The sequence below is a fragment of the Cognaticolwellia aestuarii genome (assembly GCF_002000025.1).
Classification (GTDB): Bacteria; Pseudomonadota; Gammaproteobacteria; order Enterobacterales; family Alteromonadaceae; genus Cognaticolwellia; species Cognaticolwellia aestuarii.
The window spans coordinates 115,344-173,014 of record NZ_MUZV01000004.1; the positions used below are offsets into that span (position 1 = coordinate 115,344).

General features: G+C 38.0%; 50 protein-coding genes, 4 tRNA genes and 1 other RNA gene (2 of these 55 cut by a window edge). 15 read left to right on the forward strand and 40 right to left on the reverse strand.

Annotated elements, in window-relative coordinates; translation table 11 throughout:
• The 9 genes from B0169_RS19615 to B0169_RS07500 all read right to left on the reverse strand — a co-directional run.
• A protein-coding gene (locus tag B0169_RS19615; protein WP_268875712.1) for a hypothetical protein crosses the window boundary here: on the reverse strand, nucleotides 1-114 show its 5' portion. It extends 9 nt beyond the left edge of the window; only the first 114 of its 123 coding nucleotides appear in the window; its start codon is at nucleotides 112-114; the stop codon falls past the left edge of the window.
• 316 nt (nucleotides 115-430) lie between these two features.
• Complete coding sequence (locus B0169_RS07465) at nucleotides 431-1,690, reverse strand: tetratricopeptide repeat protein (protein ID WP_077285341.1); 1,260 nt, start codon at nucleotides 1,688-1,690, stop codon at nucleotides 431-433.
• Between the two features lie 2 nt (nucleotides 1,691-1,692).
• Nucleotides 1,693-2,310, reverse strand: coding sequence for an energy transducer TonB (locus B0169_RS07470; RefSeq protein WP_077285342.1), 618 nt, complete (start codon nucleotides 2,308-2,310; stop codon nucleotides 1,693-1,695).
• 3 nt (nucleotides 2,311-2,313) lie between these two features.
• Nucleotides 2,314-2,715, reverse strand: coding sequence for an ExbD/TolR family protein (locus tag B0169_RS07475; protein WP_077285343.1), 402 nt, complete (start codon nucleotides 2,713-2,715; stop codon nucleotides 2,314-2,316).
• Nucleotides 2,716-2,727: 12 nt separating this feature from the next.
• Nucleotides 2,728-3,252 (reverse strand): MotA/TolQ/ExbB proton channel family protein, encoded by a 525-nt coding sequence (locus B0169_RS07480; RefSeq protein ID WP_077285344.1) that lies wholly within the window; start codon nucleotides 3,250-3,252, stop codon nucleotides 2,728-2,730.
• Nucleotides 3,252-4,595: a MotA/TolQ/ExbB proton channel family protein gene (locus B0169_RS07485; RefSeq protein ID WP_077285345.1), complete on the reverse strand. Its 1,344-nt coding sequence runs from the start codon at nucleotides 4,593-4,595 to the stop codon at nucleotides 3,252-3,254. Before B0169_RS07485 ends, B0169_RS07480 begins: the two co-directional genes overlap by 1 nt.
• Nucleotides 4,595-5,374 carry a DUF3450 domain-containing protein gene (locus B0169_RS07490; protein WP_077285346.1) on the reverse strand — a complete coding sequence of 260 codons (780 nt, stop codon included), beginning with the start codon at nucleotides 5,372-5,374 and terminating at the stop codon, nucleotides 4,595-4,597. Before B0169_RS07490 ends, B0169_RS07485 begins: the two co-directional genes overlap by 1 nt.
• A 1,362-nt stretch (nucleotides 5,375-6,736) precedes the next feature.
• The gene (locus B0169_RS07495; RefSeq protein WP_077285347.1) at nucleotides 6,737-7,684 is read right to left on the reverse strand and encodes a class I SAM-dependent methyltransferase; all 948 of its coding nucleotides are present in this window, start codon (nucleotides 7,682-7,684) and stop codon (nucleotides 6,737-6,739) included.
• A gap of 67 nt (nucleotides 7,685-7,751) precedes the next feature.
• Nucleotides 7,752-10,409, reverse strand: coding sequence for a TonB-dependent receptor (locus tag B0169_RS07500; protein ID WP_077285348.1), 2,658 nt, complete (start codon nucleotides 10,407-10,409; stop codon nucleotides 7,752-7,754).
• 1,201 nt (nucleotides 10,410-11,610) lie between these two features.
• Here B0169_RS07500 and B0169_RS07505 point away from each other — a divergent pair.
• The 4 genes from B0169_RS07505 (at nucleotide 11,611) to B0169_RS07520 (ending at nucleotide 15,393) form a co-directional block, all read left to right on the forward strand.
• The gene (locus tag B0169_RS07505; protein WP_077285349.1) at nucleotides 11,611-12,393 is read left to right on the forward strand and encodes a TSUP family transporter; all 783 of its coding nucleotides are present in this window, start codon (nucleotides 11,611-11,613) and stop codon (nucleotides 12,391-12,393) included.
• 12 nt (nucleotides 12,394-12,405) lie between these two features.
• Nucleotides 12,406-13,008, forward strand: a complete 603-nt coding sequence (gene priC, locus B0169_RS07510) for a primosomal replication protein PriC (RefSeq protein WP_077285350.1) — start codon at nucleotides 12,406-12,408, stop codon at nucleotides 13,006-13,008.
• A gap of 119 nt (nucleotides 13,009-13,127) precedes the next feature.
• Nucleotides 13,128-13,388, forward strand: a complete 261-nt coding sequence (locus tag B0169_RS07515) for a late competence development ComFB family protein (protein ID WP_077285351.1) — start codon at nucleotides 13,128-13,130, stop codon at nucleotides 13,386-13,388.
• A 175-nt stretch (nucleotides 13,389-13,563) separates the two neighbouring features.
• Nucleotides 13,564-15,393 carry an SLC13 family permease gene (locus tag B0169_RS07520; RefSeq protein WP_077285352.1) on the forward strand — a complete coding sequence of 610 codons (1,830 nt, stop codon included), beginning with the start codon at nucleotides 13,564-13,566 and terminating at the stop codon, nucleotides 15,391-15,393.
• A gap of 612 nt (nucleotides 15,394-16,005) precedes the next feature.
• Here B0169_RS07520 and ffs read toward each other — a convergent pair.
• From ffs to pspA, 12 genes are all read right to left on the reverse strand, one after another.
• Nucleotides 16,006-16,102, reverse strand: an RNA gene (gene ffs / locus B0169_RS07525) — signal recognition particle sRNA small type.
• A gap of 89 nt (nucleotides 16,103-16,191) precedes the next feature.
• Nucleotides 16,192-16,788 (reverse strand): 1-acyl-sn-glycerol-3-phosphate acyltransferase, encoded by a 597-nt coding sequence (locus tag B0169_RS07530; protein ID WP_077285353.1) that lies wholly within the window; start codon nucleotides 16,786-16,788, stop codon nucleotides 16,192-16,194.
• A 2-nt stretch (nucleotides 16,789-16,790) separates the two neighbouring features.
• A complete protein-coding gene (locus B0169_RS07535; RefSeq protein WP_077285354.1) occupies nucleotides 16,791-17,654 on the reverse strand; it encodes a DUF3014 domain-containing protein in 864 nt (287 codons plus the stop codon).
• 79 nt (nucleotides 17,655-17,733) lie between these two features.
• Nucleotides 17,734-18,375 (reverse strand): maleylacetoacetate isomerase, encoded by a 642-nt coding sequence (gene maiA / locus B0169_RS07540; protein WP_077285355.1) that lies wholly within the window; start codon nucleotides 18,373-18,375, stop codon nucleotides 17,734-17,736.
• A 59-nt stretch (nucleotides 18,376-18,434) separates the two neighbouring features.
• A complete protein-coding gene (gene tyrR / locus B0169_RS07545; protein WP_077285356.1) occupies nucleotides 18,435-19,985 on the reverse strand; it encodes a transcriptional regulator TyrR in 1,551 nt (516 codons plus the stop codon).
• Nucleotides 19,986-20,097: 112 nt separating this feature from the next.
• On the reverse strand, nucleotides 20,098-20,436 hold the full coding sequence (locus B0169_RS07550) for a 4a-hydroxytetrahydrobiopterin dehydratase (protein WP_077285357.1): 339 nt from the start codon (nucleotides 20,434-20,436) through the stop codon (nucleotides 20,098-20,100).
• Nucleotides 20,437-20,447: 11 nt separating this feature from the next.
• Nucleotides 20,448-21,260 carry a phenylalanine 4-monooxygenase gene (gene phhA, locus B0169_RS07555; RefSeq protein WP_077285358.1) on the reverse strand — a complete coding sequence of 271 codons (813 nt, stop codon included), beginning with the start codon at nucleotides 21,258-21,260 and terminating at the stop codon, nucleotides 20,448-20,450.
• Between the two features lie 208 nt (nucleotides 21,261-21,468).
• The gene (locus B0169_RS07560; protein ID WP_077285359.1) at nucleotides 21,469-22,482 is read right to left on the reverse strand and encodes a YcjF family protein; all 1,014 of its coding nucleotides are present in this window, start codon (nucleotides 22,480-22,482) and stop codon (nucleotides 21,469-21,471) included.
• Nucleotides 22,479-23,909: a YcjX family GTP-binding protein gene (locus B0169_RS07565; protein WP_077285360.1), complete on the reverse strand. Its 1,431-nt coding sequence runs from the start codon at nucleotides 23,907-23,909 to the stop codon at nucleotides 22,479-22,481. The genes B0169_RS07560 and B0169_RS07565 overlap by 4 nt, the downstream gene beginning before the upstream one ends.
• 194 nt (nucleotides 23,910-24,103) lie before the next feature.
• On the reverse strand, nucleotides 24,104-24,583 hold the full coding sequence (pspC, locus tag B0169_RS07570) for an envelope stress response membrane protein PspC (RefSeq protein ID WP_077285361.1): 480 nt from the start codon (nucleotides 24,581-24,583) through the stop codon (nucleotides 24,104-24,106).
• Nucleotides 24,580-24,807, reverse strand: coding sequence for an envelope stress response membrane protein PspB (gene pspB / locus B0169_RS07575; RefSeq protein WP_077285362.1), 228 nt, complete (start codon nucleotides 24,805-24,807; stop codon nucleotides 24,580-24,582). Before pspB ends, pspC begins: the two co-directional genes overlap by 4 nt.
• 52 nt (nucleotides 24,808-24,859) lie before the next feature.
• A complete protein-coding gene (gene pspA / locus B0169_RS07580) occupies nucleotides 24,860-25,531 on the reverse strand; it encodes a phage shock protein PspA (protein ID WP_077285363.1) in 672 nt (223 codons plus the stop codon).
• Between the two features lie 190 nt (nucleotides 25,532-25,721).
• Between pspA and pspF the strand changes: the two genes are divergently transcribed.
• From pspF to B0169_RS07610, 6 genes are read left to right on the forward strand one after another with little or no spacing between them, the layout of a single operon-like run.
• Complete coding sequence (pspF, locus tag B0169_RS07585; RefSeq protein WP_077285364.1) at nucleotides 25,722-26,816, forward strand: phage shock protein operon transcriptional activator; 1,095 nt, start codon at nucleotides 25,722-25,724, stop codon at nucleotides 26,814-26,816.
• Nucleotides 26,817-28,442: an ABC transporter substrate-binding protein gene (locus B0169_RS07590; protein ID WP_235838514.1), complete on the forward strand. Its 1,626-nt coding sequence runs from the start codon at nucleotides 26,817-26,819 to the stop codon at nucleotides 28,440-28,442. It begins immediately after the preceding gene.
• A gap of 1 nt (nucleotide 28,443) precedes the next feature.
• Nucleotides 28,444-29,472 carry an ABC transporter permease gene (locus B0169_RS07595; RefSeq protein ID WP_077285572.1) on the forward strand — a complete coding sequence of 343 codons (1,029 nt, stop codon included), beginning with the start codon at nucleotides 28,444-28,446 and terminating at the stop codon, nucleotides 29,470-29,472.
• A complete protein-coding gene (locus tag B0169_RS07600; protein ID WP_077285365.1) occupies nucleotides 29,462-30,355 on the forward strand; it encodes an ABC transporter permease subunit in 894 nt (297 codons plus the stop codon). The genes B0169_RS07595 and B0169_RS07600 overlap by 11 nt, the downstream gene beginning before the upstream one ends.
• Nucleotides 30,355-31,347 carry a peptide ABC transporter ATP-binding protein gene (locus B0169_RS07605; RefSeq protein WP_077285366.1) on the forward strand — a complete coding sequence of 331 codons (993 nt, stop codon included), beginning with the start codon at nucleotides 30,355-30,357 and terminating at the stop codon, nucleotides 31,345-31,347. Before B0169_RS07600 ends, B0169_RS07605 begins: the two co-directional genes overlap by 1 nt.
• Nucleotides 31,344-32,129 (forward strand): peptide ABC transporter ATP-binding protein, encoded by a 786-nt coding sequence (locus B0169_RS07610; RefSeq protein ID WP_077285367.1) that lies wholly within the window; start codon nucleotides 31,344-31,346, stop codon nucleotides 32,127-32,129. Before B0169_RS07605 ends, B0169_RS07610 begins: the two co-directional genes overlap by 4 nt.
• A gap of 70 nt (nucleotides 32,130-32,199) precedes the next feature.
• On the opposite strand, the gene B0169_RS07615 is transcribed toward B0169_RS07610, so the two are convergent.
• From B0169_RS07615 to B0169_RS07680, 14 genes are all read right to left on the reverse strand, one after another.
• Entirely contained in the window at nucleotides 32,200-34,107 is a 1,908-nt protein-coding gene (locus tag B0169_RS07615) for a SurA N-terminal domain-containing protein (RefSeq protein ID WP_077285368.1), read from the reverse strand.
• A 672-nt stretch (nucleotides 34,108-34,779) separates the two neighbouring features.
• Nucleotides 34,780-35,292: a cytochrome c-type biogenesis protein gene (locus B0169_RS07620; protein WP_077285369.1), complete on the reverse strand. Its 513-nt coding sequence runs from the start codon at nucleotides 35,290-35,292 to the stop codon at nucleotides 34,780-34,782.
• The gene (locus B0169_RS07625; RefSeq protein WP_077285370.1) at nucleotides 35,292-35,843 is read right to left on the reverse strand and encodes a DsbE family thiol:disulfide interchange protein; all 552 of its coding nucleotides are present in this window, start codon (nucleotides 35,841-35,843) and stop codon (nucleotides 35,292-35,294) included. Before B0169_RS07625 ends, B0169_RS07620 begins: the two co-directional genes overlap by 1 nt.
• Nucleotides 35,844-35,847: 4 nt before the next feature.
• Complete coding sequence (locus B0169_RS07630) at nucleotides 35,848-37,833, reverse strand: heme lyase CcmF/NrfE family subunit (protein ID WP_077285371.1); 1,986 nt, start codon at nucleotides 37,831-37,833, stop codon at nucleotides 35,848-35,850.
• 160 nt (nucleotides 37,834-37,993) lie between these two features.
• Entirely contained in the window at nucleotides 37,994-39,256 is a 1,263-nt protein-coding gene (ccmI, locus tag B0169_RS07635) for a c-type cytochrome biogenesis protein CcmI (protein ID WP_077285372.1), read from the reverse strand.
• A gap of 679 nt (nucleotides 39,257-39,935) precedes the next feature.
• A complete protein-coding gene (hupB, locus tag B0169_RS07640) occupies nucleotides 39,936-40,211 on the reverse strand; it encodes a nucleoid-associated protein HU-beta (RefSeq protein ID WP_077285373.1) in 276 nt (91 codons plus the stop codon).
• Between the two features lie 291 nt (nucleotides 40,212-40,502).
• The gene (gene lon, locus B0169_RS07645) at nucleotides 40,503-42,851 is read right to left on the reverse strand and encodes an endopeptidase La (RefSeq protein WP_077285374.1); all 2,349 of its coding nucleotides are present in this window, start codon (nucleotides 42,849-42,851) and stop codon (nucleotides 40,503-40,505) included.
• A 185-nt stretch (nucleotides 42,852-43,036) separates the two neighbouring features.
• On the reverse strand, nucleotides 43,037-44,314 hold the full coding sequence (gene clpX, locus B0169_RS07650) for an ATP-dependent protease ATP-binding subunit ClpX (protein WP_077285375.1): 1,278 nt from the start codon (nucleotides 44,312-44,314) through the stop codon (nucleotides 43,037-43,039).
• A gap of 92 nt (nucleotides 44,315-44,406) precedes the next feature.
• Nucleotides 44,407-45,045 carry an ATP-dependent Clp endopeptidase proteolytic subunit ClpP gene (gene clpP / locus B0169_RS07655; RefSeq protein WP_077285376.1) on the reverse strand — a complete coding sequence of 213 codons (639 nt, stop codon included), beginning with the start codon at nucleotides 45,043-45,045 and terminating at the stop codon, nucleotides 44,407-44,409.
• A gap of 88 nt (nucleotides 45,046-45,133) precedes the next feature.
• Entirely contained in the window at nucleotides 45,134-46,441 is a 1,308-nt protein-coding gene (tig, locus tag B0169_RS07660) for a trigger factor (protein ID WP_077285377.1), read from the reverse strand.
• A 293-nt stretch (nucleotides 46,442-46,734) separates the two neighbouring features.
• A tRNA-Pro gene (locus B0169_RS07665) sits at nucleotides 46,735-46,811 on the reverse strand.
• 29 nt (nucleotides 46,812-46,840) lie between these two features.
• Nucleotides 46,841-46,916: transfer RNA gene (locus B0169_RS07670), tRNA-His, on the reverse strand.
• A gap of 7 nt (nucleotides 46,917-46,923) precedes the next feature.
• Nucleotides 46,924-47,000: transfer RNA gene (locus tag B0169_RS07675), tRNA-Arg, on the reverse strand.
• A gap of 117 nt (nucleotides 47,001-47,117) precedes the next feature.
• Nucleotides 47,118-47,194 (reverse strand) — tRNA-Pro (locus tag B0169_RS07680).
• 276 nt (nucleotides 47,195-47,470) lie between these two features.
• Here B0169_RS07680 and folD point away from each other — a divergent pair.
• Nucleotides 47,471-48,328: a bifunctional methylenetetrahydrofolate dehydrogenase/methenyltetrahydrofolate cyclohydrolase FolD gene (folD, locus tag B0169_RS07685; protein ID WP_077285378.1), complete on the forward strand. Its 858-nt coding sequence runs from the start codon at nucleotides 47,471-47,473 to the stop codon at nucleotides 48,326-48,328.
• A gap of 384 nt (nucleotides 48,329-48,712) precedes the next feature.
• Here the strand turns inward: folD and B0169_RS07690 are convergent, their stop codons facing one another.
• Entirely contained in the window at nucleotides 48,713-49,639 is a 927-nt protein-coding gene (locus B0169_RS07690; RefSeq protein WP_077285379.1) for a porin, read from the reverse strand.
• Nucleotides 49,640-50,027: 388 nt separating this feature from the next.
• Here B0169_RS07690 and B0169_RS07695 point away from each other — a divergent pair, with 388 nt between their 5' ends.
• Both B0169_RS07695 and rdgC read left to right on the forward strand, forming a co-directional pair.
• On the forward strand, nucleotides 50,028-51,791 hold the full coding sequence (locus tag B0169_RS07695) for a sensor histidine kinase (RefSeq protein ID WP_077285380.1): 1,764 nt from the start codon (nucleotides 50,028-50,030) through the stop codon (nucleotides 51,789-51,791).
• Nucleotides 51,792-51,894: 103 nt separating this feature from the next.
• Complete coding sequence (gene rdgC / locus B0169_RS07700) at nucleotides 51,895-52,815, forward strand: recombination-associated protein RdgC (protein ID WP_077285381.1); 921 nt, start codon at nucleotides 51,895-51,897, stop codon at nucleotides 52,813-52,815.
• Between the two features lie 119 nt (nucleotides 52,816-52,934).
• Here the strand turns inward: rdgC and B0169_RS07705 are convergent, their stop codons facing one another.
• Nucleotides 52,935-53,777, reverse strand: a complete 843-nt coding sequence (locus B0169_RS07705) for an HDOD domain-containing protein (RefSeq protein ID WP_077285382.1) — start codon at nucleotides 53,775-53,777, stop codon at nucleotides 52,935-52,937.
• 248 nt (nucleotides 53,778-54,025) lie between these two features.
• On the opposite strand from B0169_RS07705, the gene trhP reads away from it, so the two are divergent.
• Complete coding sequence (gene trhP, locus B0169_RS07710; RefSeq protein ID WP_077285573.1) at nucleotides 54,026-55,387, forward strand: prephenate-dependent tRNA uridine(34) hydroxylase TrhP; 1,362 nt, start codon at nucleotides 54,026-54,028, stop codon at nucleotides 55,385-55,387.
• A gap of 2 nt (nucleotides 55,388-55,389) precedes the next feature.
• Nucleotides 55,390-55,635 (forward strand): YfhL family 4Fe-4S dicluster ferredoxin, encoded by a 246-nt coding sequence (locus B0169_RS07715; protein WP_077285383.1) that lies wholly within the window; start codon nucleotides 55,390-55,392, stop codon nucleotides 55,633-55,635.
• A 103-nt stretch (nucleotides 55,636-55,738) separates the two neighbouring features.
• Here the strand turns inward: B0169_RS07715 and B0169_RS07720 are convergent, their stop codons facing one another.
• The 3 genes from B0169_RS07720 to ptsP all read right to left on the reverse strand — a co-directional run.
• Nucleotides 55,739-56,572: a thymidylate synthase gene (locus B0169_RS07720; RefSeq protein WP_077285384.1), complete on the reverse strand. Its 834-nt coding sequence runs from the start codon at nucleotides 56,570-56,572 to the stop codon at nucleotides 55,739-55,741.
• Nucleotides 56,573-56,651: 79 nt separating this feature from the next.
• A complete protein-coding gene (locus B0169_RS07725; RefSeq protein ID WP_077285385.1) occupies nucleotides 56,652-57,446 on the reverse strand; it encodes a sulfite exporter TauE/SafE family protein in 795 nt (264 codons plus the stop codon).
• A 44-nt stretch (nucleotides 57,447-57,490) separates the two neighbouring features.
• Nucleotides 57,491-57,671: the 3' end of a phosphoenolpyruvate--protein phosphotransferase gene (gene ptsP, locus B0169_RS07730; RefSeq protein WP_077285386.1), read on the reverse strand. The gene runs 2,096 nt beyond the window's last position; only the last 181 of its 2,277 coding nucleotides appear in the window; its start codon lies off the right edge, out of view — the gene reads right to left on this strand; the stop codon is at nucleotides 57,491-57,493.

Genomic DNA, 57,671 nt, shown 5'->3' on the forward strand with positions numbered 1-57,671 from the left:
AAGAACTGTAAACCAACCCGCTAGCATTGGCAACAAAGGTGCGCCGAACATGGCAAGTATTGCGATGAATAAATGGCGTTTTGATGAACTATCTTTAAAGTTTTCTTCTGACATTGGGCTTCCTATCGAGTAATTAAACCGCGCGGATTGTAGACCAAAAAGCGATGCAAAGGTAGTATTATTTGATATAGATCAAACAACAGCTCGATAGTTCATAGCTAGCTATAAGTAAATTATATCTTTATTTCATACGGTTAACTTAGCCGTTTGTATTATTCAGGGCTTATATCAGCAATTAAAAACTATGTTTCAGCAGTATCGGCTCTTGCCAAAAGAAAGGCCTTCGCTTGGTTAAATGGAACCGCCAGTTATGCTGGACATAAAAAAACCAGCCACTAAGGCTGGTTTTTAAGGTTCTTATACTAATAAATTAGATAGAAACGTTTTTGCGTCTTGCTGTATCTTTGATGAAGTCTACCCAACCCTTAGCCGATTTTTTGGTTTTAGGGTCTTTCATTGCTAGATTGATTGCTTTGTAAGCTTGCTTATACTCTTCTAAATAATAGTGAGATTCTGCAATACTCATATGCAATCTGCCTTTGTTTTTTGCACCAAGCTCAAGAGCTTTAGTTAAGGCAACAATAGCTGGTTTAAACTGCTCATCTTGCTTTAATAACATACCTTGCTTGCTATAGTGCTTAGCAAGATTTGTCATTTTAGCTAACTCACCATAATACCTAGCAGCTTTATCAATATGTTGTGCAGCATGCCAAGCATTTGCTAGAGAAGATAAGTTTTTATCATCACGGGTTACTAAACCTGAATCGATGTGCTTTTCAAGTATCACAGCTGCTTTATACGGCACATCATTCTGTGAGTATAAACTTGCCAAAGTCTTAATTTCAGATTCTTTTTCAAGGAAACCTTGTTTATAAGCCATATCTAGCGTAGCTAGAGCTTTCTTATAATCCTCAACTAGCAAGTAAAACATGCCAAGTTGATTCCACCAAGTTTTATCCTCTGGAAAAACTTGGAGAACAGTTTCAAGCGTTTTAACAGCTTCCTGATATTTTTTTCTCTCGTAATAAGAGGTAATTTTTAAAATATAAGGGTTTTTGTTATGCTTATCACCGTAGGCTGCAATCGCATTGTCAGCAGGAACGATTATTTTATCTAAACGTTTCAGCATGTAATTAGCATTTGCAATCTTAGTCCAAGTATCACCGTCAGACTTACCAGTAAAATCCATCCAAGCTTGATAATTAACTAATGCTTCTTCAAACGCTTTGGTTTGCATCTGCAAATCAGCTAACAACTTTAGAGATTGGTCATGATCAGCTTCGTTTAGAATATCAGGTTCTACAGCAGCCTTTAAATATTGAATTGCTTTTGCTTCTTCATTACCCATTTGTGCATACATAATAGCAATGAAACGTGAAACATAAGCTTTATCATATTTCTTACTGGCATCAATCTCCAATAAGATGGCTAAAGCACCTGGAATATCATCTGCTGAGTAGGCTTCAAAAGCTTTAGCAACTTTTTTACCTACAGTAGGACCAACTAATTGCGTTTTTCGCTCAGGCTTTTCAGACTTCTCAGCACCTGCCGCAGAAGCATCTGCAGCTATGGGTAACTGAATAAGAACAACTGAAACTATTAACAGTAAAGATGAAAATATCTTATTCATTATTAATTCCCTCCGTCCATATTAAAGTCTAATCTTACTGTCAAACCAACTTGCTTCATGGCTTTACCATCAACAACTTTAGGCTTGTACTTCCACTTACGTAATGCACGCTTAGCTTCTTTATCGAAAACACGCTTAGGCTCAGCATCAATAACATTAACATCTTCAACACCGCCAATTTCGTTGATAGTAAAAGATAGTGTTACCCACCCTTCTTTACCATCTCGAGCAGCTTGTATCGGATATTTAGGTTCAATACGTACGATAGGTGTTGCATCACCATCACGACCAAAACCTGCGCCTGGTGCTGACATACCGGCATTAGCTCCCGCTAATTGTACACCTGGCATATTAAACGTTAATCCACCGCTATTATTATTAGTCTCAGGCTCAGGAGCTTGAGGCTTAGGTGGCGTTTTAGGTGGCGGCGGTGGCGGTGGCGGTACGCGTTGACGCCTCTCTGCCTGCGACTTAGGTGGCGTCGTATTAACTTCAACAATTATATTCTCTAATTGCTCTTCCTTGTTTCTATCACCGCTAGAAACAAGAAATGCCATAAAAGAAAATAATGCAAAAGTTACTGCGGCGCCTAGTAGTATAGATACTAAAAAGCGAACCATAGACTACCCCTTAGCTGCAGCAATAGATATTCTGTCTATGCCCGCTTCTTTAATTGCATCCATTACTTTAACAACTACACCGTGTTTGGCATCTTTGTCAGCTTGAATGATTACAACGTCAGTTGGTTGTTCAGCCAGTAATTTTTCAATGTTAGCCGCTACGCGCTCAACATCTACACGACGTTTATCTAACCAAATTTCACCATTATCTTTAACCGCTATAAAGATGTTAGCTGATTTCTGTTTAGATTGGTTTGCCGCTTTTGGCTTATTAACTTCAATACCAGCTTCTTTAACAAAAGAAGTAGTAACGATAAAGAAGATCAACATAATGAATACGATGTCTAGCATCGGTGTCATATCAATTGCTGCTTCTTCGTCTTCACGAATACGTTTACGTGCCATTCGAATATCTCTCTAGTGATGAGGTAAACTGTCAACCAGTTTAGCCTTTGCTAGTTTAACTTTAGCGTCTAACCTTGAACTGAAAAACACACCTGATAATGCAGCAACCATACCCGCCATTGTCGGAATTGTTGCCATTGATATACCAGACGCCATCAGACGCGGATTACCTGTACCTTGTTGTGCCATAACTTCAAACACACCGATCATGCCGGTTACGGTTCCAAGTAGTCCAATCAGTGGACACATTGCCACTAAGGTTCTAATTGTGAGCATACGCTGCTCTAGTAGTTCTGTCGCTTCGGAGATCCAAGTATCTCTAATTCGATGTGCATACCAAGAAGTTGTATCTTCTCTTGCATCCCAACGTCCGACGATATCGTCTTTCATTTTGGGATAAACTTTAGATAGAAACCAATAACGCTCTATCATCATTATCCACATCAATAAGAGTGCGAAGGCAACAACGTATAGTACGTTACCGCCAGTCGCAATAAAACTCCTGACAGATTCCCAAAGCTCTATCAGGAATAACATTATTTAGACTCCTTCTCTGCGATCGCAGCGATTAAGCCAGCACTTTGCTCATCTAGTTTCTGTAGTACAGATTTACTCTTACCAGCAACAATACTGTGGATTAAGATTAGTGGTAATGCACAAATCAAACCTAATGCTGTTGTTACAAGTGCTAGAGAGATGTTACCCGCCATAATTTTCGGGTCACCAGTACCAAATAATGTAATCGTTTGGAAGGTCATGATCATACCGATAACCGTACCTAATAGACCCATAAGAGGAGCTATAGCTGCAAACATTTTGATTAAGTTAATACCACGGTCAACTTTCGGTGTTTCACGTAGAATAGCTTCGTCAAGTTTCAACTCTAGTGTTTCAGCGTCAACAGACTTGTTGTCGAAGTAAACTTTCAATAAACGACCAAGTGGGTTGTTTTCATTTGGTTGATCAAGATTCTTAGTTTGAGCATTAATTTTAGCGCTCATGCTACCAAGAACAATCATACGTTCTAAAGCAATAAGAAGACCAATAATAAGAAGTACTGTGATGGCATAACCAACTTCTTTACCTTCGTGGTAGAACTCCATCAATGTTTTCTTACGTGTTTCTAACGTTAAGATAGCACCACGAGAAGGATCCACATAAAGAGGCGCATAGCCAGAAGTCTCACCAAAGAAAGAAGCGGCAGCACCAGCGATGTAACCAGCAGGTTGCTTAGCTAATGGTTGTACTTGACCTACTTCATCATTGTAGTTTAAGTAACCATCTTCAGATACTAAGTTAAATGTACCGATACGAGTAACTGTTTGAGTTGACTTTGAACCGTCTAAGTTAGTTACTTCTGTAGTAAACTTAGATACTTCACCTGATTGCGTCATTTCAGTTTGTAATGCAAACCATAACTCTTCAAGTTGCTCAAGTTCAGGGATAGCTTTAGAGTTAGCAATAACATCTAAAACTTCACCACGACCTGGGTATTCAGCTGAAACAATTGACGTAGCAATTGAACCGTAAGCGTTAGCAGCAGCTGCGCGACTTACACCGAACATTTCACCTAACGTACCTTTAGCATTATCTAACTCAACAGCTTTTTGTGCTAATGTGATTTCATTAGCTGCATACTCTTTAGTTAAACGTTTGTTACGTGCTTGTTGGTTTGCTAATTCTTTTTTCGCTTTGTTCAATAAGGCTTGCTTATCAGAACGAGCAGAAGTGAACTCAGCTTCACGTTTACTATCAATTTTAGCTTCTGAAATACGGTCAGCTTTAACTTTTTTTAACAAGTCATCTAATTGATTAGCTGATGCTGAAGTTGCTACTGCCATTGAAGCAGCAAGTAAGACAAAATTAATTACTTTTTTCATTATTTTGCTCCTGCTGCAAATACTGGAAGTTTAGCTAGATCAAGCGGTAATTGTTTACGTGCCATACGAACGGCATCTGTAACAGGTTTTAAATATTCATCACCGAGAGCTTCCCAAGAGCGCTTCTCATTGTTCCAAACCCAAGCATTTTTCATGTCAAGAGATTGTGCAACAAATGAAATACGACCCATATGAACAAAATCAGCAGTGATCATACGATCACCTAAGTCAAGCTCACCTTGATACACACCGAAAATAGTGCCGTAACTAGCTTCAATTTCATATGCTTCAAGTACTAAGCGAAATTGCTCAGATACAGAAACATCTGAATCACCCATTACATCACGTAAACCAGCGATACGCTCTTTACGTGCATCAATGTTCATAGGAACATCAAGGTCAACAAACTCCTCTAACGTATCAATCATTTTATACATCAGTGGCACTACGCCTTGCTTAGTTTTATCGATACCAGCAATTTGATCTTCTAATGATTTAATATTAGCTTTTTGATCATCAACCATAAGTTGAACATGATCGTTGTAGCCGCTAAGAACGTCAGCTTCATCAACAGTATTACGATACTCAGCTAAAAGCTCTTGAGTTTGCTCGTAAATGTTATTGATTTTGCTTTGTGATTTGCTCGAATTTTTAAAAATTTGAGCTTCCGCTTTTTGTAGTTCTGTCAATGCATCTGCAGAAGCGAAGTTGCTTGCTGAAAATGCTAATGCGCCAATTATCGTCGATGCGATAAGGCTTTTCTTGCTTAATTTGGACATATTTCCCAACCAATTGCTATTGAATTTTGATAACAAGCTTATTGTTAACGCAAATTTAATAATCTGCCATTTTAAGTTTTAATTTCTCTAGAATAAAACCATGCAATATTCCCAGACCACAGCCAAGCTGTCAACTAAGACCATTAAAAAGACGCGTTATTTCGCTCAGAAGAGAGAAATAAACTTTTACAACGAGAATTACAGATAATATTTGCATAAATAATTAAAAAACATTATCGCTAATCTTCGTAAGTACAAACATTCCTCTTAATAGTAACAATATATGCTAACTATGTTTTACTAACTCTTTCGTAGTAAGTCAATTTTTTTTATAAAAATATAGCTTAAACGAAGGGTTAACCATACACTTTGTTGTATTTTTATACAAAGTCATTTTATGTTAACTCAAGTATAAATTCACAGTAAAATTTAATTTTTATTCAATTTCTGTTTGTTTATTGCTATTTCTTGCCAAATAGAACCTAAAAAATGCTTAATGTTATTTTGGAATATTATGAATAACTTTGTACCTAACGCCTCTTAATATTGTTCTAATAATTACTTTTGTAACTATAACTATACAAATTCGTCATATGTCATCAAATAAGAAAATTGAATATATATGCGTAGTGCACTGCGACGATAGAGATTATCGCTAGCGTTATTGCTTTACGTTAAAGTAAAAAAACTAGCTGCTGTATTCATCATTTAGATAAGAAAGCACAATGTAAAAATCTCAGACTAAATACACCGAACTCACAAGAGAGCTATCGCATAAAACAGTTAACCAAAATGGCTATGGATTGCTTTATTTTAAGCTTGTTTAGTTTTTATCTATGTATGCTAAAAGTAACCTATATGGTTTATTTTTATGCCTATTCTGTAAGTATCACTCGGGCAACAACATATTGATTACAGAGCCTTTAAAATCGACTTTTTCAATGTTCTTAAAAGATTTTATATTGGATAAAATTGCTTAATATTACAGCGTTTAACTTTGCATGATTAAGACTTTGTTTGATCTGCAAAAATTAATTTTATATTAGCTTATCATGCTAACGGCATAACAAAGCAAATGTGTAATTTGCCCCATAGGCTCAATTTAAATTATTTTACTAGTCTATTTAAGCATTAGCTTCAGTTCAGTTCAGTTCAGTTAATAGCTATATCTGGTTAAGCCTGATAATAACACCAGTTTTCCTCCCATAGTTAATGAGATTTAAGTACTTTCTGTTGAAACCAGCAATACAGAGAGCCTACTCTTTACTTATTTTATCGCACACATGATAGGACAAGTTCATACAATGAATAAAAATTGAATATGGCAACTGAACAGTGCCAGGGCTTACCAATGAGTTAACTTTATATGCTTACATCCAAAACCCAACACAATCTACCTTGCGATATATCAAAAGGCTGACAATTGACAGTATGGCCTTGCATGTTAATCAATTTAATAATTTCTTCAGAACGTTCCTCACTCCATGCTGCTTCCAGTTGATCAGCTAAGCGAAGTTTAAAGTAGTAAAAACTTTGCTGAATTTGCTTAATCTTTGCTTCATTAGTTTCTTGCCAGTTCATCATAAAAGGCACTAAATCTTTAGCTAACAAGTTAAACCAATCAAGCTCTACCTCATTCGCACAGTTTTGTTGTAGTGATTTGAATAGCGTTAATAAACTGTTATTTTTCTGTTTGAATTCAGCTTTTTGTTGCTGGTCAAAATTACTTTTATCGGTGATTGATTGACATAACCGCGCAAAGTCTAGTAATTGCTCAAATAAGCCATCAGCTGCCATAATACGTTCAATCACGGTAAGACCATAACGACAATCTGTACTAATAAAAGAGTCTTTATGATGCACTAATGCAACAAAACGCCCTTTAGCTTGCAGCACTCTAAATATCTGCTCTAGTGCTTCTGTTGTTTGTGCATACTCAAAACCAAACTGGCTCATCACTAAGTTAAATTGTTTATCTTCAAACTTTAACTCCTCTGAAGGCATTTCAGCAATGAATTTGATTTTGTTAAGTGTCGGATAAATGGGATCTTCAGCATTGTATAAGGCGACAGGATTAATCTTAGCTGCATCTGATGCAAGGACAGTAAAGCTCGGGTTTGATTGTTGCGCCAACACCGCTAAACCACCATTTCCGGTAGCAAGGTCTAGTACAGTACTGTTTGACGGCAAAGTTGAAAATAATCGGTTCCAAAAGTCAGCTATATCACCAGTATAACCTTGGCTTTGTTCTCCTTCTGCAAAGCTATTAAGTGATTTGGTTTTTGACCAATAACTGTTCCAATGTTGCATTTAATAAATCTCGGCATAAAAAAAAGGCGGGGTTTAAAACCCGCCTTCTATTAAAAGTTACTTAATCTTAGAAAGATTGAGCTACACGAACATAAGCGATACGGCCATATGCGTCGTATAAGTCGAAGTTGTAGTTACGACCACCAAAACCACTTAACTGAGGCTCTTTCTCAAATATGTTTTGCGCACCGATAGATACTTTAGTACCTGTGTCGAATGTGTAAGTTGCTTGCATATCGTGAGTGATCCAAGTAGCAATGTTACCTGAACGTTCAACACTACCATCAGCAATTTGCGTTACATCTTCATACTGAGAACCAATCATGTTCATGTTCCATGTTAGGTCTAAGTTTTCCCATGAGTAGCTGTTAGTTAAAGTAGCACGTTGTTGAGGTTCGCCAGTGTCTTTAATTGTGTTACGACCACCATCAATTTTGCTATCGAACTGATGACTAAATTGTAGTGATTGTCTTAATGTACCTGCATCACCAAAATCAAAAGTCGTGTTAACGTTTAAGTCAAGACCACTAATTTCCCATTTACCTTCGTTAGCGTAACCTTGAGTAATTAAATCAATACCACCGTTAGCTTTACGTGTAACACCTAAACCAGCTGGGATTGGGTCACCTGTTTGCTCACGTGTCAAGATAGTGCTTGCACCGAAGAAGCGGATCATGTCAGAAATTTCAATTTCGTAGTAATCAGCTGAAAAGTTTAACCAATCTGTAGGTTGGTAAGCCATACCTAAAGAGATCTGTTGAGAAGACTCAGAACCCATTTCTGCGTTAGCTAGAGTAATTGCTGATACTTGTACATCACAACCAGCAGTTAAACCTAAATCAATACATGATGGATCATCAGAAACACTTGGGTTACCTGGAGCAGGCTTAGCTGTCAAGATATCTAGTGTTGGAGCACGGAAACCTTCACCGTAAGATGCACGTAAGATCAAACCTTCCATTACATCATACTTAACAGAAACTTTAGGAGAGAAGTCACTACCGTAATCAGAGTAGTTATCGTAACGACCTGCCACTGTGAATTCTAAACCGTCCATTACTGGGAATAACGCTTCAAAGAAAGCACTCTTCAAGTTACGACCGCCGCCTGCACTGTTACCTGCAGAACCACCAACTTGACCAGCTTCTGATAAAGAATCGTACGTATCTGTGTATTCTTCTTTACGGTATTCAGCACCAACAACAGCTTGTAAAGTACCGCCGTCCATTTCTAATACGTCAAACGCAGCAGAACCGAATACTTCTTGTTGTTCGAAAGTACCGATACGAGCTGTAGTTACGTTTAAACCACTTAATACTTTAGCATAGTCACTACGCTCAGCATCTGTAGTAAAACGAGTTCCAAACGGGTCGTTTACCATGTAAGCACCGCTATCGATAGCAGTACGAGCATTAGTACCCATTAAGTAACCACGACCGATTTCATAAGTTTTAGTTTTGTTTTTACGAACACCAAAATCTACACTTACTTCACCGATTTCGCCTTCAACACCAATCATGAAATCAGTTGACCAGTTATCAACTTCACTATCACGGTTACCTAAAGCAGCGAAACGGTGACGGAATTGGATTTCTTGTGCGCCTTGACCACCAGCAGATGGTTCATAAAACGGGCTATCTGGGTTAGTAGGGTTGTTCGGGCTATCAGCAGACATAAATGCGCCAGCACCAGCATCATTTAGTGTAGGAGCATAACGACCAAAAGATTTAGTTTTTGAAATCAATGTATGAGAGAAGATTCTCCAATCATCATTGATGTCATAATCAGCTTTTAAGAATGCCGATGTGTTAGCTGTTGAAGCTTCGTTAGCATTCGTTGCGTTAAAGTTATACGCACAAAAGTCATTGCCTGTAGCGAAGAAGTTTTCTAAAGCATCACATTCAGCATCAGAAATAATTGAGTTGTAACCACCTGGAAGACCTTCAACCTCACCATCGTCATTGATGAATGTACCATCATAACCAGTAGGCTTAGCCCAGTTTACACCAAAGCTTGAACCACCTGGTTGTACCCAGCTATAAGCATTTTCAAAAATAATGTCACGGCTGTTCCAAGAAACACCACCAATTACACTAGAATTGTCAGTAGAAGAACCAAATACCGCAGAACCTTCTTCACGGTCGCCGCCGTCAGAAGGTAAGCTAACGTTACCAGCGCCTAAACGAAGCTCAACACCATTGAAATCTTTACGTGTAATAATGTTAACTACGCCGGCAATTGCATCAGAACCGTAAACAGCAGAAGCACCATCAGATAAGATTTCGATACGCTCAACAGCAGCCATTGGGATCGAGTTCAAATCTTGTGAGTTACCTGTAGAAGGTGATTTAGGTAAACGACGACCATCAACCAAAATCAAAGAACGCTCTGAACCTAAACCACGTAAGTTAACTTGTGAGATACCTTGAGCAGAACTACCTGATTGCGGACGGAAAGAACCAGCAGCGTTAAAAGAAGTGTTACGTAACAAATCAGAAACTGAAGTTTGACCAGAAAAATCGATTGCAGCACGGTCAATTACTGTTACAGGAATTGCGCCTTCTAAATCAGTACGTTTAATACGTGAACCAGTTACTTCGATTCGCTCTACTGATTCTGCACCATCTTCAGCTGAAAATGCTTGTGTAGAAATTGTTGCTGCTGCACCTGCGCCAAACATCATCGCGATGCGCACTGCTTTAGCTACTTTGCTATTGCTATACATATATACTCCCTGGATCACTTTCGTGATACTAGTGTTTAAATTCAAGGCTATATTGCCTTGTTGTAAATTCATTTTGGTCATAGACCTGAACTGTCGGCTAAGATATTAAACTTAATCTTGTTAATTGGTCAACACAAACAGTTACGTTTTAATTACATTATTCATAGTTAATGCTTAAACGCAACATAAAAACAGTACAATAACAGTTAAAAACAATAAGATAAGAAAACAGCAGAGACTGTAGAAAGTCTGACAAAAAAAGTTACAAACAGGCGTTAAAGCCCAATCAAAAAAACCAAAAACAAACAACTAAAACAAGAACTTAAATAAAAAACCTCAATATAGAGTTGGTGCCTTTTTTATAGTGAGAACTAAACCATAATGCACAAACCATCATAGCGTACAAAAAAAACACGAGAATAATTAACAATAAAAACATATACTTAAAATAAACAATTTGGCGTAAACAAAATGAAACAGTTTTCATTATTTTTGAATAGTTATTTTGTAACCCAGACCACAAGCGACTACTATTTGTACAGTTCCGAGCAGTTAATTTCTATAAATAAACAAATAATTAATGATTATTTAACAAAATGGATGTAACTAAGCTATCAAATTGGCACCTATTTCTTGTACCGAATAATAAAAGATATAGCTTTGTGACAACGCTAACTTTGACCTATTTATAAGTAAAAAATCTGTGTTATTCGTTTTATCAGCCCTTGTTAATTCATCAAAAGTCTTAATCTAGACATAAGGCATTAAGACTTAAAATAAGCCATTATTAAGACATTTTTTATCAAAAAAGCATTTTGAACCTTTAAAACCCTAGCTAAGAGGTGCTCACTAAAGTGTCCTAGATTTTGAATATTATTTATGCTTTATGTAATTAGTATTTCAACAAGCCAAAATTTATGAACTCTTATTACCTGAGCTCAGATTATTAAGTTATTTGATACTGCAAAAAAAACTATCCACTTTTGAATTTATTATATCTAACTGTCAAAATATAAATAGATTTGTCATTTTAAAACAATACATTAGGCATCTATCTATAATATTTGTATTACCAAAGTTTATAACTTTTAGGCTTACCTTTAACGAATTGATAAAAATCAATAAGGTATATCAATAAATGTCGATAAAATTCGCTATTCTCTATGATACAATTGCCATCTAATTTTAAAGGCAAAATTCTATGGTTATTGATCCCGTATTAGACCTCAGCTTATGGATAACATTATGCAGTGTCGGATTTATCGCTGGTCTAATTGACGCCATTGCCGGGGGCGGTGGCATGCTAACAGTTCCAACGCTATTAACCTCAGGTTTACCGCCTCATGTTGCTTTAGGGACGAATAAACTTGCAGCATCTTTTGGCTCATTAACCGCATCCTTTACTTTCTATAGAAAAAAACTTTTTGACCCAAAATACTGGAAGCTTGCTATTATAGCTACCGCTGTCGGCGCTATATCAGGCACAGTTATTGTAAACTTCCTCTCGGTTGAATTTTTAGATAAGTATATCCCTGTACTGGTAGTTTTAACCGCAATGTACACGTTATTTTCTCGTTCAAAAATTAATAAAGCACATGGGTTACCATTTAAAACAACAGCGATTAAGTTCAAACAAATAACGCAAGGCTTAATTCTTGGTTTTTACGATGGTATTGCGGGACCTGGCACAGGTGCTTTTTGGGTAAGCTCTTCTAATATGCTGTATAAAATAGACATTTTATTAAGTTCTGGTTTAGCTCGTTCAACTAATTTTGTTAGTAACTTCTTCAGCCTTTTAACTTTTATCTATCTAGGTCACGTTAATTTTGTTTTAGGTATTTCTATGGGAATATTTATTATGTTAGGTTCCTGGGTCGGTGCACATTGGGCAATAAAGTTTGGCGGAAAATTTATTCGCCCGGTGTTTATTACTGTGGTCATTATTATGTCACTCAACTTAGGTTATCAAGCTTGGCTAAGCTAACAGAGATTATTTATGCATAGCGCAATTAATAAAATTCAAGCTATTATTGAACAGCTTAATCAACAAGCAATAAAAGTTGATCAACAGAATAAGCACTCTAAATCCCACAAAATCATTCAAGAAAATGATATTTTCTCTGAAGCATTATTTCTCACCCACAGTGACTTATTTCAGCCTTATGTTGCAGAGGTTAAAAATAAAACGAGTGAATTATCACGTTTATTGTCTGCAAATAAGAATACATTAGCCCATAGTCGACTGCTGTTAATCGAGCAACAAATATCAGCCTTACGAAACGCCTTAAATGCAAATAACGAGTTACATAAAGAGCCAACACAACGACTAGAAGCAATAAAAGCCAGACGCTACAAAAAAGCCGCGCAAGCTGTAATGCAATCAAGCCACAATTTGCATAAGCAGCTTAATGAAACCTTTGAGTTTGAACGACGATTGCTCGAGATGATCCAAATTCGAGAGCTTGAAAGACAACATGCTAGCAACAAAAAAAGTCAGCAATTATCAAATGAGGTTCTGGTACTGCATCAGCGACTTGGTCGCTGTCGTCAAGCCATTTCTAAGCTTGAACGTGAAATTACCCAATCTGAAAAGTTCTAATAGCTCCACTTCCCAGCAGAACATTATTTATAAAAAGCCTTAACAAGCAAAAAATGTTGGTGTTTTCATTGCACTAGCATTACGCTTAACGACATAGCTATTATATAAGGATTGCATAAATGAAAATTTCTGATGATATACATAACTACTATGAGAAATTAGTTTCTCAGCATTTTGCTGCATTAAAGTTAGAAGATAAATATGATACTGAGTTTATCGCTGATTTAGTTTGTGTGGTATTAAATCAGTTGCCTACACGCTACATACGTCATGAAGTTGACATGGCTTTTTACTTGCCCGCATCAGAACGTTTTGAAATGGAGAACAATGTTAAGGTCGCTGTAGCAAAAGCGCTAGAATTCATGAAAGAACATAGTTAAAAGCTCAGTTTAACTATGTTAATTGTGAGGCTATACCTTTCAATATGAATGGGCAACTTCAAGCTTGTATTTTTAATATAAGCTTGAAAATAAACTGTTCTAAAAGTAAACAATCGAGTTATAGTTACTTATAACTTTTTGAGACTCAATAACTCAATTAACTTGGTGTAGCCATTTGAATATTCCAGAACTTCCCAATTATCATGCCTTAGCGGTGTTATTAATCACCGTGCTAGCGCTATACTTATTTCGTCGAGAAGACACTCCCTTAGAAACCTCTTCTTTAGCTGTTATCGCCGTTCTTTGCTTAATGTTTGCTTTATTCCCATTCTATATTGATGGTGAACATTTTGAACCAAGCTCACTATTTTTTGGCTTTGGCCATGAAGCTTTAGTTACGGTTTGCTCTTTAATGATTATTGGTCACGGTATTGTCCGTACAGGAGCGCTAGAGCCAATAGGCAGATATTTAGCTAAATTGTGGAAAATTAGCCCAACTCTTTCTTTGTTAATCACCTTACTCTTGGCTGGGGCGTTAAGTGCATTTATCAATAACACCCCTGTCGTTGTATTATTATTGCCTATTTTGATCAGCGTATCATTACGCACTAAAACAGATTCGTCTCCAATGTTATTACCAATGGGACTCGCGACGTTAGTCGGCGGAATGGCAACAACAATTGGCACCTCGACAAACTTATTGGTTGTAAGTATTGCAAAAAATATGGGAGCAGCAGAGTTTGGTTTGTTTGACTTTGCTCAGCCAGCACTTATTGCAGCGGTTGTTGCGGTACTCTACTTATGGCTTATTGCACCAAAACTATTACCTAGCAGAACATCTTCAATGCCTGATACTTCACCACGTTTATTCAGTGCATACCTCAATATTAATGAAGAGAGTACAATTAATGATAAAACGATCACTGAAGTCATTGCTTTAACCGATGGTCAATTAAAAATTGAAGGCATCCAACGAGGGCCTGACTATCGCAGTATCATGCCGTTACCTGATACGGTACTTGTCGTGGGCGATAGATTAAAGGTCCATGATTACCCAGATAAACTAAAAGAGTATGAAAGCGTATTAGGCGCCACATTGTTTTCTGGTTTGCACAAAGTAAGCGACGAACACCCGTTGAAAGCTGAAAAGCAAACGCTCGCCGAGATTGTTATTATTGCTGGCTCTGGTATTGAAGGCAGAACATTACAACAGGCAAACTTCATCAATAAACATGCTATCTCTGTTGTGGCATTGCACCGAGCAGGCAAGGCAATGGAAATAGGTCGAAGTGGTATAGGGCAAACTCGTTTACAGATCGGCGATGTATTACTTGTACAAGGTGAGTCTGAGCAAATAGATTTACTAAAATTAAAACCAGGACTATTGATTATTGATGGCGCCGAAGCCCTTCCACAAACTAAAAAAGCCCCACTAGCTTTGGGCACGTTGCTTGCGGTAGTTGTAACATCCGCACTTGGTATTGTCCCCATTGAAATAAGTTCAGTTTGTGGGGTATTGGTTTTGTTACTGACTAAGTGTTTAGATTGGCAGGAAGCGTCTTCAGCATTAAGTACACAAGTAATTTTAATTGTTGCGGCATCTTTAGCCTTGGGCTCTGCAATGATGATGACCGGTGGTGCCGAATATATCGCACAGGTATTTGTTGCTTTATCCTATGGCTTGCCACCTGGAGGCGTGTTATCTGCTTTAATGTTGTTACTTGCTGTCTTAACTAACATTGTATCTAACAACGCCGCGGCGGTGATTGGTACACCTATAGCAATTTCAGTTGCAAGTCAGCTGAACCTTTCACCTGAGCCATTCATTTTAGCGGTATTGTTTGGCGCTAATTTAAGTTATGCCACGCCAATGGCATATAAAACTAATTTGCTGGTAATGAATGCTGGCGGCTATAAGTTCTCTGATTTTATGCGTATTGGGATCCCACTTATTTTGTTAATGTGGGTAACACTATCTTTATTGTTAATTTGGCTGTATTTATAAAAAATAAAAATTTTCATTACCTATATAATAAAGCTGTTTAACTACAGATATTTAGCTCAGTTGCCTTAACTTATACGTCAATCTGGGAAAATTATAAAATACCGACTTAAAACTCTAATGCTCAGTAAACCTATGCCTTTCATTTCGTATAGAATACGTTTAGAAAATGATAATGGACTTTGCTATTGGCAATAGCCAACCAGTGGCTGTAATCAACTAATACCATTTACATTAATAATGTGACCAATTTTGTAGTGAGGATAAATGGATAAAATCAAGGCATTTATTTCTCTATATAGTTGTTCTATATATAAAATAAATAACGCAGCTTTTATTCATTTAGACCGTGAAAAATGTTCAGCTTATTAGTGTAATTGGTATAATACAGTATTTTGTCAACTTGTCTCATGCCTGTAGCGTTATAGCGTCAATAATACGCTGTATCACTACTTTAATTAACAACAAAGTCTGTGTTGGTAACGATGATTATAAGCATGATACGGCAGAAAAGTACTAGCTTAAGAAAACATTAAAAAAGCCAAATAAAAATAGTGATGTGTTCGTTGAAGTTACTAAAGAGGCAGTTAGAATAACGAATATATTGGGTGGCAACCCTAATAGCCACACTCCGGCACATGAGTCGTCTGCTGCGGTTGCTTCCTTCCGGACCTGGCCGAGTTCACAGAGTATCATTGCGAAGGGACCAAAAGGGTCACCATAGAAGCGCTTAAGAATCTCTTTAGCGCGGCGCGAATTATCGCTAATCAATAGCCCAGTTGCAAGCGCTAGTTGTTAAAATTAGACTGCTTGGGGATTTTTTGCACAAACATTAGAAAACACTTGCTTAAATTCGATCAATTCTTGGTTGATCTCCCTTGTTATCTTGACCCCAAGATGAAATCTTACTTCTTTTTTAGCAAAATCAAAACTAACCGGCACAACAGGTACTTGAGCTTGCTTGGCGATATGCAAAAAGCCCGTTTTCCATTCAACTGTTTTACTGCGTGTACCTTCTGGCGCTAAACCTAAAATAAATTTATCACTTTGATTAAAGGTTTCCACTATTTGCCCAACAACGCCATGACTATGGCTACGATCAACAGCAATACCACCGATTGATTCTAATAATGACTTTACCGGCCAACGAAAAATACTCGCCTTGCCAAAAAATGATACCTTGAGGTTTAATGAAAACATCGCAGCAATACCAATAAAAAAATCCCAATTTGAAGTATGTGGAGCAACGGCGAGTATAAATTTATCTTGCTGTGGAAGCTCGCCACAAATTTTCCAACCTCTGAGCAGTAGAACTTTTCTTGCTACTCGCCCCAATACGCCATAATTACGTCTTGGAACATTAACCGGCACAACGGGCATTTTTAGTGTTTTTTTCAAAATTAACGGGCTCTAGCTAGCTTTTCATTAATTTCTAACAGTACAGATTTGATGACAAGTAAATTCTCTTTTCCTAATCTAAGTAAAAGTTTCTCTGCATCATCTAAAGACTCTAAAGATTCATCTTTATATTTATACATAACGCTAGGTCGCTCCAATTCAGGTTGAGCTTTAGGGATCTCCATATCCAAAACCTTTGTAATTGCCCCATGTAAAACTTCCGTGAAGTCATCATCTGGATAGCCTAGCTCGCTATATGCCTGATCAATCAATGGCTTTAACTCAATGTACCATTGAATTAGCATCTCACTGTCCATAGAGCGTAATAAGTCAACATAAAGGGTGAAACGACGTGTGCTACTCTCATCCCATTGCCATTTAGCGCCATTATCACTTTCAGCCTCTATCGCAGTAAATTTAACATTAGGCGTTACTAATGGCGTGTGCTCATAAGCTAAGGTGCCTTGGCTAAAGTTATCTGTAAAAACCACAAAACGACGAATAATATCATCAGTTACCATTAATTTAAGCAACTCTTTTCGCCAAGTTAAGTCTGGTAATTTAGTTGTAAACCAGCTATCACTTTCATCTAAAGTGGGTAATATGACCTCTGGCTCTGGCTCTGGCTCAACAACATCTTCAATAACTGGCTCTTCAGGAACTTCTGGCTCAGTAACTTCCGGCTCAGTGACCTCTGGTACAATTTCCGGCACCGGCTCAGTTAGCGTGGTTGAAATTGCCGGAACATCTACTTTGTCATCCTCAGCAATAACATAATAATAGACGACTAAAGCTAAAATAGCGGCAATTATTATCGCAATAATCGCCCAAGGTGTTTGTTTTTGTTCAGCATTTTGAGTTGACATAATAACCTTTATTTCTTTGTAATTAATGACCTAATAAATGATAATTATTGAACACATTTATCTTTATATAAATCTTACATTAATGTTGTGCATCGGCTTGATTTTCAGGTAATGCAGCAATAAATGCGGGGTGTTGATTACAGTTATCAGCCACGCGGCGGATATTTGGAAATTCACTCATATCAAGATTAAATCGATAGGCGTTATAGACTTGTGGCACTAAACAAATATCAGCCATGGTCATATTATCACCAAAACAATATTTGCCTGAATTAACTTTTAGTTGCTGCTCTACAGCTTCAAATCCTATTTTCATCCAATGATGGCTCCAAGCCAACTTATCACTATCTTGTGCTGATAAATGTTTAGCTAGGTATTGTTGTACTCGCAAATTATTCACTGGGTGGATTTCGCAGGCAATATCCAGCGCTAATGCTTTTATTTTTGCTTTAGCGACAACATCCTCAGGGTATAGAGGCGATGATGGATATTTATCATCGAGGTACTCAATGATAGCAAGCGATTGATGTAATACCACGTCATCATCAACAAAGGTTGGTACTAAGTGTGTTGGGTTCAATTGCGTATAACTATCATCGTGCTGCTCACCGCCATTTTTAACCAAATGTACTGCAATAGAGTCAAACTCTAAACTCTTTAAGTGCAGCACAATTCTAACTCTATAGGCAGCAGATGAACGCCAATAACCATATAATTTCATTTTTAATACTCAAATCATGTTACTGAGAGGCTAATATCAGCATATTAGCCTGCTCTAGGTTAAATTTTAACGGTTTTCTTATTAATATCGTAATCACGTAATTTGTTGGCAATCGCCGTGTGGCTAAGACCTAACTTTTTGGCTAATTGTCGGGTACTTGGGTAGGCCGGATACAATTTTCGTAATAAGTCAGCTTCAAAGTTTTTCACTGCAGCGTCTAAGGTACCTTCAAAATCTTGCTCTAAATAACCATGCTCTCGCGTATATGCCGGTAATTGTAGATGCGAAGTCATAATGATATTACCTTCAATTAACGATACCGCTCTTATCAAGACATTTTCAAGTTGCCTAACATTACCCGGCCAAGGGTAGTGTTCAATAAACTCAAGACATTCTTTATCAAAAGAAATATGTGTTTTACCAATACGTTGACCAAATTTAGCAACAAAAAGTTCCGCTAATGGAACAATATCTGCTCGTCGCTCACGTAATGATGGAATATTGAGACCTAAGACATTTAGTCGATAGTACAAGTCTTCCCGAAACTCGCCAAGTGAAACCATGCTGAGTAAATCACGGTTGGTTGACCCAATAATACGAACATTAACTTTTATTTCTTTTTCGTCATCAATACGCCTAAAAGTACCATCTTGAATAACACGCAACACTTTTGTCTGCAGTTTGGCTGACATTTCACCTACTTCATCAAAAAATATAGTGCCACCGTCAGCTGATTCAAAAATGCCGCGCTTGCTGTTTACTTCGCCAGCCTTACCTGAGCCAAAAAGCTCTGTTTCTGCAGCATCATCAGGCAATGCCGCACAACTTAGTGTCATAAAAGGCTTATCAGCACGATCACTAGCAGCATGACAAGCTCGAGCTAATAGCTCTTTACCGGTACCCGTTTCACCAACAATCAACATAGATGAATCCAGCAAAGCCATACGTTTGGCTTCACGTATTAATTTACGCATTGCGCCACTGTTGGCTTGAATACCAGCGAAATTATTTTCGCTTGCCTTCTTAAACGCACTAATTTGTTGCCCCAATCTAGCTTCAGATTTCAGAATTAATACTGCACCAGCAAGTACTTGTGCTTCATCACCGTCAGCAACATGGATAGGAATAATATCAGCAACAAAATCATCTTCTTGAAATTTAATGCGACGAGTTTGAGCCAATACTTCTTCACCATCGAGCCAACGCGTAAAATTAAAGCCTTTTAGCCATTGCCCAACATGCTCGCCAATAATATGCTCCAACGAAGCACACATAATTTGCGCTGCTGCATTATTAACCATGCGTATTTGGCCTTTGCTATCAACGGAAATGAAGGGATCAGGAAAGGTTTTAACTAAGGTTTCAAATTCATTTCGCTCACGCTCAGACGGCATGTAAGGCGTAGTTTTAACATCTAAAACACCGTCAATTAAACGTAACTGCGGCATAAAATCTTGTAACTCAGAAAACGCTAAGTCGGGTATATTAATAAAGATTTTCCCGGGTTGTTTTAATTCAATACCGCGCAGATCAATGCCACGGTCAACAAATATTGCTAACACACTTTGTGCAATACCAACTCGGTCATGACACCCAATTTCTAAACGCATTTATTAACCTCAAGCAAACAACAAAATCCAGTAAGGCTATTGTAAACTATTTTTTACAACAAAAAAAAGCCCCCTGTAACAGGGGGCTAGTCATTATTGTTGTAAGCAAACGTTACAGAAGTTGATCTGTTTTTGCTGCACAAATAAAGTCATTTTTATGTAGCCCTTTAATAGCATGGGTCCACCAAGTAACTTTAACTTTTCCCCACTCCAGTAAAATAGCAGGATGGTGAAACTCTTCTTCTGCTAATTCTGAAACTTTATTTGCAAAAGCCCAAGCTAATTTATAATTTTTAAATTTATATACACGCTCTAGCATCATCACGCCATTATTTACTGCCGGTACCCAGTCCGGTATTTGCGCTAAAAGACTTGCTAACTCGTCGTCACTCACTTTAGGTGCGTCAACTTGGCATGCTTCACATTGTTGATTGGATAATTCACCGCTCATAAAAAATTCCTTTAACTCGCTTTTGAGGTTGTTTTTAATTCAAATTTAGCTGGATGTAAGCCCATTACTTTTGCTTGCTCTACTAATGCCATAATATCTTCTACTTCTAATTTTCGTATATCATCAAGATCACTAACCTTAGTAAGCATAAAATATATTGGCTGCATAATATCAATACGATATTGAGTTCGTAAAACGTCTAGAACATCGAGTGGCTTTCTTTCGACATTTTTATCATTGAGCGCATATTCAGTTTCGCTTGGTGAAGACAATATACCACCGCCATATACACGTAAGCCTTTGGGCGTATTTAATAAACCAAACTCAACAGTAAACCAGTATAAGCGGGCTAAAAACACGCGATCTTCTTTCGATGCATTTAAGCCCATCATGCCATAGGCTTGGGTGTAGTTAGCGAAAGATTCATTAGTCAATAATGGACAGTGACCATATATTTCATGAAATATATCTGGCTCCTGCAGATAATCAAACTCTTCTTGCGAACGGATAAATGTCGCAACGGGGAACTTCCGCTCTGATAACAAACGGAAAAACTCACCAAAACCAATAAGTGCTGGTACAGGCTCACAGCTCCAACCGGTTGTCGCTCGTAATACGGTACTAACTTCTTCTAATTGTGGAATACGGTCTTGCGGAAGATTTAACTTACTCAAACCTTCAATGAATTCATCACACGCTGTGTCATGTACTGTTGACAATTGTCGAGTTATTAACGCTTGCCAAATTTTATTTTCTGCTGCTGACCAAACGATATTGCCCTGTTCATCTGCAACTTTTGAAACATACTTAGTCGCCTTCGCCATTGTGTTAACCTTACTTAGTGAATATCAAATTTTTTATTCATGTTATTTTGATATTTAGAACAACTGTTGTGTTCCAATAGTAAGGCAACAACACTAGAAAAAGCACTACTTTCAAAGTGGCTATTTTTCAACCAGAACAAAAGAGTGTAAAATTTGTGTTACATCTAACTGTAAAATTTAAAACTTAATCTTTATTTTCAAAGGCATACTATGCTTTCTTTACGAGTTGTTGTACTTGATGAACTATTTTTTGACGTATATGGCCAAGTTTAGGCGCATCATCAGCAAAAGGGATGGGTCGACACAAGTGCATAGCCTTTAATCCTAATCTAGCCGTTAACATGCCAGCCCCAAGCCCTTGTGCCATGCGTGCAGATAATTTACCTAATAGCTCAGCACCAAGCAGATCAGCACCTAAATCTGCAACTAATTCACTCGCGCCAGCGTAGGCCATATTGACAATAACTTGCTTAATTAACTTTATCCGACTCCAATAACTCAGCTTTAAGCCATATAAAGCGGCTATTTTATTCACTAAACGTAAATTTCGCCACAGCATCAGCAACATATCAAGAATAGCAATCGGGCTTAGCGCAACTAAAACAACTGACTCAGAGGAGAACTTGGCAATTTCTTTGAGTGCTTTTTGATCTACCTGCGACAAAACCTTACGTGAATATAATTGCATGATTTCAACGTCATTGTATTCTTCAAGTTTTAAGTTATGCCAAGCTCCTTGGTCAACTTCGGCTAAATCGCTAGGTAAACGTTGAGAGATTTTTTCACAAAGACTCACGGCATCTATATCACCCGCTTCATTGAAAATATTTTGTGCATGTTGTTTAAGGTGCTGTTGAGATTTAAATTGTCTCAACCCTGACCATTCACGCCAAATACTACGCCCACAAACAACTGATAAGCCCGCTAATAAAATAGCATATAAACTCGCAATGATTGGCGACTGACTAAAGCCAGCCATAAAAAATTGTGTTGTTTCAACAGCCACTAAAGTAATAAAAACTACACCGAGTGTACGCCAAAGCCAACTTGGTTTTCTAGCTTCTGGCACTAAATCATCATCGACTTTCTCTATTTTTTCATCGCTTGCCCAGTCTTGCTCATTAACAATTATTTGTGGTGTGTTTTCTTTTATTTTCTCATCGGTAGTATCAACATCATCAAACAATATTTGTTGTTGGTACTTTTCTTTATGCTCAATCATTTTAATTTATCTCCCAACAAAAACTGTAACATTTGATCCATTCTAAGGTGTGGTAAGCACTCTTCTTTATTAGCTGAGCTTATTGGTGAAAAAGCGATATAGTTAAATGCCTGTTTTTGCCAATAATCAAGCGCTGGAATACTCGCAGGAACAGTACCTGGAAATAAAGTAATCATTTGATCGTTCGTTAATTGCCGACCTTTAATCACGGGAATGCTACGTCCTTGGTACTGGCTTTTACCCACTTGCGTTGCCTTCACGGAAGCGATAGCAATGGTTTTCATCTTGATTGCATCGAAGCTTAATTGCTGCTTGGTTTGAAAAACCAGCTTATTTAACAGTGAAACCAAGTTACTATGTTGTTCAGGTGTAACATGGTCTGCCTTAGTTGCCGCAAACAGTAGTCGATCAATTTTTGGTGAAAACAACCGTGAAAATATACTCGATTGTCCATATTGAAAACTTTCCATGATCATCGCCATGGCGTTTTGTAAGTCAGCAAAACTTTCTGGGCCATTGTTTAGTGGTGTTAAACAGTCAGCGAGAACTATTTGTCGATCGAAATTAATAAAGTGCTCTTTATAGAAACGACGAACAACGCGTTCTTTGTATTCAATAAAACGTGCTCGTAGCATACCAATGTAGCAATCATCTTTAGCATTTTGATAATCATTACTGTCAATATCATCAAAACCACTATAAGGAAAAAACTGCAAAATTGGCGCGTCTTCTAACTCCCCCGGCAAAATAAAACGCCCAGGTTGAATAACAGATAAGCCCAGTTGATGGCGGAAAAGTAATAGCAGTTCTGTATACTCTTGCGATAATTGTGCTAATACGCTTTCGTCGACACTGGCAAAAGGATCAAAGTCGGCTAATTTGTCAAGAAATTCTTGTGCATGGGCATTTCTGGGGGCTTGATTAAGTAACGCCGTAGTTTGTTTTGACCATTCTTCAAAGGTCAATGACAACATAGGTAAATCAAGCAACCACTCGCCAGGGTAATCTGTAATATCAATATATAACGTAGCTGAACCCGTCGCATACTTTAGTAAAGAATCTTTTGGCTGATAACGAACGGCTAAACGTAACTCACTAATACCATTGGTGGGTTTTGGCCATTGTGGTGGTGACTGACACAAAGCTGAAAACGCGCCATCATATTCAAATCGTGGAATATGAAGATGCTTTTGTGGTACTCGTTTTGCCGCAATATAACGGCCTTCATGAACTACATTAAAAAAGCTCAATTGTGAATTATTACCTTCATTTAATAATTGGTTCACCAGAGAAGTTATGAAAGCAGTTTTACCACTACGACTTAAACCAGTGACAGCAAGTGTTACGTGTTGGTCGATAGAGCGATTAACAATATCACTGGCTTTTTGTTTTAATTTTTTTAGTTTTGCTTGATTAATAAATGACATAGTTGGATGCTATTTTGAATTCTACATGCGTTGAAGGTGAACATTGATTGTTACGTGCAGTACAACAAGAAAAAGTCGACTTAACAATACGCTTATTAGCTTTGATACTAGCGTTTTTTAAGTTTTGATAACAGTAATTTATCTGACTTATTAATAAAATTTTGCCAATAAAAAAGCGGCTTGGCCGCTTTTATTTATAACTTATTTATTTCTCGTGAAACCGTGAATTCGGGCGATGTTACATAACGTTCAATAACTTGTAATTCTAGCTCTAAGGTTTTGAATTTACGTCTAATATCATGAAAAGCTTGCTTGGGCGGCTCTCCTGCTTGCCAAACCCTTGACTTCACTTTAATCGATTCATTCGTAATATCTTCATCAAAGCCCTGTTGCTTCGCGGTACGTTGCTGCGCTGTTTGTGCATGGCCATTATTATTCGCTTTTGCTCCATTACGGTTAACATTCGCAGTATTGCCAGACTTTTTATCTAATATAAACCATGCAGCAATATAGATAACAATAAACCACCCCATGCCTAACAATACACCTGAAACTACCAATATACGCACCAGCCAAGTTTCCCAGCCAAAGTAATCTGCAATACCTGCGCACACTCCGGCTATTTTTCCTTGGCTCGTATTTCGATATAACTCACCTCGGCCTTTACTGGTCATAATTTATTTCTCCACTCCGGCGTTTCAGCATCTAAAATAGCTTCTAAAGTTTTGATCCTGTCAGCCATTTTATCAGCGAGCTCTGACAGTTCTGACAACTGAATATACTCTTCTTCACTAAAGCCCTGACTAATTTGTCGTTTACTACGATAGTGTAAAATCAACCAAATAGGCGCCACTACTATCATGAATATAATAACTGGAGCGATAATAATCTCTTCCACAATACTTCCCCTTACTTGCACCTAATTCAAGGCATGCGTTGTTAACGTCTAATTATTTTTTCTTAGTTTCTGAATTCATTTTAGCTTTTAGTGCCGCAAGTTCATCATCAACTTTTTCATCAGAGGCTAAATCAGCAATTTCATCAGCTAACGACTTACTACCCATATCATAAGATTCTACTTGTGCTTCAATATCATCAATTTTTCGTTCATAGCGATCAAAGCGACTTAACGCATCATTAACACGATCACTGTCGATGTTCTTCTTCACTTTCAATCGAGAGCTAGCGGTTTTCTCACGCATAATAATCGCTTTCTGACGTGATTTTGCATCTGCTAACTTGTCTTGTAATTGCGATATTTCGTCTTGAAGTTTTGCTATATGATCATCAACGTGCTCTAGTTCATCACGCAGCGACTCTGCACTTTCATGACACTTTTTCTTTTCCATTAAAGCTGCACGCGCTAAATCTTCACGGCCTTTGCTTAATGCTAGTTCAGCTTTATCTTGCCATTGTGTTGCATCCGATTCAAATCGGCTGGCTTGGCGTGCTAATTCTTTTTTATCTGCTAATGTTTTTGCTGATGAAGAACGAACTTCAACTAGCGTGTCTTCCATTTCTTGTATGATCAAGCGCACCATTTTTGCAGGATCTTCTGCTTTGTCTAATAAGTTGTTAATATTAGAATTAATGATATCTGTGAACCTTGAAAAAACACCCATAATTACTTCCTCGTTCAAAAAATTACGTTAATTGTCTTAGTTTTTACTATTCATGTTTTGCGCCAAGTTTTTAAAACATGATAACAGCATGAATAATAAGCTTTTATTTATATTAAAAAAAGACTTCTATCTCAGCTATTAATGAAATACACTATTTGTTAGTGAAAAAAACCAATTATTAGGTCAGTAAATGGCACGTTTCAAACAACAAGATAACCTCATTGGTCAATCTAATAACTTTTTAGAAGTTTTAGAGCAAATTTCTCAAATTGCCCCCTTAAGTAAACCTGTACTCATTATTGGTGAGCGCGGAACAGGTAAAGAGCTTGTTGCTGCACGGTTACATTATTTATCAAAGCGTTGGGATCAAAATTATTTAAAACTTAATTGTGCTGCATTAAACGAAAATTTATTAGAAAGTGAGTTATTTGGTTACGACAGTGGCGCATTTACTGGTGCAAGTAAACGACATGAAGGTCGCTTTGAGCGTGCAGATAATGGCACATTATTTTTAGACGAAATTGCTAATACTTCAGGTTTAATCCAAGAAAAGTTATTACGTGTTGTTGAGTACGGTGAATTTGAACGAGTTGGTGGTTCAAGAACCATTAAAACCAACGCACGTCTCGTTGCAGCAACTAATGAGGATTTACCTTCAATGGCAGCCGCAGGAGAGTTTAGAGCAGATTTACTTGATAGATTAGCCTTTGATGTAATAACACTTCCACCATTACGAGAGCGCCTAGACGACATTCTTGTGTTAGCCGAACATTTTGCCATTAACATGGCACGTGAGCTCGAGTTTGAACTTTTTAGCGGTTTTACCGAGAAGGCCAAGCGTGCCCTGCTTGAGTATCATTGGCCTGGCAACATTCGTGAATTAAAAAATGTTGTAGAACGTAGTGTTTATCGCTGCAATAACCCTCATTTGCCAGTTCATGAACTGGTTATTGATCCATTTGAATCTCCATACCGTCCATCTAAACGCATTAAAACTCAAGACAGGATCATCACTACACCAGCAGTTGAAACTGTTGAGAAAAGCCTTGAACCAACGCACAAGGTAGCGCAGCAAAACAAACCTCAGGTCAACACTTTACAATTTCCATTGTCATTGAAGACTTTATCGCAAGACTACGAGGTCGATTTAATCAAGTCGGCACTCGCTAATTGCCAATATAATCAAAAGAAAACAGCCGATGCCTTAGAATTAACCTATCATCAATTAAGAGGCTACTTAAAAAAATATAATTTACTGGATTCAAGTAGTGCAGATGAAGAATAAATGTTTACTATGACTTATTGTAAATTTACCTATTACAACTGTTTAGCACTGTTTATCATAGTGCTAACAGGTTGTGACTCAAGCGAAACACTTTCGTTAAGCAAAAAAAGTATTATTTACTGCAGTGAAGGCGCTCCTGAAAGCTTTAATCCTCAAACCGTTACTTCTGGCACCACCATAGATGCAACAGCCAATCAGTTGTATAACCGTTTAATAGAGTTTAATCCTACTGATAATTCAGTTGTTCCTGCTATCGCAAAATCCTGGCATGTTACTCGCGATGGTAAAATGGTAACTTTCTATTTACGCAAAGACATTGAATTTCATCAAACAGCTTACTTTACGCCCACACGCAATCTTAACGCTGATGATGTCTTATTCAGTTTTAACCGTATGCTTGATGAAAATCACTTATATTACCCGGTTTCTGGTGGTAAATACCCTTTTTTCCAAAATGCTCAGCTCGTTGATTTAATTGATAATATCGAGAAAATTAATGAGTACACTATTCGTTTCCAGCTATCGCATTCAGATAGTTCATTTCTCGCTAATATTGGCGGTAATTCAGCGGTTATTTTATCCAAAGAATATGCCGATGAATTAGTGGAACTAAACACGATGCAAGAAATTGATATACTGCCAATTGGTACGGGGCCATTCAAATTTAAGCAATATAGCTCTGGAGCATTTATTCGTTATGAACCTCACGCTAACTATTGGCGTGGAAAGTCTGATCTTAAACAGTTGGTTTTTGATATCACACCTCGAGACACCGGCCGTTTAACAAAACTCCTAGCCGGCGAATGCGATATAATTGCCTACCCAATTGCTCATGAAAAAATTAAGCAACACCCTAACCTTACTTTAGAGTCTGTGACATCTTTTAATGTTGGCTATTTTGGTTTTAATACCAGTAAACCTCCCTTTAATGATCCACTAGTAAGAAAAGCAATATCTTACGCAATAAATAAACAAGCAATTCTAGAAACCGTTTACACTGGGCAAGCAGAAATTGCCGATGGTTTGATCCCAAATTCTTCTTGGGCCTATGATTCAACAATCACAAGTCAAGAGTACTCGATTACAAAAGCTCAAGCATTGTTAGCAGAGGCAGGTTATAGCAATGGATTTTCAATGAACTTATGGGCGATGCCTGTGCAACGAGCTTATAACCCGGATGCTGTCACTATGGCAAAGTTAATCCAAGCTGATTTACAAAAAATAGGGGTTGATGTCGAAATTGTCTTTGATTACGAGTGGTCGACCTTTTTACGAAAAATTTCCGAAGGTGAACACCAAAGTGTATTGTTAGGTTGGTCTGCTGATCACCCTGATCCCGATAACTTTTTTTCAACATTGCTTAGCTGCGCATCAGCAGTTACGGGGAGTAATCGAACCTTTTGGTGTAATGAAGAATTTGATCAGCTGATCCAAAGTGCTTTACAGACCAACAACATTAATAGTAGGAAAGCCTATTATTCAAAGGCGTTGAAATTGATTAATGAGGAAGTACCTTTAATTCCTATTGCCCACTCTAAAAGGTACCAAGCAAGAGCCAACAATATAAACGGCACCCTATTACGCTCAATAGGCGGAATCGACTTTAATGGGGTTACTAAAAACTAATATGTTAATTTTTACACTGCGACGCTTTAGTTTGTTCTTTTTTACTATGTGGTTATTGACCATATTATCCTTTAGTTTAAGTTTTCTGTTTCCTGGCGAACAACTTATTAACCTTACAGGAGAAATAAACGCATCACCTGAGCAACTGGCGGTTTTAGCGAATGAATATCAACAGCAAGCAAACTTACTAACACAATACTTCAGCTATGTGAGCCATTTGTTTCATGGCGATATGGGCTATTCAATGACTAGCCACCTGCCGATAATGACAGAAATAATCAACCGATTACCCGCAACAGTAGAGTTAACTTGTGTAGCACTACTTGTTGCTATGTTCTTCGGTATTCCTATTGGTTTCTGTGCGGCTATTTATCACAGAAAAGCACCTGACAATTTTATCTTAGCCATTGCTATGATTGGCTACTCAATCCCTGTTTTTTGGCTCGGTATTTTAGCCATATTAGTATTTTCGGTTCAATTAGGTTGGTTACCCTCTGCAGGACAAATAAGTCTATTATTTGAAATTAAGCATGTGACCGGTTTGCAGCTAGTCGATATTTTACTCAGCGATAGCGAGTATAAGTGGCAAGCTTTCCAAGACGCTACTCGCCATCTCATATTGCCGGTTATTGTTGTTGCCCTAGCTCCTGCAACCATCTTTATGCGCTTAGCTAGAACAGCTATGCTAGAGGTGCTAGACACCCATTACATTAAAGCAGCCAAAGCTAAGGGCTTAACCTTTAGCCAAATTATTTATCGACATGCCATGCGTAATGCGGTTATTAAAGTTATTCGTGATGTCGGCCTGCAGTTTGCTCACCTGATAACTATTGCGATGGTAACCGAAGTGATCTTTAGTTGGCCGGGGATTGGTCGTTGGCTAATCGAAAGTATTTATCAACGCGACTATACTGCTATTCAAGGTGGTCTTATCGTGCTCTCAACCTTTATCTTTATTGTGCATATTATTATTGATTTTGTCTATGCTGCGCTTAACCCATTAGCTCGGGAGCCTAATCATGGCACGTGATAAAATTTATCTAGAAGAAGAGTTTCCTACCCCGTTAATGCAGTTGTGGCATAACTTTAAACAACCGCCGGTGGTTATGATTGGCTTTGGCTGTTTTTTATTTTTAATTGCCTTGGCTTTATTAGCGAGTGTTATCACACCATATTCTTCAGTGGAGAATCACTTAGATCACTTATTATTACCTCCGGCATGGAGCGATGAAGGCAATGTCAGTTTTTTACTTGGCACGGACAACCTTGGTAGAGATATGCTATCGCGTTTAATGCACGGTACGTCATTAACCTTTGGTTTGAGTATTATTGTTGTTATGGCGTCCCTCGTGATAGGTGTTATTATCGGCTCTCTTTCCGCGCTCACTAGCGGTATTAAATCAAGTATCCTCAATCACTTTCTCGATGTGATTTTATCTATACCGTCGTTATTACTAGCCATTATCATTGTTGCCATATTAGGCCCGGGTTTAGAGAATACCTTATGGGCAATTATTATGGTGCTCATACCACAATTTGTGCACATTACTCGTAATGCCGTAAAAGAAGAGTTTGCTAAAGATTATGTATTAGCTTCCCGCCTAGATGGCGCGAGCTCGATACGAATATTATGGTATTCCATTTTTCCTAATATTATCGAAAAGTTAATTAGCCAAGCAACACTTGCCCAATCAACAGCTATTCTCGAAATTGCAGCATTAGGATTTTTAGGCTTAGGGGCTCCTATCCCTATGCCTGAATGGGGTGCCATGTTAGCTAATGGTATTGACTTATTTTATATTGCCCCTTGGACTGTTTACCTACCTGGTTTAGCCATTTTATTTTCAGTTATTGCGACAAACTTGGTCGGCGAAGGCATGCGTCATGCGCTGAAAGTGCGCAAGGAAAATTAATGAATTTAATTGATATTCGAAACCTTTCAATCGAGCTACAAACCTCAACACAACCTATCCTTGCTGTTGATCGAGTCAACTTAACCATGAAAGAAGGTGAAGTTAGAGGCTTAGTTGGGGAGTCAGGCTCAGGAAAGTCACTGTTAGCACAAGCTATTGTTGGCGTGCTTGATGAAAAATGGAAAGTAGATGCCGACCGTTTTCATTGGCGCGGCAATGATTTAATGCGACTTACTCCTGAAGAAAGAAAAGCCATTATCTCCAAAGATGTGGCGATGATTTTTCAAGAGCCAATGGCCTGCTTAGATCCAACTACCACGATAGGAGAACAGTTAGAGGAAGCTGTAGATGTTGAGCAATTAACTGGCTTTTTCTGGCAAAAGCGTCAACAACGTAAACTTGCTGCGATTAATTTATTACATAAAGTGGGCATCAAGCAGCACGAAATGTGTGTCAAAAGCTTCCCTCACCAATTAACCGACGCCTTGTGCCAGCGAGTTATGATAGCCATGGCACTGGCCCGTCGCCCGATGTTACTGATTGCTGATGAGCCTACCGCAGCAATGGAAAGTACCAATCAAGGACAAATATTTCGTCTTTTAGCGAGTTTAAATCAGCTGAAAAATATGTCGATATTATTGATCAGTCATGACTTAGAAAATGTAACTCATTGGACCAACGCGATCACTGTGATGTACAGTGGCCAATTTGTTGAGGCTGGCACCACCGAACAAATATTTAATCAACCTTATCACCCCTATACTAGAGCTTTAGTTGACAGTAGCCCGAAAGCCAATAGAATGATCCCTAACAAATCTAGGTTGATGACCTTACCTGGCAGTATTCCAATTTTACAGCATTTACCTATCGGTTGCCGCTTAGGCCCTCGGTGCCCACGTGCACAACAAAAATGTGTACATGCGCCGAAAATAAAAAACTTTCATGGTCATCAAGTGAGTTGCCATTTCCCGTTAAAGGATAGTTACTCGTGAGTAATGTGCTATTACAAGTTATTAATTTAAGTAAAAATTATAAAGATAAAAACTACTGGTTTAACCGTAAATGTGTTGCTGCTTTAGAGCCATTATCTTTTGATATTATGGCACATAAAACCTTGGCTATTGTTGGAGAAACGGGTTCAGGTAAGTCGACTTTAGCTAAATTATTAGTTGGTGCTGAATTACCGACAACCGGTCATATTCGCTTAAATGGTCAAACCTTAGCACCTGGAGACTTCAAGCAACGTTGTCAGTATATTCGGATGATATTTCAAGACTCAGGTACAACCTTGAATCCAAGTTTGACCATTGAGCAATTATTAGATGAGCCACTCAGGCTCAATACCGACCTTGATGAAACCGAACGTCATCAATTGATCAGAGACACTTTAAAAAAAGTGGGTTTATTAGCTGAACACATGAGTTTTTATCCTCATATGTTTTCTGGAGGGCAAAAACAGCGTATTTCATTAGCGCGAGCGATTATCTTAAAACCACAAGTGATTATTCTTGATGAAGCGTTAGCTTCACTTGACCCCTCACTACGCTCTCAAATCATCAATTTACTATTAGATTTGCAACAGCAGATGGGATTAGCATTTATATTGATTTCTCATAATTTAGGCATTGTCAGGCACTTTAGCGATGACATGATGGTTTTATGTCAAGGAAAAGTTTTAGAGTTTGGTAAAACAACGGATATATTACAAAAACCTCAACACAAATATACTAAAAAGCTGATCATGAGTCAGCGTTTCCAACTTCTTCACCGCTAACTAAACAATGAAATTTTGATAATAAAAAACCAGCCTTTTGGCTGGTTTTTTTGAATTGAGCTTTTAAAAGCTAGTATTGAGAGGTTGGTGCTGTTATCTCTTTTCGAACAATATCTGCATCTGCTTTTAACGATTCAATGTAACTTAAATAAGCGGCTTGGGCTAACTGCTGAGTTAATTGCTGTGACAAATTAGCTGACGCTGTTACTTCGCCATCGTTTACCGCTTGTACTTCTAATAATGCTAAGTTGCCATTGCTTAAGTTAACAGTTGTTGCTGAAACATTGCCTTCGCTAGGACGAGGCAATTTGAATGCTTCTCTTGCTAAACTTGCATCTAAACCGCTACCAACGCGAGAAACCGAAGCTTTAACTTCCATTGTTGCGCCAATTTCTGTTAATTGTTCAGTAATATCGGTTCCCGCTTTAAATGCAACTAATAGCTCATCTGCAACCGTTTGTGCTTTCTCAGATGCTTTTTGGGCAATTAAAATGTCTTTAATTTGCGGACTAACTTCAGCTAATGGTTTAACGCTAGCTTCTTGGTATTCATTCAAGCGCATTACAATCGCTAAGTTATCACTTACTTCAACAATGTCAGAGTTTAACTGCTCATTAACAACAAGGTCTGAAAAAGCTGCATCCAATACAGCACCAACATTAAATGGTGCACTGTTATTACCACGAGTTAACCAGTCAGAGGTTTTTACTTCAGTATTAATGACACCAGCAGCGTCATCTAAACTGTCTGGAAATTCAAAACTCAAACGTGCAATTTCCTGTTGAAGCTCAAAAAACTTATCTTGTGCTTTTTCATTTTTCGCTTTAGCAATTAATGACTCACGCACATCAGCAAGGCTCTGTACCTTCTCAGCTTTATAATCAGTTAGCTTAATAATGTGAAAACCAAAGTCTGTTTTAACTACGTCACTAACACTGCCAATTTCAGCTAAGGCAAATGCTGCTTCGTCGAAAGCAGTATCCATTACACCAGCATCAATCCAATCAAGATCGCCGCCATTTTCACCGCTAAAAGTATCATCTGAATTTTCTTTTGCTAAAGTAGCAAAGTCTTCACCGGCATTAATTTTTGCAAGCAACGCTTCTGCACGTGTTTTAGCGCTTGCTTCATCATCACCAAATTCAATTAAGATATGAGCAACACGACGTTGTTCTTCATCACGGTACTGACTGATATTACTTTGATAGTAAGCTTCAATGTCCGCATCAGTTAACACTATTGTTTTAGCAATATCGTTGACATCAAGCGTAATATAATTAACTTTCACTTGTTCTTGATTTTCAAAACGCGTTTGGTTAGCAAGATAATAATCATTCACTTCATCATCAGTTAACTCAACTGTCGCTTTAAATTGCTCAGCATCAATGGTCGCGAAGCGAATATCACGTTGCTGGTTTTGCAACGCTGTGTAAATATCTTCTTGGTAAGGTAGGCTAAATTCACTAGCAACTAGCGCTTGTGTTAATTGTCGACGTGTCATTTCAGTGCGTAAATAATCACGAAAATCAGACGATTGAAAAAAGCCAGCTTGATTAATCATCGCTAAATAACGATTGTTATCAAACACACCATCAATTTGAAACTCTGGCATATTACGAATAGTACTTTTAATACGCTGATCTGCTACACGAATAGCAAGCGAGTCTGAATTTTGGTCAACAAGTTTTTGATTAATTAAACTATCAACGACACCATCACGAAAGTTCTTCATGTAACCAGGATCAGCCGATAATGTTTCAAACATATCACCAAATTGCTGCGCCATGCGATTACGTTGCGCTTGATAAGCTTTGTTAAACTCATCTTGTGATATTTTTTCTCCATTAACATCTGCAACAGAAGTGTCAACAGAGTTGTTGTAACTTCCAATGCCTGCAACAGCGAAGGTTAAAATAATAAAACCAAGAATAATCTTAGCGGTTAATCCTTGAGAGCTTTCTCGAATATTTTCTAACATCTTTATCTCTTTACACGAGGGTATTGTACTTTCGGTGTGATTACTTGAGGTTTAACTTACCTCTATTATACGCTTTAGTTAATTTATGACCTGTTAATAAAAAAGTAAACTTCACTTCGACAATATATTAACTAGGCTATTTTATTAACTTAAACGCTTTAAAATCACAATTTGAACGGGCATGTTAGCCCAATAATAATGAAAATGAAACTCTTTTACTCTGGTGATGAAATAACGGTTAAATAACCACCAACTTGCTTTAAGAAATAGCCTTTATACCCAAGCCACTTGAAAATGCAGTTTCAGAGTTAAGCTAGGAAATCAGCGCAAGGCACAGCACGCAGATAATGGTTATTCCCTTATCAAGTGCTGCACAGCTTTTTTGCTCCAGACAAAAGCTAAGTACATACATCCATGTATGCAACGCTGCACTGATTTTCTAGCTTAGCTCCCGCAGGGCAAGGCGATAAAGGGTCATCTCCGGCGTTATTGATTTCGACAATGGAACAACCATTCCCTTCAATCAATGCCTTGGTGCTAACCCTTTTTCGACTTGCACAATCCTGCATTTTCAAGTGGTTTGGGTATAATCAATGCCAACCTACAGATCAAAAAAAGAGTAAGCGTGATAGCAACACTTACTCTTTTGTATTAACACTGCGGTACTAAATTTTATTTTTTATTGAGAATATCATCTAAGTTTGCTTGCTCTGCCGATGACAAATTAAGCTCACTTGCTTTTAGTTTGCTTCGTTTACGTAGCACAAACACTAAACTAATAATAAAGCCCAAGAAAATAACCAGCGGCCCAAACCACAAAATATACGTTTGCTTTTTTAGCTGAGGTCGATATAACACAAAGTCTCCGTAGCGATATACCATAAAATCGATAATTTCCTGATCGCTTTTGCCTTCCTGCAATAAGTTATACAAGTTTTTTCTTAAGTCGACAGCTATCTTAGAGTTTGAATCCGCTAGGTTTTGATTTTGACACTTAGGACAACGTAACTCTTTTGATAATACTTGAAAGCGTATTTTAGTCGCTTCATCTTTAAATTGAAAAGTATCAACGGGGCTTGCGCTAACGTTGCTTATCAACAAAAAGCTGAGCAACAAACTACTCATAGCTAAACCAAGCACTTTTGCTATCTGTAAAATATAATGGCCGTTGGGCTGTGTATGCATTAAGACGCTCCTTGTGCCATTTCGGTTTCTATTTGTTCAATTAACGGTAGAAACTCTTTTTTCCAAACCATATCGTTAATCGGGCCAGCAAAGCGCTTACGTATAATACCGGTATGATCTATCACAAAAGTCTCAGGTGCACCGAACACACCAATGTCTAAGCCTAATGCACCTTGCTCATCAAAAATTGACAGTACATAGGGATCTTTGTATTGCTTGAGCCACTGCAAAGCGGCATTACGATCATCGGTAAAGTTAAGGCCATAGAGCTTAATACGAGGGTCTTGAGCAATATTGAGTAAATATGGATGTTCATATTTACACTGTATACACCAAGTAGCCCAAACGTTAAGCAAGACAATATCGCCTTGCAAGTCATCTCGCCCTAACATTTGCTCTGATGCTGTTAAGCTCGGTAACGCGAACTCAGGCAGAGGTTTACCTATCATAGCCGACGGCATCGATTGAGGGTTAAGAAACAAACCTCTATAAAGTAAAACACCTAATAAAATAAATAAAATTAATGGTATAAAACGAATAATACTTTTCATTAATTTATGCCTCTTGTAAAACGACAGAGTTAGATTGTATAGACTTTTGCTCTTTTGCCAATACACGCTTACGATAACGCTTACTCAGAATAGCTAAAAAGCCACCTATTGCCATCAAGAAACCGCCTAGCCAGATCCAAACAATAAACGGCTTATAATACAAGCGCATAGACCAAGCGTTTTGACCTAATGGATCTCCTAAGGCCACATAAATATCACGTAATAAATTAGTGTGAATACCGGCTTCTGTCATGCCCATGCTTTCAACAGTGTACGTACGTTGTTCAGGCTTTAATAACGTTACAAATTCACCATCAAGTGAGACATTAATTTGACCTTGAATAGCGCTATAGTTAGGACCCTCAACATTCTTTGTTCCTGCAAATTCAATCGTGTAACCTGATAAATTTACATTTTCACCTGGCAACATTTTAACGTTAATTTCTTTTTCATAAGAAGACACCATAGTAATACCAATAACCGTCACGGCTATACCCGCATGCGCAACAGCCATGCCTATATGGTTGAGCGGCACCGCTGAAAATTTCCAACGCCCATCGGCTTGTTTTGCATGGTTAAGCACATCTTTCAATACTGCTAATACAATCCAACACCCTAACGTCATACCAACAAAGACCATAAAATTAAATTCACCTGCAAACATGAATGGCCAAGCAGCACCGAATATCACGCTAAAAATGGAAATTAAGTTTAGATGCTTAGAAAGTTCACCCTTGCGGGCTTTTTTCCAGCGAATAAGAGGTCCTATGCCCATAAAAATAAATAGCGCAATCATCATAGGAATAAATACGGCATTAAAGTATGGAGCGCCCACTGATATTTTCCCCATTCCCATAGCGTCGATAATCAATGGATACAAAGTGCCTAATAAAATTGTCACTGTTGCCGTTATCAAAATCGACATCGCGATTAAAATAGTATTTTCACGTGAATATGCGGTAAAGCGGTTAGGGCTAGTAACATTAGCCGCTTTAACAGCATATAGTGTCAGTGAACCACCAACAGCTATAGCTAACAAGACTAACAAGTACATGCCTCGTCCTGGGTCGACAGCAAAAGAGTGTACTGAGGTAATAACCCCTGAACGCACTAAGAATGCGCCAAGTAAATTTAATGAAAAAGTAAATATAGCGAGCAATAACGTCCAATGCTTAAAAGTATTACGTTGTTCCGTTACCGCAAGCGCATGAATTAACGCTGTACCTGCAAGCCAAGGCATAAATGAAACGTTCTCTACTGGATCCCAAAACCACCAGCCACCCCAGCCAAGCTCATAGTAAGCCCACCAACTACCGAGTGCGATACCAACTGATAGGAATGACCAAGCAGCCACAGTCCAAGGACGCGACCAACGAGCCCAAGCTGCATCCATTTTTCCCGCCATAAGGGCTGCAATAGCAAAAGCAAAAGCAACAGAAAAGCCTACATACCCCATATACAACATTGGTGGATGAATAATTAAACCGATATCTTGTAATAACGGGTTTAAATCTCGCCCTTCCATTGGAAAGTTAGGCAGCAAACGTTCAAAAGGATTTGACGTTAACAGCGTAAATAAAATAAAACCGACAGCGATCATTCCCATCACAGCTAAAACGCGTGCGACAAACTCTCGCTCTAATTGCTTGCTAAAGATACCAACAGCAAATGTCCAGCCAGTCAAGGCAAAAACCCAAAACAACATTGAACCTTCATGGCCGCCCCACACCGCACTAATTTTAAAATAGTAGGGTAAAAGGCTGTTTGAATGATTGGCAATATACTTAACTGAAAAATCATCCACGGTGAAGCTATAGGCTAATAAACAAATGCTAATGCCGACAAAAAGAAATAAACCAAAACTTAAAGGTTTGGCACTATTGATTAATTGTTGATTGTTCTGCGCAACACCTATTAGCGGCACTATGCTTAAACATAAAGCAAAAGCTAATCCGATAATGAGGGCGAAATGGCCGAGCTCTGGGATCATGATAATTCCTGTAAATCAATGTTAAAACATTATTAAAACTAAACTCAATATAACTTACATAATTAAAGTTAATGGTCGTTAATTTCAAATCTTCTTAAGTCAATACCACGGTAACCATGGTGAGTAACAATAATTACTGCGGCATTAAATCAATTAACTTTTATGGTACGAGTACCGATATCTGCATGTTAATCGGCTCTTTTTCCATCACATCTATATCAAGCACTTCAACCTTGAAGTCACCGGGTTTAATACCTACATTGCCCTGCATTGAGACCACTGCATAGATATGAACTTTATCAACACTACTCAAGCGCATTTGTGGGGTCATTGCTTGAGAGTCATCCAAAACAATACTAAGTGGTAAGTCACTAGCTTTAATTTTTACTGCAGCTAAAGGCATGCGAGGCCCTTCTGCAGCAATAGCGTAAATAAATACCGTTTTGTCCTCGCTATCCATTAATGCTTCTTGGACATTCGGTGCGAGTGAAACATCAACAGTGAGTCGAGGCAATGTTAGATCAACATTTTCAGCAGTTAATGATGATGTAACGCCGTCATTACTGATACGTAATTGATTTTTAGCTTCTTCTACTGCGCCCATTAAGGCTTGTTTGCTGATACCTGGGCGCTCACTGTTTAAAACCGTTTCCCAGTATTGCACTGCTTTTTCAAAGTTTCGATTACTAAAACTGTCCATACCCAATAGAATATTAGTAGCAGCATCAAGTGAATCTAAAGCTAAAGCCTTATCAATAACCAACTGTATATCTTCATTTATCACTTGGTTGTTTTTATAATACATTGCCTGAGCTTTTGGCCCTAATAACTCAGCATGTTCACCGACTTGTGCAATCACACCGTCAAACGCTTCAACTGCATTATCAAACTCACCTACTGAAATATAAGCCTGACCTAAACTAAACAGTGCTTGTGAGTTTGATGGGTCATTTGCCACTTCTCGTTGGAGTTGCTGCAAACGATAAGCAAGCATTTGCTCTGGAGATAGTTCGCTATGGGCTTCACTTTCATTCATCGCTGCAGGAGAATTTAATTGCGGGTAAGCACCTAGGATCATATAGCTATATAAACTCAAGCTAACGATGGAAAAACCAATGGCAACGGGCCATAGCCATGACTTTTGCTGCGGCTCTAAAACATTTGCTTCGCTTGCGTTAGCATCTTGTAAAAGTGTTTTGTCTAATTCAGCTTTCAATTGCAAAAAGCTATCTTGTTCAATACTGCCCTCTGCGAGGTCATGCTCTAACTGTGATAAATGCTCGTGATAAAGTGTCACATTAGTTTCTTGTCGAATATTGCCATTTTCTGCACCAATAGCATTATTTTCTGCAGTAAAAATTCGCCATACAATAAATAATGCTATTACGATCAGTAATAAAATTGCCAGCCAAAATGTAGTCATATTATTTAATTTATACCTATAATTGTCGGATCAGACGCGTTAATTAAATTTATTAAAACGAATAACTAATGTTCTACGATGTTGTTTTAAAGCGCGGTAAGATTAACAATTATGCGCTGCTTTTCCTAGCTATATCACTCTCAAAAGTGTCTCTTTTGTTTGAGTCCCCGTACCAATGCCACCAACCTAAAAGTAAAAATGACACCGCCTATCTATAGCTCGCTATATTGCCGGTTAATATACCACAAAAGATAACGTCTCCACGGTGTATTCAATAGTACTAACGGAAAACTTGATTAAGGTCAACAAGACGATAAATTGATTAATGTCACAAATTGCAAACATGCAATTTTGTTATTACGGGGTTATTTAGATAAGTCGTTGATAGAAATTTCGCAGAAGAGTTTATGGCAACACTTGAGTAATTAAATTCAAGCAAGAACAAATTATCATTTACGCCATGGGGTATAAAATGCCAGAGCTTTAACCACTATTTTATTTACTTATGGCTTTAAAGTCTGGAAAAATCAGCTTATGCTGTCGAATTAGCTAACGCTATCATGAGCATTTAGCTTGATGAGGTGGGCCCGCTTAATAGCCACCGAATACCCATGCGCTAGAAACAATTAAGCCGCTTATAAAAGCGGCTTAATGAGCAATCATGAGCAAAAGCTAATGATTAGCCATTACATGCATCTTTAAGCGCTTTACCAGCTTTAAAAGATGGAATTTTAGCTGCAGCGATTTCAATAGTCGCGCCAGTTTGTGGGTTGCGACCAGTGCGTGCTGCACGGTCACGTACTGAGAAAGTACCAAAACCAACTAATGCGACTTGTTCGCCACCTTTTAACTCTTCTGTAACCGCTTCGATAAATGAATCTAACGCACGACCAGCCGCAGCTTTAGAAATGTCAGCACCAGCAGCAATTTTCTCGATTAATTGAGATTTATTCACAGTGTATTCCCCTTCAATTGTTATTATTCAGCGCTATCATTTGTTTTTAGCGTCCTGCAGAAACTTTTATATCAAGCTTCTTTTTGAACATCAAGCGCTGAGTTAAAGAAAACTAAAAATATTGATAATTATTTTTATCTCTACTAGACCCCTTATGTATAGGGGTTCTAGCGTTATCAGCGTCATTAACTTACCATAGTTTCAGCGTTTGAAAAGCGTTAATTACGTTTTTTGCTAACTTTTTGCTGTTTTTCTATCTTTTTCAGCAAAAACAGCTGTTTTTCTACTCATTTAACTGTCTGACTGCCACTTTTCTACCGGATGTTCTAAGGCTATTTTCAGCACTTCATCTATCCACTTCACCGGATAGATGGCTAAATCAGCTTTAACATTATCAGGAATTTCTTCCAAATCACGCTCATTATCTTTGGGGATAACGACCGTTTTAATACCACCACGATGCGCAGCAAGCAGTTTTTCTTTCAGACCACCAATAGCAAGCACTTCACCACGTAAAGTGATTTCTCCGGTCATCGCTACGTCAGCTTTTACCGGATTACCGGTCAAACTTGATACTAACGCGGTACACATACCAATACCTGCACTTGGACCATCTTTAGGTGTTGCACCTTCAGGTACATGGACATGAATATCACGCTTTTCGTGAAAGTCTTCATTAATACGTAGTTTTTCAGTACGGCTTCTTACTACTGTCATAGCCGCTTGAATAGACTCCTGCATCACATCACCAAGTGAGCCGGTATAACTTAACTTACCTTTACCTGGTACTGATGCGGTCTCTATCGTTAATAACTCGCCACCCACTTGCGTCCACGCTAGACCGGTAACTAAACCAACCCGGTTTTCATCGTCAGCTTTACCGTAATCAAAGCGCTGTACACCAAGAAATTCTGATAAATTATCTTGATTTATCGTCACTTTCTTTAATTTTTTATCTAAAAGAATTGATTTAACGGCTTTACGGCATAGCTTAGAAATATCACGTTCTAGCCCACGTACACCAGCTTCTCGCGTGTAATAGCGAATAATACCGATAATAGCGCTATCTTCTATTTCAATTTCACTGCTCTTTAAGCCATTACGTTCGATTTGTTTATCCACTAAATGGTTCTTGGCAATATTTAGCTTTTCATCCTCGGTATAACCCGACAGGCGAATAACTTCCATACGGTCAAGTAATGGTCCAGGAATATCCATGCTGTTAGATGTTGCGACGAACATAACATCAGATAAATCGTAGTCAACTTCCAAGTAATGGTCGTTAAAGCTACTATTTTGCTCTGGATCTAGTACTTCTAATAGAGCAGATGCGGGGTCACCACGCATATCAGAGGCCATTTTATCGATTTCATCTAATAGAAATAGCGGATTTTTCACCCCAACTTTAGCTATTTTTTGAATCAATTTACCCGGCAGTGAGCCAATATAAGTTCTTCTATGACCTCGGATTTCAGCTTCATCACGCACACCACCTAAAGCCATGCGCACATACTTACGACCGGTTGATTTAGCAATAGACTGCCCTAATGAGGTTTTACCAACCCCAGGAGGCCCAACTAAGCACAAAATAGGTCCTTTTAACTGACTAACCCGCTGTTGCACGGCCAAGTACTCTAAAATGCGCTCTTTAACTTTATCGAGACCATAATGATCTTTGTCTAAAACATCTTGTGCTAATTTAAGGTTACGTTTTAATTTACTACGCTTTTTCCAAGGAACACTGATCATCCAATCAATATAACTGCGCACCACCGTTGCTTCAGCAGACATTGGCGACATCATTTTTAATTTTTTTAATTCTGTTAAGGTTTTTTCTTTTGCCTCTTTAGGCATCTGAGCAGCTTCGATTTGCTTCTCTATTTGCTCAACTTCATTTGTACCTTCTTCATCATCACCGAGTTCTTTTTGAATCGCTTTCATTTGCTCATTCAAATAATACTCACGCTGACTTTTTTCCATTTGCTTTTTAACACGGGTGCGAATTTTTTTCTCAACCTGAAGTAAGTCGATTTCGCCTTCCATTAGTGCCATTAAAAATTCAAGACGCTCTGAAACATGAGTAATCTCTAAAACTTTTTGCTTATCAACCAATTTAAGCGGCATATGCGCTGCCATGGTATCTGCTAACTGCTCAGCATCATCAATACCTGAAACTGACGTTAATACTTCAGGTGGTATTTTTTTGTTTAACTTTACATAACCTTCAAACTGAGAAATTGCAGAACGAATAAGCACTTCTGTACTATCATCAGGCGCCCCCTCAACATTCAAAAAGTCAGCATTAGCTGTAAAGTACTCATCTGTTTCAACAAATTCACTGATATGTGCACGACGCACGCCTTCAACGAGCACTTTAACAGTACCATCAGGTAGTTTTAACATTTGCAGAATAGTGGCTATAGTGCCGGTTTGGTATAGATCGTCTTGTGTAGGATCATCAACCGCGGCATCTTTTTGTGCAACAAGGAAAATTTGTTTATCATTTTCATTGGCAATATCTAGACAGCGAATAGACTTTTCGCGACCAACAAATAATGGGATAACCATTTGTGGATAAACTACAACATCACGTAAGGCTAATACGGGAATTTCAACTACGCCAGATAACTCTTTAGTCATTGGTTACTCTCTCGGTGATAGTATGATGTGATTTTATAATACCAACAGACACTTATTTCAGCCATTTGGTAAAGGATATGTATTTGTATATGGGGCGTTTGCAAATACTTTCAACAGATGAATAAAAAAAAGTGACGTTAATCACGCAGATTAACGTCACTTATTATTTTTTTAGCTGAGAAGCTTTATTCTGAAGACGCTTTTTCTTGCTGCGTTTCATAAATAATAATGGGTTGAGATTCACCTTTAATAACCGTTTCATCCACCACAACTTTTACTGCATTTTCCATTGAAGGCAATTCATACATAGTTTCAAGTAGTACCCCTTCAACAATAGAGCGTAAACCACGAGCGCCAGTTTTACGTACCATCGCTTTATGTGCAATTGCTGTCAAAGCATCTTCTCTAAACTCAAGCTCAACATTTTCCATATCGAAAAGTGCACTAAATTGTTTAGTTAAGGCGTTTTTCGGCTCTTGTAGAATTTGAATTAAAGCAGCTTCATCAAGCTCTGTTAACGTAGCAACTACAGGTAATCGGCCAATAAATTCAGGGATCAAACCATATTTAACTAAATCTTCAGGCTCAACATCTTGAAAGCGCTGAGTTAGGGTTTTTTCATCTTCTTTGCCACGTACTGTGGCACCAAAACCAATACCTGTGCCAGTATGACAACGTTGCTCAACAACTTTATCTAGACCAGCAAAAGCACCACCACAAATAAATAAAATTTTAGAGGTGTCAACTTGCAAAAACTCTTGCTGCGGATGCTTACGACCACCTTGTGGAGGCACTGAGGCAATAGTTCCCTCAATTAGCTTTAATAACGCTTGTTGAACACCTTCACCTGAAACATCACGCGTAATAGACGGATTATCAGATTTACGTGAAATTTTATCTATTTCATCAATATAAACAATACCACGTTGTGCTTTTTCAACATCATAGTCGCATTTTTGCAATAGCTTCTGAATAATGTTTTCAACATCTTCACCTACATAACCAGCTTCAGTTAATGTTGTGGCATCAGCCATTGTAAATGGTACATCTAACAAGCGTGCTAACGTCTGTGCTAAAAGTGTTTTACCACTACCTGTTGGGCCAATAAGTAATATATTACTCTTGCTTAGTTCAACACCGTTATGCGAATCACCATTACGTAAACGTTTATAATGATTGTACACCGCTACAGCGAGTACTTTCTTAGCGTGCTCTTGCCCAATAACATAGTCATCTAGGCTTTCACGAATTTCAATTGGCGTTGGTAAGCTTTCTTTATCTTGCTTTGGTGCGATTTCTTTAATTTCTTCACGAATAATGTCGTTACAAAGCTCAACACATTCATCGCAAACAAAGACAGAAGGTCCGGCAATTAACTTACGCACTTCATGCTGACTTTTACCACAAAATGAGCAATACAGTAACTTACCGTCATCACCGTCACCTGTTTTCATATCGGTCATACGGTACCTCTAATATTTAAAATTTTACAAACTAATACTGACAAGTATTTCATAAATTACGCAAATAACAATGCGCTTAACAAAGTAGACCGTTATTTATCGATTCTTTGTTCTAATATGGCATCAACTAAGCCATATTCAACCGCACTTTCAGCACTTAAGAAGTTATCACGGTCAGTATCACCCGATACTTTCTTTAATGATTGTCCCGTGTGCTCTGCCATTAAACGGTTAAGTTTTTCTTTGATATACAAAATTTCTTTTGCATGTATTTCAAAGTCTGATGCTTGACCTTGAAAACCGCCTAAAGGTTGATGAATCATCACGCGAGCATTAGGTAAACAATAACGTTTGCCTTTTTCGCCGCCAGACAGTAAAAATGCCCCCATGCTTGCCGCTTGACCGATACAAACAGTACTCACATTAGGTTTAATAAACTTCATTGTATCGTAAATAGCCATACCCGCAGTCACAGAACCACCAGGTGAATTGATATATAAATAAATATCTTTGTCTGGGCTTTCTGACTCTAAAAATAGCATTTGGGCAACGATTAAATTGGCCATATGGTCTTCGACTTGACCACATAGGAAAATAACGCGTTCTTTTAGCAGTCGAGAATAAATATCGTAAGAGCGTTCACCTTTGGCGGTTTGCTCAACAACCATTGGCACTAAAGCACTGTCGATATTATTTGTTAAATCGTGAGAATTATTGTGAGAAGTAAACAACTAACTTTCCTTTTGATAAAAAAATGGCTCATATGTCCCCATATAAGCCATTTAAGCGATTGCTCAAGAGAATGTCAATCTAAAAGGTCTATTTACCTTCAGGATTCATAATATCTTTGAAACTTGCTTCTTTGTCTGTCACTTTTGCGTTCTCAAGTAACAACTCTACAGCTTGCTCTTCTAATGCAACATTTTGCATTTGTTGAGCAAGTTCTTTGTTTGTTTTGTAGTACTCAATCACTTCAGCTGGATCTTCATACGCAGAAGCCGCTGATTCGATCAACTCAGTTACTTTTGCTTCGTCAACTTTTAATTCGTTAACTTTAATCACTTCGCCTAAAAGTAAACCTGTTTTTACGCGACGTTTAGCTTGCTCTTCAAACATTTCAGCCGGTAACTCAGGTAAGTTATTCGGATCCATTTGACCAGCAAAACGTTGCATAGCTTGCTTACGTAGTACATCGATTTCTTGCGCTACTAGTGCAGTAGGGATCTCTAATTCGCTAACTTCAAGTAAGCCTTCAATAACTTGCTCTTTCACTTTAGCTTTAACAGCTTGTTTAAGTTCGCGCGTCATGTTTTTGCCAACTTCTTCACGAAGTGCTTCAACACCACCTTCTTCTACACCGAATAATTTCGCAAAATCTTCATCGATTTCAGGTAAAACTGGACCTTCAGTTTTATGAACAACGATATCAAATTCAGCGTCTTTACCTTTAAGCTTTTCAGCGTGGTAATCTTCTGGGAAAGTCACAGTGATAGTTTTCTCATCACCAGCTTTCATACCAATAATATCTTTTTCAAAGCCAGGGATCATGCGCTCAGAACCTAATTCAAGTTCGAAAGCTTCAGCTTTGCCACCTTCAAATTCTTCACCGTCAACACGACCATTAAAGTCGATAGTTAACTTGTCACCTTTCTTGCTTTTACGCTTGTTTTCTTTCCACGTTTTATGTTGATTTTGTAATGTTTCGAACATTTCATCTAAATCAGCATCAGTCACGTCAACAGCTGGACGATCAACGGCTATTTTATCTAAATCTTTTAAAGCGACTTCAGGGTAAACCTCAAATGTTGCTTCAAATTCTAGCGCTTTACCATCTTCATTGCTTTTAGCAACAAATGCTGGACGGCCTGCTGGGTTTAGTTTTTCAGCAACAATCGCATCAACAAAGTTACGTTGCATTAATTCACCAGCAACTTCTTGACGTACAGATTGACCATAGCGTTTTTGAATAACTGATGGTGGCACTTTACCTGGACGGAAACCATTTATACGCTGTGTCTTGCCAATGTGGCGAAGACGGTTTTTAACTTCAACATCTACTGTTTCGGCAGGAACAGAAATCGTTAAACGACGTTCCAAACCTTGTGTAGTCTCAACTGAAACTTGCATTTAATTACCTCAAAAAACTTAGCGTATGTACGCTTTCTATAACGCATCTAAATATAGTCAACACTACTTTAAGTAAAATAGTGTATTCAGCTTATTAGCATAAACTAACAGAGCCCGGAAAAACCCGAATAAAGATGTTCAGATTAAAATAATGACGCGAAATTATAGCGGTGCTTTAAACAAGAGTCGAGCGCAGAACGCAAATAAATTAAAATTTATATAGATAGAGTTAACTTATATTAATAGTTGATTGTTTTTAAAGGAAACTTTAAGAAAATAGAGAGATAAGAAAGTGGTCGGTGATGCAAGATTCGAACTTGCGACCCCTTGGACCCAAACCAAGTGCGCTACCAAGCTGCGCTAATCACCGATATACTTTTTACTAAACCATACAAAAAATGGGGTGGCTAAAGGGACTTGAACCCTCGACAACCGGAATCACAATCCGGGGCTCTACCAACTGAGCTATAGCCACCATTGTATGGCGCGCCCTGTAGGATTTGAACCTACGACCCACGCCTTAGAAGGGCGTTGCTCTATCCAGCTGAGCTAAGGGCGCACATTGCCTACAGATGCTAAACGGGAAAAATGCTAAACCAGTCTTACGGCTGAATTTAAAAACATTTTAACCAGTACTTAATCTTTCAAATTATATTAAATAATAAAAAAGAAAAAGTGGTCGGTGATGCAAGATTCGAACTTGCGACCCCTTGGACCCAAACCAAGTGCGCTACCAAGCTGCGCTAATCACCGACATATTGTTAAAAACACTTGCGTTCTCAACGGGTGCGGATATTACCTAGTTGCCCGTTGCGCGTCAAACACTTTTTATAAAAAAAAGTTCGTTCGCTCACTTTTACAGCATCTTGGTCAAAATAACAGTCATATTGTCAGTAAAAAGGAAATTACGGCAAAAAGCATAGCGAATTGCTTATTAAACAGTTTTCACTACTCTTTAGTCTTATTTTCTACAAATACCTATTTTAATGTGCGAAAATAGTCCTGTTTTTAACCTTTTTGTGAAGTAATATGACTGCAGCGCTTATTGACGGTAAGTTGATCGCCCAACAACTACGCCATTCTATTAAAGATAAAGTAAAACTACGCATTGAAAAGGGTTTGCGTGCCCCAGGATTAGCCGTGATTTTGGTTGGTTCAGATCCCGCATCACAAGTTTATGTTGGTAGTAAAAGAAAAGCCTGTGAAGAAGTAGGCTTTGTTTCACGTTCATATGATTTACCACCAAGTACTTCGCAAGATGAATTATTTAACTTAATTGATGAGTTAAATAACGATGATGCTATTGATGGTATTCTCGTACAACTCCCCTTACCTGAAGGTTTAGATGCCAATTTAATTATTGAGCATATAAACCCATTAAAAGATGTTGATGGTTTTCATCCAAACAATGTTGGCAAGCTTGCCTTACGTCAACCAGGGCTGCGTCCATGTACACCAAAAGGCATTATGACCTTAATTGCTTCTACCGGTGTTGATCCTCATGGCTTAGAAGCTGTCGTTGTAGGCGCTTCGAATATTGTTGGTCGCCCTATGACTTTAGAATTATTACTTGCTGGTTGTACCGTTACAACAACCCATAGGTTCACCAAAAACTTGGAAGAAAAAATAAGAAATGCTGACCTATTAGTGGTTGCTGTAGGAAAACCAGAGTTTATTCCCGGCGAATGGATCAAGTCAGGTGCGATTGTTATCGACGTTGGCATTAATCGTTTAGATAATGGCAAACTAGTTGGTGATGTCGGTTTTGCTAAAGCGAAAAACAGCGCCAGCCACATCACTCCTGTACCAGGAGGAGTTGGTCCTATGACAGTTGCCAGCCTTATGGAAAATACATTAATTGCTTGTGAAGAGTTTCATAGTCATTAATTTATTGGTATCAACATTAATATATTACTTGCAGCTATATATTAATGTTTGATGCCCTAATTTTGATACCCTAACTTTATTGTAGAACCTCATTGCTTATTTTAAAGCTATGGAGTTTACCTACAATATAGATAGTGCTGAGTTACTGCCAAGATTACTAATTAACATCAGCTTCTACTCATTCACTAAAACTCGATAGATGTTTGGCCATTACTCGCTCTTGCTGATAGTAAAATTCAATCAGCAGAGATGAAATAAGCTAGCAAAAAAAACACCCTTTAGTTAAATATATTTAACTAAAGGGTGTGCATAATATTTCTATTAATTACTGCCAGTAAGTCATAATACGGTGTTAATATGACTTAGCGACATATTTAACAATAATTAAAACTTGTATTCTATGCCCGCTGCTAAGTAATCTTGGTCTTCTGCGCTATCCATATCAAAGCTCGTATAAAAAGTGTATAACTTAGTGCTTTTAGCTAAAGCGTAATCAGCGCCAACTGTCATACCAGATTTATCATCACCATCTTTAAAATCAGCAGCTTGATATTGACCTTTGAAAGTAACTTTATCCATTTTATAACTTGCTGAGACCATGAAACCATTCATTTCAGCGCTACCATCAATTTTTTCTTGTGTTTGCACCATGGCACCTAAAACAATACCTGATACTTTACCTTGCACTGTAGCACGCGTCACGTCATAACCATTCACTTCTGAATCTACCGCGATTGAAGCAAACATTTTTGATTTTTTTAATTTTGCATCACCATAAAATACGGCAACAGACACACCATCTTCAGCATCAACTGAGTCTTCAGCAATATAGGTAACCCCAACTTGAAAGTCATTAAACTTAGGAGACTTGTAGGAAACAGTATCCGCCATGCGGTTTTCACCTTTCCATAAGCTCTTGATGTCACCATTCAAATCGCTAAATAAATCCACCTTGCCTTGCGACTGTTTCAGCATAGTGTCATTTTTACCCAATAACACTTCACCAAAACTTCCAGACAAACCTATATATTGATTACGATCAGTTATGCTATCACCTTTTTCACTATCACCATCTAAGTCAACTTGAAACTCTGCTTGATAGATAACTGTTAATCCGTCACCTAAATCATGAGTGCCTTTAAGACCAATACGAGAAGCATTGCTTTTTACCTCAGTGAATGACCCTTCACCTTCATCTGATGACTGAAGTGAAAGGTTTGCTTTACCATAAATGTCAACGTTTGCTGCAAATGCCGACAAAGATAAAGATGACAATAAAGCGACAGCGATCTTGTTGTACGTATGTTTCATGTTGAGACCTTTAAAAAGATTAAGTATGCCTAAAAATTCATTGTGACTATTTTGCCAAACCTTTATGACATTTTTGTGACATTGTGAGTTTTATTTATATCAATTATGACAACTGGCTGTAATTTTGTTTATTTTTTTATGAAATTTTTATGATGCTAGTATTGCGATTAATAAACAATTTACATTAACTACTTACTTTTAATAGCACTTTGCTATTTAATGGTAGTAAATATAGTCATCATAACCAATAAGTCTAGTTTAGTGCTCAGCAGGCCACCTGTAGCTTCTTTTGATACTTTTACTATAAAAAGTAGCGTAATTTGCAAAAAGCTTTTAACCTTATAAAATCAAGCTAAAATAAAGAAAAGCGAAATAAAAGAAATATTTAATGAAAACAACTAGCCTGTCACGAAAACTACTTACGCGCGTGTTATCTTTTTATTTTGTGCTGACATTTCTTGTTACCTGCGTGCAAATTGGTGCTGAATACATTAATACTAAAAGCCATATTACGAGTGAGCTATTAACGCTTGAAAAAACCTTTAGTGGCAGCTTAACTCGTGCAGTTTGGGAACTTAATACTCAGCAAGCAATTGATATTGCTGATGGTTTAGTCGCTATACCGATGATCAAAGGTATAACAGTGCTTGACGAAAATAGTCAAATAATCGCACAACTAGGTTCTGTCGCAGATGATGATACATTGAATATCGAATCCATTGACGGTGATACTAACTCCAACGAGTACTTTAATGTCACCTCAGGTATCGACGGCTTATTTGGCCATTCATTCCCACTGATATTTGAATTTTCTGGTCGTACCACTAAAGTTGGCTCTGTGACTTTATTATCAAGTAATGAAGTTATTTTTAATCGCATCCAAGTTGGTATCTATTTTCTCATTGGCAATGCTATGGTGAAAACCGCAGCACTTGTACTTTTGTTTTCCATTGCCTTTTCAAATTTACTCACTAACCCACTTAATGAACTTACAGAGCAAATCAATCAATTCGACCTAGATGATCCTGAAGCATCAAAATTACACGTCATCAATTACGAAAATAACGAGTTAAACATTCTACAAAACGCTTACAACAACCTCATTGATGAATTAATTATATATAAAGAGCAGTTAGCACTAGCTCAAAGCAAGGTTATATCCGCTAACAGTAAACTTGATGAGCAAAACCTAATGCTTGAACAAGAAGTGGCTCGCAAAACATCGTCTCTTAGTACCACTATGCTGAAAATGGAAATGCAACAACGTGAACTACTTGAGCAACAAAAAAAATTACAAGCTGAAAACAACCGTCGAAGCAGCACAGAAAAAACCCTAATAGAAACTAACCACGAATTAAAAAGCTATATTCTCGAACTGAATAAAGCACAAGAGCGTTTACTTGATGCTGAAAAAATGGCGGTACTGGGCAACATATCAGCTGAAGTGTCCCATGAAGTTAACACCCCTATTGGCGTGAGTATTACCTCTACATCATATTTAGCTGATTTACTAGCTAAGCTTAAAGTAGACATTGAAGATAATAAGCTATCAAAACGACTACTCAATGAATTTACTAATAACTCTGCACAAGGCCTTAACTTACTATTAAATAATCTAGAGCGTGCATCAGAGCTAGTAACAAGCTACAAACAAGTTGCCGTTGATCAAATCAGTGACAAAATTCGTAAAGTTAATTTCAACAAGTACCTTAATGAGATTATCCGCTCTTTACATCCAAAGCTAAAAAGAACTCACCATACAATTAACATTGATTGTCCAGAAAGCTCAGAGGTCTATTGTCATGCTGGTGCTATTTCTCAAATATTTACTAACTTAATAATCAACTCAATTACCCATGGCTTTAAGGGTATAAATGACGGGGTAATTGACATTGCCGTACAACTAAATGGCGAACATGTACACATGATTTACCAAGATAATGGCCATGGTTTATCTGAAGAACAATTAGCGCACCTATTTGATGCCTTTTATACAACGTCAGAAAACCAAGGTGGTACAGGTCTTGGTACACACATCGTTCATGAACTTGTCAACGATACGTTAAATGGTAGTGTAACAGCTAGTTCGACACCGGGGATGGGTCTGCGATACGATATCAAATTCGACAATATGCAGAGGGTTATTTCCTAAGCTCTGCTCTAAATCTAAGACGTGCGTGACTCCGCTAAGTGCGGTAATATAGCGCTCGCTTTTCAATTATTAGCCCACTTTTATAGGGCATAGGATTATCTTAATGTGGTTTAAAAACCTATACTTTTTTGCCTTTACCCGTCCTTTTGAATGTTCTGAAGAAGATTTAGAAAAACAGTTATCTGAACATTTGTTTACTCCTTGTGCTTCAACTGAGCAGTCACATTTTGGCTGGGTTAATGCATTAGGTAAGCATGGTTTATCAATCGTGCATGCGGTAAACGGTAATTACTTATTATGCGCCCGTAAAGAAGAAAAAATTCTGCCAGCACCTGTTGTAAAAGACATGCTTGAACAGAAAATAGCACAATTAGAAGCAGAACAATCTCGCGGTGCAACCAAAAAAGAAAAAGAACAATTTAAAGAAGATATTATTTTTGAATTGCTCCCACGTGCATTTTCACGTTTCAGTGATACACGTGCGTACATCAATCCCGCTCATAATATTATTGTTATCGATACCAGTAGTCGCGGTAAAGCCGAAGACTTTTTAGCTTTATTACGTAAGTCACTTGGCACATTACCTGTGACCAGTGCTTCTCCAGAAAAAGCACCTGATGAAATAATGACTGATTGGCTGATCGAAAGTAACCTAGGCGCTAACTTTCAATTAGGTATGGAAGCAGAATTTAATGCTTTAGGTGATGATGGTGCTGTGGTTAGAGTTAAAAACCAAGATCTCACTAGTGAGGAAATTAAAGCCCACTTAGATGCCGATAAATATGTTGTTAAAGTTGCATTAGAATGGGATGAGTCACTATCTTTTATTTTATGCGATGATCTTGCCGTTAAGCGCCTTAAGTTTTATGACGTTATACAAGAGCAAAATGATGATATTGATAGCGATGACGTAGTAGCAAAACTTGATGCTGACTTTGCTTTAATGGCCGGCGAATTAAATCGTTTTATCGACCATTTATTAGCTGAGTTTGCTCTCAAAGCAAGTGATTACTTAGAAGCGTAATTGATTACTGACTTTTAATTAAAAAAGGCGCTTGTTTAGCGCCTTTTTTATAAACTTATTTACTGTACTAACTCAAACACTTTACTTACTCAAACACTGTACTTACTCAAACACTGTACTTACTCAAACATAGTTTTAACCTGTGCTACAAGCTCGTTAAACTCGGCAGTTTGCATAAAGTCCACATCGGGTAAAATACCTTTCGTGACATAACTTTTGAGTAAAATATCTCGTGTTGAAGCACTTTTAAATATTTCATGATAAATTGCCCCCGCGCGAATAAAGTCAAGATAATGTGCCTCTTTAGGGAGTAAAGTTAAATCACTCCAAGAAGTGACTAACTCAGTAAACTCTTCAGGAAAATCCCAAGCTTTCGTCACTTCACCACCAATTTTGCTTGCAAGGTTTATAATCGCCTGTTGTAAGAATATCGGTTTGGCAAATACCTCAGGGTGGCTTTCTGCTTCAGTTAAAATCGGTAAAGCGCCGATGTTATGGATCAGTGCTGCTAATGTGATGGTATCAAGGGTAAAAGCTGCATGTTTATTTTTTTGTAAATATAGTGTCATAAGTGCAATGGCAATTGAGGCAACATCAACCGTTTTACGCCATGTAAGATGCATATACTCAGAAACGACTTCATTATTTGAAATAAACATTTGTTCAACCGCCATTGCGGTAGCAATGCTTTTTATCTGCCTAAGTCCAATGCGGGTAACGGCTTGAGTTACCGATTCAACCTTGACTGCTCGACCAAATACCACACTATTAGCAACTTTAAGCATGCCTAATGATAGTGCCGGATCTTGGGCGATAATGTCACTCATTTTTCCTAAATCTATATCGGGGTCATCTGCTGCTTGTCTAACTTTTAGCGCAATTGCAGGCAAGGTAGGGAGCACTAATGCGTCCTGTTTGATTTTTTCGACAAGTATTGTGTAAAGTGCATTTTCTGCGCTCATAAAGTTCCCTTGTTATTAGTGTTGTTATATACATAAAGCTAGCACAAAATATTGAAATTTCAGTAATAAAAATTAAAAATTTACTATTTTTTCATTTTTAACAATAAGCCAATACATAGCAAAGATCTCGGTAACTAAAAACTAGCGCTAAAGTCATTGATTAAGATCAAGCTTTGGCGACAAAAGCCAACACTAAAATCGAGATTAAATTATAATTCGCGGCCAATTTTATGACCCTGACTGTTGATATGCTAAAGCCTGAATTACTCTCTCCTGCGGGAAGCCTAAAAAATATGCGTTACGCTTTTGCCTATGGTGCCGATGCGGTATACGCCGGCCAACCTAGGTACTCATTAAGGGTGCGCAACAACGAATTTAGCTTAGAAAATATCAAAATTGGCATCGATGAGGCCCACGCTTTAGGTAAAAAATTCTATTTGGTCAATAATATTGCGCCACATAATAGCAAGCTGACGACATTTCTTCGTGATATAAAACCCGTTATTGCCATGGGACCTGACGCATTAATTATGTCAGATCCGGGCTTAATTATGATGGTACGAGAAAACTTTCCTGACATGCCAATTCACCTATCAGTACAAGCGAATGCGGTAAACTGGTCAACAGTAAAGTTTTGGCACCAACAAGGCATCGAACGTGTCATTCTTTCGCGTGAACTTTCCCTCGATGAAATTGAAGAAATCCGTTTTCGCTGTCCTGAAGTAGAACTAGAAGTTTTTGTTCATGGCGCTCTTTGTATGGCCTATTCAGGTCGTTGTTTATTATCAGGGTACATGACTAAACGAGATCCGAATCAAGGCACTTGCACTAACTCTTGCCGCTGGAAATATGATAGTCATCCAGCCAAAGAAACTGAGACGGGTGATATTATTGCTATGCAACCCGCCGAAATATATGTACCTGAACAAAAGCCATTTGAAGACGTAGTTTTATTACAAGAACAAGGTCGTCCAGGTGAATATATGCCTGCTTTTGAAGATGAACATGGTACCTATATCATGAATTCAAAAGACTTACGTGCTGTAGAGCATGTTGAGCGCTTAGTGAAAATGGGCGTGCATTCACTAAAAATTGAAGGTCGTACAAAGTCATTTTACTATTGTGCTCGCACTGCACAAATTTATCATCAAGCCATGTTAGATGCTGTTAATAACAAACCATTTAATCAACATTTAAATAGCGATTTAGAACATTTAGCACATCGAGGCTATACCGAAGGCTTTTTGAAGCGTCATCGCCATAATGAAACTCAAAACTATGATTACGGCTACTCTAAAAGTGATACCCAGCAATTTGTTGGCGAAGTGATCGGCCGCAATCATGAGACAGGGTTAATCGAAATTGACGTTAAAAATAAATTTCTACTTGGCGATGAACTTGAGCTGATGACACCAACAGGTAACAAAAGCTTTACTTTAACTCGCATGGAAAACTTTAAAGGTGAACCAGTAGGTGATGCTAAAGGCTCAGGTCATAAGGTGGCTATTGCCATCGATACTGACGTAGACTTAGCATTTGGTATTATTATGCGCTATTTGACTGACGGTGGCACTACACGTCATCCATTTGCACAAAACCAGGATAAATAGCTTTGGCATTGCTGATTGAAAACAGCTGTATTAACTGTGATATGTGCGATCCGGAGTGTCCCAATGAAGCTATTTCAATGGGCGATGATGTCTATGAAATTGATGTCGAAAAATGCACAGAATGTGTTGGCCATTATGACAAACCAACCTGTGTCTCGGTTTGCCCGATCGATTGTATTAAACCTGATCCTAACAAGGTAGAAGATGAAGAGACCTTATTAGCTAAATTTCTCCGCATGCATGGCTAAAAACTGCAGTTAATAATTGCTGATAGCCAATTCATTAACAAAATACAAAAAGGAGACTATTTCGTCTCCTTTTTGCTATTCACCACGCCATACTATTAAAATATCACACTGAAATAGGTGCTTTTATATGAGGATGAGCCTGATAGTTTTGTAATTCAAAATCTTCAAAGGTGAAATCAAAAATGCTTTTCACCTCTGGATTAATCCACATATTTGGCAAGGGTAAAGGTTCACGAGATAATTGCTCGTCAACTTGTTCAAGGTGATTCAAGTATAAATGTGCGTCACCAAAAGTATGAACAAAGTCACCTAACGCTAAATCACAAACTTGTGCGATCATCATTGTAAACAACGCATAACTAGCAATATTAAATGGCACACCAAGGAAAATATCAGCACTGCGTTGATACAACTGGCAGCTTAACTTACCATTTAAAACATAAAACTGAAATAGAGTATGACATGGTGGTAAAGCTTGCTTACCTACTGCTGCATTAGCCTTAGGACTTATCGATGTATCGGGTAATAATGCAGGGTTCCAAGCAGTAATAATATGTCGACGTGAGTCTGGATTATTTTTCAGATCATCAATTAACTGTGCTAATTGATCAATTGTTTCACCATTTTGTGCTGGCCAATTACGCCATTGTACGCCGTAAACAGGCCCTAAATCGCCATCTTCAGTTGCCCAGTCATCCCAAATTTTTACACCATTTTGCTTTAAATAAGCGATATTAGACTCACCTTTAATAAACCATAATAACTCATGAATAATGGATTTAAGGTGACACTTTTTTGTCGTGACTAATGGAAAACCTTTAGCAAGATCAAAACGCATTTGATGACCAAATATACTTTTAGTGCCCGTACCGGTACGATCCGATTTTTCAACACCTTCATCTCTGACATGACGCATTAGGTCAAGATATGCTTTCACTAGGACTTCCTTTACTATTATTGATGATAACCGCTATATTGTGCCAAATGTCTTGCTGCAATTACAGAGAATTTAGCTTTTAGTAGCACATCATTTTAATCGCTACGAGCATCAAGAAAACAGCAAAGCCTTTTTTCAAATACCTTAAAGGTAATTTAGCCCCCGCTTTTACACCTAATGGTGCAAATAATGATGAGGTTGAAACAATGCCCAATAATGCCGGCAAGTATATATACCCGATACTCCATTCAGGCAACTCAGTGCGCCCAAAACCTATAATGACATAACCTAAGGCTCCAAATAATGCGACAATAATACCACTAGCAGTAGCTACGCCGATAGCTTGGCGCATAGATAATGAACAATACATTAAAATGGGAACCAAAATCGCCCCTCCAGCAATGCCCATTAAACTTGCAAGTACTCCTGTAAAAATCCCAATAAATTGCAGTGTCCAATTAGTTGGTAGTGCAACACTACGCTCTATTTTTATCGATAAAAGCATGTATGCGGCTAAAATAAGTACTGCACTTGCAAACAAGATGGTAAGCGCTTTTAATGATAACAATCCTGCGATAACAGCACCTAGCATAGCCCCTAAGGCGACAGAAAACGCTAATCGTTTTGCTATTGGCCAAGGAATATTGCCATTTTTATGATGAGCAAATGCGGCAGAAGAGGAAGTAAAAATAATCGATGCTAACGATGTTGCCAACGCCATAGGAAAGGCAAGCTCAGCACTAATGCCAAGTAAAGGTAATAAATAAACCAACACTGGCACAATGATCAGCCCTCCACCAATCCCGAGTAAGCCAGCAAAAAAGCCTACTATCGCCCCCATTATCGCACATGCGAAAAAAACACTAATAAACATGGTAATTACTTAAAAAATAAACGCTTAAGATGGCTAAACAATCCTTACTGTGATCTTGCATGAACAAAGTCTCCTAAGCCTAATTCAACTAACTGTTCATGCATATAACTATGCACACTCATGGTGTTTTTTAGGCTTAACACATTAGCTAAAATTTTCTGTAATTTTTGATACTCAACATGCCGTATTACCCATTTAACTTTAGCAATACTATGCGCACTCATA

What these genes read in the sequence shown, in the direction of transcription:
- B0169_RS07465 (WP_077285341.1), bottom strand. Translation starts at nt 1,690, where the DNA reads ATGAATAAGATATTTTCATCTTTACTGTTAATAGTTTCAGTTGTTCTT.
- B0169_RS07470 (WP_077285342.1), bottom strand. Translation starts at nt 2,310, where the DNA reads ATGGTTCGCTTTTTAGTATCTATACTACTAGGCGCCGCAGTAACTTTT.
- B0169_RS07475 (WP_077285343.1), bottom strand. Translation starts at nt 2,715, where the DNA reads ATGGCACGTAAACGTATTCGTGAAGACGAAGAAGCAGCAATTGATATG.
- B0169_RS07480 (WP_077285344.1), bottom strand. Translation starts at nt 3,252, where the DNA reads ATGTTATTCCTGATAGAGCTTTGGGAATCTGTCAGGAGTTTTATTGCG.
- B0169_RS07485 (WP_077285345.1), bottom strand. Translation starts at nt 4,595, where the DNA reads ATGAAAAAAGTAATTAATTTTGTCTTACTTGCTGCTTCAATGGCAGTA.
- B0169_RS07490 (WP_077285346.1), bottom strand. Translation starts at nt 5,374, where the DNA reads ATGTCCAAATTAAGCAAGAAAAGCCTTATCGCATCGACGATAATTGGC.
- B0169_RS07495 (WP_077285347.1), bottom strand. Translation starts at nt 7,684, where the DNA reads ATGCAACATTGGAACAGTTATTGGTCAAAAACCAAATCACTTAATAGC.
- B0169_RS07500 (WP_077285348.1), bottom strand. Translation starts at nt 10,409, where the DNA reads ATGTATAGCAATAGCAAAGTAGCTAAAGCAGTGCGCATCGCGATGATG.
- B0169_RS07505 (WP_077285349.1), top strand. Translation starts at nt 11,611, where the DNA reads ATGGTTATTGATCCCGTATTAGACCTCAGCTTATGGATAACATTATGC.
- priC (WP_077285350.1), top strand. Translation starts at nt 12,406, where the DNA reads ATGCATAGCGCAATTAATAAAATTCAAGCTATTATTGAACAGCTTAAT.
- B0169_RS07515 (WP_077285351.1), top strand. Translation starts at nt 13,128, where the DNA reads ATGAAAATTTCTGATGATATACATAACTACTATGAGAAATTAGTTTCT.
- B0169_RS07535 (WP_077285354.1), bottom strand. Translation starts at nt 17,654, where the DNA reads ATGTCAACTCAAAATGCTGAACAAAAACAAACACCTTGGGCGATTATT.
- maiA (WP_077285355.1), bottom strand. Translation starts at nt 18,375, where the DNA reads ATGAAATTATATGGTTATTGGCGTTCATCTGCTGCCTATAGAGTTAGA.
- tyrR (WP_077285356.1), bottom strand. Translation starts at nt 19,985, where the DNA reads ATGCGTTTAGAAATTGGGTGTCATGACCGAGTTGGTATTGCACAAAGT.
- B0169_RS07550 (WP_077285357.1), bottom strand. Translation starts at nt 20,436, where the DNA reads ATGAGCGGTGAATTATCCAATCAACAATGTGAAGCATGCCAAGTTGAC.
- phhA (WP_077285358.1), bottom strand. Translation starts at nt 21,260, where the DNA reads ATGGCGAAGGCGACTAAGTATGTTTCAAAAGTTGCAGATGAACAGGGC.
- B0169_RS07560 (WP_077285359.1), bottom strand. Translation starts at nt 22,482, where the DNA reads ATGATTGAGCATAAAGAAAAGTACCAACAACAAATATTGTTTGATGAT.
- B0169_RS07565 (WP_077285360.1), bottom strand. Translation starts at nt 23,909, where the DNA reads ATGTCATTTATTAATCAAGCAAAACTAAAAAAATTAAAACAAAAAGCC.
- pspC (WP_077285361.1), bottom strand. Translation starts at nt 24,583, where the DNA reads ATGACCAGTAAAGGCCGAGGTGAGTTATATCGAAATACGAGCCAAGGA.
- pspA (WP_077285363.1), bottom strand. Translation starts at nt 25,531, where the DNA reads ATGGGTGTTTTTTCAAGGTTCACAGATATCATTAATTCTAATATTAAC.
- pspF (WP_077285364.1), top strand. Translation starts at nt 25,722, where the DNA reads ATGGCACGTTTCAAACAACAAGATAACCTCATTGGTCAATCTAATAAC.
- B0169_RS07590 (WP_235838514.1), top strand. Translation starts at nt 26,817, where the DNA reads ATGTTTACTATGACTTATTGTAAATTTACCTATTACAACTGTTTAGCA.
- B0169_RS07595 (WP_077285572.1), top strand. Translation starts at nt 28,444, where the DNA reads ATGTTAATTTTTACACTGCGACGCTTTAGTTTGTTCTTTTTTACTATG.
- B0169_RS07600 (WP_077285365.1), top strand. Translation starts at nt 29,462, where the DNA reads ATGGCACGTGATAAAATTTATCTAGAAGAAGAGTTTCCTACCCCGTTA.
- B0169_RS07605 (WP_077285366.1), top strand. Translation starts at nt 30,355, where the DNA reads ATGAATTTAATTGATATTCGAAACCTTTCAATCGAGCTACAAACCTCA.
- B0169_RS07615 (WP_077285368.1), bottom strand. Translation starts at nt 34,107, where the DNA reads ATGTTAGAAAATATTCGAGAAAGCTCTCAAGGATTAACCGCTAAGATT.
- B0169_RS07620 (WP_077285369.1), bottom strand. Translation starts at nt 35,292, where the DNA reads ATGCATACACAGCCCAACGGCCATTATATTTTACAGATAGCAAAAGTG.
- B0169_RS07625 (WP_077285370.1), bottom strand. Translation starts at nt 35,843, where the DNA reads ATGAAAAGTATTATTCGTTTTATACCATTAATTTTATTTATTTTATTA.
- B0169_RS07630 (WP_077285371.1), bottom strand. Translation starts at nt 37,833, where the DNA reads ATGATCCCAGAGCTCGGCCATTTCGCCCTCATTATCGGATTAGCTTTT.
- ccmI (WP_077285372.1), bottom strand. Translation starts at nt 39,256, where the DNA reads ATGACTACATTTTGGCTGGCAATTTTATTACTGATCGTAATAGCATTA.
- lon (WP_077285374.1), bottom strand. Translation starts at nt 42,851, where the DNA reads ATGACTAAAGAGTTATCTGGCGTAGTTGAAATTCCCGTATTAGCCTTA.
- clpX (WP_077285375.1), bottom strand. Translation starts at nt 44,314, where the DNA reads ATGACCGATATGAAAACAGGTGACGGTGATGACGGTAAGTTACTGTAT.
- tig (WP_077285377.1), bottom strand. Translation starts at nt 46,441, where the DNA reads ATGCAAGTTTCAGTTGAGACTACACAAGGTTTGGAACGTCGTTTAACG.
- folD (WP_077285378.1), top strand. Translation starts at nt 47,471, where the DNA reads ATGACTGCAGCGCTTATTGACGGTAAGTTGATCGCCCAACAACTACGC.
- B0169_RS07690 (WP_077285379.1), bottom strand. Translation starts at nt 49,639, where the DNA reads ATGAAACATACGTACAACAAGATCGCTGTCGCTTTATTGTCATCTTTA.
- B0169_RS07695 (WP_077285380.1), top strand. Translation starts at nt 50,028, where the DNA reads ATGAAAACAACTAGCCTGTCACGAAAACTACTTACGCGCGTGTTATCT.
- rdgC (WP_077285381.1), top strand. Translation starts at nt 51,895, where the DNA reads ATGTGGTTTAAAAACCTATACTTTTTTGCCTTTACCCGTCCTTTTGAA.
- B0169_RS07705 (WP_077285382.1), bottom strand. Translation starts at nt 53,777, where the DNA reads ATGAGCGCAGAAAATGCACTTTACACAATACTTGTCGAAAAAATCAAA.
- trhP (WP_077285573.1), top strand. Translation starts at nt 54,026, where the DNA reads ATGCTAAAGCCTGAATTACTCTCTCCTGCGGGAAGCCTAAAAAATATG.
- B0169_RS07725 (WP_077285385.1), bottom strand. Translation starts at nt 57,446, where the DNA reads ATGTTTATTAGTGTTTTTTTCGCATGTGCGATAATGGGGGCGATAGTA.